This window comes from Micromonospora sp. NPDC049529, from assembly GCF_055586685.1.
Genome location: NZ_JBVJHT010000029.1, coordinates 58,603 through 103,522 on the forward strand (window position 1 = coordinate 58,603; position 44,920 = coordinate 103,522).

43 protein-coding genes and 1 pseudogene are annotated in these 44,920 nt (G+C 70.9%); 18 read left to right on the forward strand and 26 right to left on the reverse strand.

What is annotated here, in order from left to right; genetic code table 11:
- Positions 1 to 414: 414 nt before the first annotated feature.
- The gene (locus ACZ6QQ_RS34240; protein WP_465881978.1) at positions 415 to 1,446 is read right to left on the reverse strand and encodes a medium chain dehydrogenase/reductase family protein; all 1,032 of its coding nucleotides are present in this window, start codon (positions 1,444 to 1,446) and stop codon (positions 415 to 417) included.
- A 135-nt stretch (positions 1,447 to 1,581) separates the two neighbouring features.
- On the opposite strand from ACZ6QQ_RS34240, the gene ACZ6QQ_RS34245 reads away from it, so the two are divergent.
- The gene (locus ACZ6QQ_RS34245; RefSeq protein WP_465881980.1) at positions 1,582 to 2,232 is read left to right on the forward strand and encodes a TetR/AcrR family transcriptional regulator; all 651 of its coding nucleotides are present in this window, start codon (positions 1,582 to 1,584) and stop codon (positions 2,230 to 2,232) included.
- Positions 2,233 to 2,302: 70 nt separating this feature from the next.
- Here the strand turns inward: ACZ6QQ_RS34245 and ACZ6QQ_RS34250 are convergent, their stop codons facing one another.
- On the reverse strand, positions 2,303 to 4,519 hold the full coding sequence (locus tag ACZ6QQ_RS34250) for a peptidase M6 immune inhibitor A (protein ID WP_465881981.1): 2,217 nt from the start codon (positions 4,517 to 4,519) through the stop codon (positions 2,303 to 2,305).
- A 539-nt stretch (positions 4,520 to 5,058) separates the two neighbouring features.
- Between ACZ6QQ_RS34250 and ACZ6QQ_RS34255 the strand changes: the two genes are divergently transcribed.
- Genes ACZ6QQ_RS34255 through ACZ6QQ_RS34265 form a run of 3 tightly spaced genes read left to right on the forward strand, consistent with a single transcriptional unit; the run spans position 5,059 to position 6,876 of the window.
- A complete protein-coding gene (locus ACZ6QQ_RS34255) occupies positions 5,059 to 5,700 on the forward strand; it encodes a hypothetical protein (protein WP_465881983.1) in 642 nt (213 codons plus the stop codon).
- A gap of 31 nt (positions 5,701 to 5,731) precedes the next feature.
- Positions 5,732 to 6,424, forward strand: coding sequence for a RibD family protein (locus ACZ6QQ_RS34260; RefSeq protein WP_465881985.1), 693 nt, complete (start codon positions 5,732 to 5,734; stop codon positions 6,422 to 6,424).
- Positions 6,421 to 6,876, forward strand: a complete 456-nt coding sequence (locus tag ACZ6QQ_RS34265; RefSeq protein ID WP_465881987.1) for a cytidine/deoxycytidylate deaminase family protein — start codon at positions 6,421 to 6,423, stop codon at positions 6,874 to 6,876. Before ACZ6QQ_RS34260 ends, ACZ6QQ_RS34265 begins: the two co-directional genes overlap by 4 nt.
- Before the next feature lie 19 nt (positions 6,877 to 6,895).
- Here ACZ6QQ_RS34265 and ACZ6QQ_RS34270 read toward each other — a convergent pair whose 3' ends face one another.
- From ACZ6QQ_RS34270 to ACZ6QQ_RS34295, 6 genes and pseudogenes are all read right to left on the reverse strand, one after another.
- A complete protein-coding gene (locus ACZ6QQ_RS34270) occupies positions 6,896 to 7,549 on the reverse strand; it encodes a GTP cyclohydrolase II (protein WP_465881988.1) in 654 nt (217 codons plus the stop codon).
- Between the two features lie 22 nt (positions 7,550 to 7,571).
- Positions 7,572 to 8,474, reverse strand: a pseudogene (locus ACZ6QQ_RS34275) (lysylphosphatidylglycerol synthase transmembrane domain-containing protein); the annotation flags it as partial.
- A 57-nt stretch (positions 8,475 to 8,531) separates the two neighbouring features.
- Entirely contained in the window at positions 8,532 to 9,356 is an 825-nt protein-coding gene (locus ACZ6QQ_RS34280) for a class I SAM-dependent methyltransferase (RefSeq protein ID WP_465881990.1), read from the reverse strand.
- On the reverse strand, positions 9,353 to 10,444 hold the full coding sequence (locus tag ACZ6QQ_RS34285; protein WP_465881991.1) for a glycosyltransferase family 4 protein: 1,092 nt from the start codon (positions 10,442 to 10,444) through the stop codon (positions 9,353 to 9,355). The genes ACZ6QQ_RS34280 and ACZ6QQ_RS34285 overlap by 4 nt, the downstream gene beginning before the upstream one ends.
- On the reverse strand, positions 10,441 to 10,839 hold the full coding sequence (locus ACZ6QQ_RS34290) for a 6-pyruvoyl trahydropterin synthase family protein (protein WP_465882046.1): 399 nt from the start codon (positions 10,837 to 10,839) through the stop codon (positions 10,441 to 10,443). The genes ACZ6QQ_RS34285 and ACZ6QQ_RS34290 overlap by 4 nt, the downstream gene beginning before the upstream one ends.
- A gap of 5 nt (positions 10,840 to 10,844) precedes the next feature.
- Positions 10,845 to 11,822 carry a zinc-dependent alcohol dehydrogenase gene (locus ACZ6QQ_RS34295; RefSeq protein WP_465881993.1) on the reverse strand — a complete coding sequence of 326 codons (978 nt, stop codon included), beginning with the start codon at positions 11,820 to 11,822 and terminating at the stop codon, positions 10,845 to 10,847.
- Between the two features lie 94 nt (positions 11,823 to 11,916).
- On the opposite strand from ACZ6QQ_RS34295, the gene ACZ6QQ_RS34300 reads away from it, so the two are divergent.
- The 4 genes from ACZ6QQ_RS34300 (at position 11,917) to ACZ6QQ_RS34315 (ending at position 16,227) form a co-directional block, all read left to right on the forward strand.
- The gene (locus ACZ6QQ_RS34300) at positions 11,917 to 12,777 is read left to right on the forward strand and encodes a CDP-alcohol phosphatidyltransferase family protein (RefSeq protein ID WP_465881995.1); all 861 of its coding nucleotides are present in this window, start codon (positions 11,917 to 11,919) and stop codon (positions 12,775 to 12,777) included.
- A gap of 142 nt (positions 12,778 to 12,919) precedes the next feature.
- Entirely contained in the window at positions 12,920 to 13,588 is a 669-nt protein-coding gene (locus ACZ6QQ_RS34305) for an HAD family hydrolase (RefSeq protein ID WP_465881997.1), read from the forward strand.
- A gap of 18 nt (positions 13,589 to 13,606) precedes the next feature.
- Positions 13,607 to 15,346 (forward strand): sulfatase, encoded by a 1,740-nt coding sequence (locus ACZ6QQ_RS34310; protein ID WP_465881998.1) that lies wholly within the window; start codon positions 13,607 to 13,609, stop codon positions 15,344 to 15,346.
- 95 nt (positions 15,347 to 15,441) lie between these two features.
- A complete protein-coding gene (locus tag ACZ6QQ_RS34315; RefSeq protein WP_465881999.1) occupies positions 15,442 to 16,227 on the forward strand; it encodes an alpha/beta fold hydrolase in 786 nt (261 codons plus the stop codon).
- Between the two features lie 12 nt (positions 16,228 to 16,239).
- Here ACZ6QQ_RS34315 and ACZ6QQ_RS34320 read toward each other — a convergent pair whose 3' ends face one another.
- From ACZ6QQ_RS34320 to ACZ6QQ_RS34335, 4 genes are all read right to left on the reverse strand, one after another.
- Positions 16,240 to 17,253, reverse strand: a complete 1,014-nt coding sequence (locus ACZ6QQ_RS34320; protein ID WP_465882000.1) for a LacI family DNA-binding transcriptional regulator — start codon at positions 17,251 to 17,253, stop codon at positions 16,240 to 16,242.
- Positions 17,254 to 17,317: 64 nt separating this feature from the next.
- The gene (locus ACZ6QQ_RS34325) at positions 17,318 to 18,163 is read right to left on the reverse strand and encodes a carbohydrate ABC transporter permease (RefSeq protein ID WP_465882002.1); all 846 of its coding nucleotides are present in this window, start codon (positions 18,161 to 18,163) and stop codon (positions 17,318 to 17,320) included.
- Entirely contained in the window at positions 18,160 to 19,167 is a 1,008-nt protein-coding gene (locus ACZ6QQ_RS34330; protein WP_465882003.1) for a carbohydrate ABC transporter permease, read from the reverse strand. Before ACZ6QQ_RS34330 ends, ACZ6QQ_RS34325 begins: the two co-directional genes overlap by 4 nt.
- Positions 19,168 to 19,224: 57 nt before the next feature.
- Complete coding sequence (locus ACZ6QQ_RS34335; protein ID WP_465882005.1) at positions 19,225 to 20,517, reverse strand: extracellular solute-binding protein; 1,293 nt, start codon at positions 20,515 to 20,517, stop codon at positions 19,225 to 19,227.
- A gap of 253 nt (positions 20,518 to 20,770) precedes the next feature.
- Between ACZ6QQ_RS34335 and ACZ6QQ_RS34340 the strand changes: the two genes are divergently transcribed.
- The 4 genes from ACZ6QQ_RS34340 to ACZ6QQ_RS34355 all read left to right on the forward strand — a co-directional run bounded on the left by ACZ6QQ_RS34340 (position 20,771) and on the right by ACZ6QQ_RS34355 (position 25,834).
- Complete coding sequence (locus ACZ6QQ_RS34340; RefSeq protein ID WP_465882007.1) at positions 20,771 to 22,396, forward strand: glycoside hydrolase family 43 protein; 1,626 nt, start codon at positions 20,771 to 20,773, stop codon at positions 22,394 to 22,396.
- Between the two features lie 289 nt (positions 22,397 to 22,685).
- Positions 22,686 to 23,879 carry an endo-1,4-beta-xylanase gene (locus ACZ6QQ_RS34345; protein WP_465882009.1) on the forward strand — a complete coding sequence of 398 codons (1,194 nt, stop codon included), beginning with the start codon at positions 22,686 to 22,688 and terminating at the stop codon, positions 23,877 to 23,879.
- An 83-nt stretch (positions 23,880 to 23,962) separates the two neighbouring features.
- Complete coding sequence (locus ACZ6QQ_RS34350; RefSeq protein WP_465882011.1) at positions 23,963 to 25,009, forward strand: polysaccharide deacetylase family protein; 1,047 nt, start codon at positions 23,963 to 23,965, stop codon at positions 25,007 to 25,009.
- Between the two features lie 117 nt (positions 25,010 to 25,126).
- Positions 25,127 to 25,834, forward strand: coding sequence for a polysaccharide deacetylase family protein (locus ACZ6QQ_RS34355; RefSeq protein ID WP_465882012.1), 708 nt, complete (start codon positions 25,127 to 25,129; stop codon positions 25,832 to 25,834).
- Positions 25,835 to 25,861: 27 nt separating this feature from the next.
- Here the strand turns inward: ACZ6QQ_RS34355 and ACZ6QQ_RS34360 are convergent, their stop codons facing one another.
- Both ACZ6QQ_RS34360 and ACZ6QQ_RS34365 read right to left on the reverse strand, forming a co-directional pair.
- Positions 25,862 to 26,518, reverse strand: a complete 657-nt coding sequence (locus tag ACZ6QQ_RS34360) for a response regulator (RefSeq protein ID WP_465882013.1) — start codon at positions 26,516 to 26,518, stop codon at positions 25,862 to 25,864.
- On the reverse strand, positions 26,515 to 27,681 hold the full coding sequence (locus ACZ6QQ_RS34365; RefSeq protein WP_465882014.1) for a sensor histidine kinase: 1,167 nt from the start codon (positions 27,679 to 27,681) through the stop codon (positions 26,515 to 26,517). Before ACZ6QQ_RS34365 ends, ACZ6QQ_RS34360 begins: the two co-directional genes overlap by 4 nt.
- Before the next feature lie 118 nt (positions 27,682 to 27,799).
- Here ACZ6QQ_RS34365 and ACZ6QQ_RS34370 point away from each other — a divergent pair, with 118 nt between their 5' ends.
- Together ACZ6QQ_RS34370 and ACZ6QQ_RS34375 are read left to right on the forward strand one after the other, a co-directional pair.
- Complete coding sequence (locus ACZ6QQ_RS34370) at positions 27,800 to 28,717, forward strand: ABC transporter ATP-binding protein (RefSeq protein WP_465882015.1); 918 nt, start codon at positions 27,800 to 27,802, stop codon at positions 28,715 to 28,717.
- Entirely contained in the window at positions 28,714 to 29,700 is a 987-nt protein-coding gene (locus ACZ6QQ_RS34375; RefSeq protein WP_465882017.1) for an ABC transporter permease subunit, read from the forward strand. The genes ACZ6QQ_RS34370 and ACZ6QQ_RS34375 overlap by 4 nt, the downstream gene beginning before the upstream one ends.
- Before the next feature lie 109 nt (positions 29,701 to 29,809).
- Here ACZ6QQ_RS34375 and ACZ6QQ_RS34380 read toward each other — a convergent pair whose 3' ends face one another.
- Entirely contained in the window at positions 29,810 to 30,724 is a 915-nt protein-coding gene (locus ACZ6QQ_RS34380) for an oxidoreductase (RefSeq protein WP_465882018.1), read from the reverse strand.
- Positions 30,725 to 30,821: 97 nt separating this feature from the next.
- On the opposite strand from ACZ6QQ_RS34380, the gene ACZ6QQ_RS34385 reads away from it, so the two are divergent.
- Entirely contained in the window at positions 30,822 to 31,388 is a 567-nt protein-coding gene (locus ACZ6QQ_RS34385) for a TetR/AcrR family transcriptional regulator (RefSeq protein ID WP_465882019.1), read from the forward strand.
- A gap of 39 nt (positions 31,389 to 31,427) precedes the next feature.
- Here the strand turns inward: ACZ6QQ_RS34385 and ACZ6QQ_RS34390 are convergent, their stop codons facing one another.
- The 5 genes from ACZ6QQ_RS34390 to ACZ6QQ_RS34410 all read right to left on the reverse strand — a co-directional run bounded on the left by ACZ6QQ_RS34390 (position 31,428) and on the right by ACZ6QQ_RS34410 (position 36,395).
- Positions 31,428 to 32,816 (reverse strand): glycosyl hydrolase family 18 protein, encoded by a 1,389-nt coding sequence (locus ACZ6QQ_RS34390; protein ID WP_465882020.1) that lies wholly within the window; start codon positions 32,814 to 32,816, stop codon positions 31,428 to 31,430.
- A 179-nt stretch (positions 32,817 to 32,995) separates the two neighbouring features.
- Positions 32,996 to 34,054, reverse strand: a complete 1,059-nt coding sequence (locus ACZ6QQ_RS34395) for a hypothetical protein (protein ID WP_465882022.1) — start codon at positions 34,052 to 34,054, stop codon at positions 32,996 to 32,998.
- A 157-nt stretch (positions 34,055 to 34,211) separates the two neighbouring features.
- Complete coding sequence (locus tag ACZ6QQ_RS34400) at positions 34,212 to 34,652, reverse strand: hypothetical protein (protein ID WP_465882023.1); 441 nt, start codon at positions 34,650 to 34,652, stop codon at positions 34,212 to 34,214.
- Positions 34,649 to 34,813, reverse strand: a complete 165-nt coding sequence (locus ACZ6QQ_RS34405; protein WP_465882024.1) for a hypothetical protein — start codon at positions 34,811 to 34,813, stop codon at positions 34,649 to 34,651. Before ACZ6QQ_RS34405 ends, ACZ6QQ_RS34400 begins: the two co-directional genes overlap by 4 nt.
- 421 nt (positions 34,814 to 35,234) lie before the next feature.
- Positions 35,235 to 36,395 carry a helix-turn-helix domain-containing protein gene (locus ACZ6QQ_RS34410; protein ID WP_465882025.1) on the reverse strand — a complete coding sequence of 387 codons (1,161 nt, stop codon included), beginning with the start codon at positions 36,393 to 36,395 and terminating at the stop codon, positions 35,235 to 35,237.
- A 193-nt stretch (positions 36,396 to 36,588) separates the two neighbouring features.
- Between ACZ6QQ_RS34410 and ACZ6QQ_RS34415 the strand changes: the two genes are divergently transcribed.
- Entirely contained in the window at positions 36,589 to 37,773 is a 1,185-nt protein-coding gene (locus tag ACZ6QQ_RS34415) for an NAD(+)/NADH kinase (protein WP_465882026.1), read from the forward strand.
- A 78-nt stretch (positions 37,774 to 37,851) separates the two neighbouring features.
- Here ACZ6QQ_RS34415 and ACZ6QQ_RS34420 read toward each other — a convergent pair whose 3' ends face one another.
- Together ACZ6QQ_RS34420 and ACZ6QQ_RS34425 are read right to left on the reverse strand one after the other, a co-directional pair.
- Positions 37,852 to 38,508, reverse strand: a complete 657-nt coding sequence (locus ACZ6QQ_RS34420; RefSeq protein ID WP_465882028.1) for a response regulator transcription factor — start codon at positions 38,506 to 38,508, stop codon at positions 37,852 to 37,854.
- Positions 38,505 to 39,758 (reverse strand): sensor histidine kinase, encoded by a 1,254-nt coding sequence (locus ACZ6QQ_RS34425; RefSeq protein ID WP_465882029.1) that lies wholly within the window; start codon positions 39,756 to 39,758, stop codon positions 38,505 to 38,507. Before ACZ6QQ_RS34425 ends, ACZ6QQ_RS34420 begins: the two co-directional genes overlap by 4 nt.
- A 156-nt stretch (positions 39,759 to 39,914) precedes the next feature.
- Here ACZ6QQ_RS34425 and ACZ6QQ_RS34430 point away from each other — a divergent pair, with 156 nt between their 5' ends.
- Both ACZ6QQ_RS34430 and ACZ6QQ_RS34435 read left to right on the forward strand, forming a co-directional pair.
- A complete protein-coding gene (locus ACZ6QQ_RS34430; protein ID WP_465882031.1) occupies positions 39,915 to 40,853 on the forward strand; it encodes an ABC transporter ATP-binding protein in 939 nt (312 codons plus the stop codon).
- The gene (locus ACZ6QQ_RS34435) at positions 40,850 to 41,722 is read left to right on the forward strand and encodes an ABC transporter permease (protein ID WP_465882032.1); all 873 of its coding nucleotides are present in this window, start codon (positions 40,850 to 40,852) and stop codon (positions 41,720 to 41,722) included. Before ACZ6QQ_RS34430 ends, ACZ6QQ_RS34435 begins: the two co-directional genes overlap by 4 nt.
- Positions 41,723 to 41,731: 9 nt before the next feature.
- Here ACZ6QQ_RS34435 and ACZ6QQ_RS34440 read toward each other — a convergent pair whose 3' ends face one another.
- Genes ACZ6QQ_RS34440 through ACZ6QQ_RS34455 form a run of 4 tightly spaced genes read right to left on the reverse strand, consistent with a single transcriptional unit; the run spans position 41,732 to position 44,733 of the window.
- Entirely contained in the window at positions 41,732 to 42,388 is a 657-nt protein-coding gene (locus tag ACZ6QQ_RS34440; protein WP_465882034.1) for an amino acid ABC transporter permease, read from the reverse strand.
- The gene (locus tag ACZ6QQ_RS34445; protein ID WP_465882036.1) at positions 42,388 to 43,068 is read right to left on the reverse strand and encodes an amino acid ABC transporter permease; all 681 of its coding nucleotides are present in this window, start codon (positions 43,066 to 43,068) and stop codon (positions 42,388 to 42,390) included. Before ACZ6QQ_RS34445 ends, ACZ6QQ_RS34440 begins: the two co-directional genes overlap by 1 nt.
- 4 nt (positions 43,069 to 43,072) lie before the next feature.
- The gene (locus ACZ6QQ_RS34450; RefSeq protein WP_465882038.1) at positions 43,073 to 43,978 is read right to left on the reverse strand and encodes a transporter substrate-binding domain-containing protein; all 906 of its coding nucleotides are present in this window, start codon (positions 43,976 to 43,978) and stop codon (positions 43,073 to 43,075) included.
- A gap of 29 nt (positions 43,979 to 44,007) precedes the next feature.
- Positions 44,008 to 44,733, reverse strand: a complete 726-nt coding sequence (locus tag ACZ6QQ_RS34455; protein WP_465882048.1) for an amino acid ABC transporter ATP-binding protein — start codon at positions 44,731 to 44,733, stop codon at positions 44,008 to 44,010.
- Between the last annotated feature and the right edge of the window lie 187 nt (positions 44,734 to 44,920).

The window sequence follows — 44,920 nt, forward strand, 5'->3', positions numbered from 1 at the left end:
GCTGCCGCTTTTCTCCTTTCTCTCCCCCCCCCCCCCCGTCCCCCCCCTCCCCCCCCCCCCCCCCCCCCCCCCCCCCCCCCCCCCCCCCGACCAGGCTGAGGCCGACCACGGCCGCCGTGGCGACCCAGCGCGATGGCCGGGTGGACCACCTCGCCGTAACTCCGATGTTGCTCCGTGACATCGAATGACTCGTTTCTCTCGGGACGGTGAGGGTGAGCCGACGCTCAATGGCGCGGTGTCCTCCGTGGTGGCCGCAGGGTCGTCACGCTACGTTCACAGACATGAAACAGAGCTGAGTGCCGTCATGTTATTGCAGAAATCTGTCAATATTCAAGCGCAACTTTGTCGTGTAATTTGGGACCATTGTCGACATTCAAAACCGATGTGGACCGACCCGGAATGGTCGGCACCGCGCTACGGGTGCAGGACGATCTTCCCGGCGACGGTGCCGGACTCGGCCAGCCGGAGCGCCTCGGCGATCCGGGTCAGTGGCAGCTCGGCGGCGATCCGGGCGGTCACCTCGCCGCTTTGCAGGGCGGCGAACACCTGGGCGAGGTCCGCGCGCAACCGGGACCGGAACCGGTTCCTGGACAGAGACCGTCCGGCCCAGATGTTGAAGAAGTAGGCGTGGCGGCCGTTGGGCAGCGCGTTCCACAGCCACACCCGGCCGAGCAGTTTGAGCACGGGCCACTGCTTGGATCCCGTGTCGTCGCGGGTGGAGGCGCTGCCGTACGAGACGAGCGTGCCGCCGGGCGCGAGTAGGCGCCAGGAGTCGACGAGACCGGGCCCGCCGACGTGGTCGAAGACGGCGTCCATGCCACCGGGGGCGAGTTCGCGGACCCGCGCGGCAACGTCCCCGGTGCGGTAGTCGACGGGGATGACACCCTGCTCCCGCAGTGCGTCGTGATGGCGCGCGGACGCGGTGCCGATCACCGTGACGCCCGCCGCTCGGGCGAGTTGGACCAGGACCGAGCCGACGCCGCCGTTGGCGCCGTGCACCAGGATCGTCTGCCCGGCGCGGACCCGTGCCTTCCGGTGCAGCATCTGCCAGGCGGTGATGCCGTTGACCACCACGGTCTCCGCCTGCGCCGGGCTGACTCCGTCCGGCACCGGCACCACGTCGGCCGCGTCGACGAGCACGTGGCTGGCCCATCCGCCGACCTTGACCAGTGCGGCCACCCGGCTGCCGGTCAGGCCCGGCTCGACCCCCTCGCCGGTCGCGAGGACGGTGCCGACCAGGTCGTAGCCGGGCACGAACGGAAACGCCGGCTGGTCGTAGTAGCGGCCGCGACGCATCTGCTGTTCGGCGAAGGAGACGCCGGTGGCCTCCATCCGGATCACCACCTGACCGGGGCCTGCCGTGGGGACGGCTCCGCGCCGGATCCGCAGCCCTTCCGGCTCCACCCGGCCCGGCAGGACGACCTCGACGAGTCCTTCGTTGTCCATGACGACCTCCACTACTCGTTACCAGCTCTCGTGTTAGTTATAACCTCTAACGAAACACCGTAAGAGTCAAGAGGTTTCGTGATAGCTTCTAGCTGAGGTGTGGCGGTGTACTCGTGCGACGGGTGGGGGCGACGGATGACGGTGGAAACGGGCACGGGCACCCCGCGCGAGCGCTACCGCGCCCAGGTGCGTACGGAGATCAAGGAGCACGCCCGGGGGCAGATCGCCACCGCGGGGGCGTCGGCGCTCTCGCTCAACGCGATCGCCAAACAGATGGGCATGAGTGGGCCGGCGCTCTACCGGTACTTCGCCAACCGCGACGAGCTGATCACCGAACTCATCGCGGACGCGTACCGAAGTCTCGCCGAAACCTTCCGGGCGGCCTCGGCATCCGGCGCCGACCTGACCGGGCTGGCGCACGCCCTACGCGCCTGGGCGCTGGCCGATCCGCAGCGGTACCTGCTCATCTACGGCACGCCCGTCCCCGGCTACCACGCGCCGGAGAGCGTCACCGCCATCGCGTCCGAGATCATGACGACCCTGCTCGACGCCGTTGCCGCCCTGCCCACGGACCGTCCCGCGACACCGTTCGACACGCATCTCGACGGGCATCGGCAGTGGGCGGCCGACCATCCCGCCCCACCCGCTGCCCTCCGTCGCGCCCTGGCCTTCTGGACCCGGCTGCACGGGATCCTGTCCCTGGAACTCGCCGGGCACTTCACCGGGATGGGATTCGACCCCGCCCTGCTGTTCGCCGCCGAACTGGACGACCTGTCGAACCGCTGACCTCGTCGGCGGTGCTGGGCGGCGGTGCTGCGGGCACCCGTCGTGCTGCCACGGCGGGTGCCCGCGTACCTCAGTGTGCCGCGCCGCCCGGCTGGACGACGCCGTTCACCGTCAGGGTGTACGGCGCGTACTGCGCGATCTGCTCGGTCGGTTCGTCGTACGCCACCACGGCGACGACCTTCGGGAACGCGCTCAGGATCGCGGTCTCGATCAGGCCGACGTTGACGCTGGACCGGCCGTCGAACTCGAACTGCAGGGCGATCTGCTTCTGCTCGTCGATGCCGACCAGCCGCAGGTTCCAGTTGGCCACGTCGACCGGGTTGATCTCGCTGGGCGAGTCGAACGGGGCGAGGCTCGACCCGTCGCTGACCAGCGTGCCGCCGACGGTGATGTCGTCGACCAGCAGACCACCCTCGTTGACCCCACCGTCCGAGACGTACCGGACGCTGAGCAGCACGGTCTGTCCGGCGTACGCGGACAGGTCGAACGAGTGCGGCTCGAACCCGTCGGTGGTGCCGTTGAGCGCCGGCCCGAGCGGCCCGGCGGTCGTCCGGTCACCCGGGATGATCGTGTACGTGGCACCGCCGTCGGTCGACACGCTCACGTACCCGTAGTCGTAGCCGGCCTCGGCGCCGTACTTGGCGAGGAAGCGCAGCGTCGGGTCGCCGGCCGGTACGGCGACCGAGGTGACCGCCGAGTTGTCCAGGCTGTTACCGTCGCCACCCCAGAGCACGGAGTTGCCCGGCCGGTCCGGGTCGTTGGTCACCGTGGTCCAGGCCAGCGGTACCGCCGGCAGCTCCTCCGCGCCACGGAACTTGATCGACCGGAGGTCCCGCCCGCGCAGGAACTCGCCGTTCGCCTTCTGCAACGCCACGAAGTCGGCACCGTTCGGTGCCGCACCCGGAGTGACGTACGAGGCCGGGTTCGCGAGGTTGACGGTGGACCGGAGGCTGGGTGAGGTCACCCGGCTCTTCGGCACGCCGAGGATGACACCGCGCCGCGAGTCACCGACGATCTTGTCGACCAGGGTGGCGGTCTGGTAGTCGTGGATCACCTCGTAGAGGTCGCTGACCCCTTCGTCCTCCAACGCGGCATCCAGGCTGGCCAGCCCCTGCCGCTCACCGTCGCGGTGCAACCGGGAGACGAAGTCGGCACCGTAGCGGTCGTACAGGAACAGCACGAACGCGTACGCGTTGCCGTAGTCGGCGAGCACCGCGCTGGGGTTGCTGCCCTCGTCCCAGAGGTTGAGCGAGTTCTCCGGGCCGCCGCAGTCACGCGGGTTCGTGTTGTACGGCGTCTGCACCGTGCCGAAGCCCTGGTAGCAGTAGATGTGGCTGTCGGCGCCCCGCTCGTACACCGTCTTGGTGGCGTCGACGTACCCGGTCAGCGTCTGGGCGAAGTCGGACAGGCCCTCGTTGAGCAGGATGCTCTCGAACGGGTCGGTGTAGTAGTGCAGCAGGTGCTGGTACTCGTGGGCGAAGGTGCCCTCGTACGCGTTCGGTCGGGCCGGGCGGCTGGTGCACAGGTCGCCGGTCGGCTCGTCCGGCGGGTTGTCGCCGGTGCGGTGCAGCCAGTCGTACGCGTCGACGGTCATCACGTTGCGGTCGAACAGCTCGTTCAACTGTGACGAGAAGAAACCGGCGATGTAGGTCGGCGCGGCCGGGAAGTCGTAGAAGTTGTCGTCGCGCACGTTGTCGACCAGCGTGACGATCTTGTTCCCGGCGCCGGTGTAGTCACCGCCGTTGCCGTTCGCGTCCGGCGGCACCTGGGAGTTGCTCCCGTCGCGGTCCGGCGGCGTGCTGAACGCCTCGGACTCCTTCGGGTACATGTTGGTGTCGAACTCGCTGACCAGACGGTTCACCTGCGCGTCGGTGATCTGCGTGCTCGACGGGATCTGTGCCCGGCAGTCGCCGGCCGGGAACGCGATGTCGTTGGCGACCCACACCTCGATGTGCTCGCCGACGCCCCGCAGGGTGTAGTTCTTCCGGTAGAGAATGCCCTGGTAGTCGTCGCGGCCGAGCCACTGGCGGACGGTACCCACCGGCGGGGTGTCCGCCGCGACGCGGGCACCACGGCGGGCGTCGGCGGGAGCCTGGTAGCGCTCCGGCGTCTGGACCGCCTTGCCGTCCAGCGTGAAGTCCTTGCGGGTGGCCTCACGGAAGTCGCTCTGGCCGGTGGCGGCCGGCGCGCTGGGCGCGGCCGACGCCGGCGTGGCCTGGGCCACGACCACGAGCAGGGGTGGGACGAGGACGGCGGCGGCTACCCCAGCTAGGCGGCTGCGTGCCATGGAACCTCCTTCAGGTGTCGCGCGGACCCGGCTTGCCGGGCGTACCCGATGTGCGGGCACCGCATCGATCGATCACGTTACGTCATCCCGCGCGTACCCGTCCGGGATCGGGTGCGTGGACCTTCCGTTCGTCCTCTATGGACATCCGGCTGACCGGCATCGTGCCGGTGGTCGTACTCCGCTGCTGGTTCGGCCGAGTGCCGGCCGGTCACGGACGTGCCGGGCTCACCCACCACGGCTGGGTCGTACCAGCCACGGCACGTCGTGGCAGGCGGTCCGGGAGCGGTTCCCGCCGTGTGGGTCGCGGCGACCCAGAGCGCGAACGCGGCAGCGCGGTGGGCCGGTTGCCGACGGTGACCGGTGCTGACCGGCGCCCAGCCGCCGCCCCGGCAGGCGGTATCGTCACCGGCAGGTCGGCCGGGTCTGGTGCGTGCTGCCCGGCCGAACCGCCACGGTGGGCGGCCCGACGGAAGCGTGCCGGTGTGACCGCGCCGACGCGAGCAGGCGCCGCCCCAGCCGTCGGGTCGAAGGGGGGACGGATGATCATCCCTGGGCGTTTCAACGGGCCACCCGGCTCGGGAAACGGGGGCTACAGCGCCGGGATCTTTGCCGGCGGTGGTGCGTACGAGGTGACGCTGCGTATGCCGCCGCCGCTGGACACGCCACTGTCGTCGGAGCGGGGGCAGGTCAGGACGCCCGACGGCACCGTCGTGGCCGAGGTCGCGTCGACCGGTGGCATCGACACGGTGGTCCCGCCGATCGCGTACGCCGACGCGCTGCGCGCCCGCGACGCGTACGCCGGGTTCACCGACCACCCGTTTCCCACCTGCTACGTCTGCGGGCCGGAGCGCTCCGATGGCCTGCGGATCTTCCCCGGCCCGGTGGCCGACGGTCTGACCGCCGCAGCGTGGACGGTTCCCGACGACGTGACGACGGAGATGCTCTGGGCCGCGCTCGACTGCCCCGGTGGCTGGGCGATCATCGCCGCCGGGCGGCCGTACCTGCTCGGACGGATCGCCGTACAGGTCGGTCGGCTGCCCCTTCCCGGTGACCGGTGCGTGGTGGTCGGGGCGCTGGCCGAGACGCAGGGACGCAAGGCTCTCGTGCACACCACCCTGTACGACCCGGACGGTGCCGAACTGGCCCGTGCCCGCGCCACCTGGATCGCGGTCGCCGGCTGATGACATGGAATCCGAGCGGGGGAGTCGACCGGTGAGTGAGCGCCCCTACGTACTGCTCAGCTGCGCGACCTCGATCGACGGCTACCTCGACGACGCCACCGACCAGCGGCTGCTGCTCTCCAACGACGCGGACTTCGACCGGGTCGACGCGGTCCGCGCCGACTGCGACGCGATCCTGGTCGGCGCGAACACCATCCGGCTGGACGATCCACGGTTGCTGGTGCGCTCGCAGCGGCGCCGCGACGGGCGGGTGGCCCGGGGACTGCCCGCCTCGCCGACGAAGGTCACCATGGTCGGCCGGGGTGATCTCGACCCGACCGCCCGGTTCTTCACCACCGGCGACACCGACAAGATCGTGTACTGCGCGACGGCGGCGCTGGACAAGACCCGGGCCCGGCTCGGTGACGCGGCGACCGTGGTCGACGGGGGCGAACCGGTCACCCCGGAACGGACCCTGGCCGACCTCGCCGCCCGGGGCGTACGCCGGCTCGTGGTCGAGGGCGGCGGGACGATGCACACCCAGTTCCTCACCGCCGGGCTGGCCGACGAACTGCACCTGGTGATCGCCCCGTTCTTCGTCGGCGACTGCCGCGCCCCCCGATTCGTCGGCGACGGCCAGTTCCCGTGGCATCCGGGGCGCCGCGCCCGGCTGGCCGAGGTCCGCCAGATCGAGGACGTCGTGCTGCTGCGCTACGCCCTCTCCGACCGGTTCGGTGCGGCGTGACCGACCGCGACCGGCAGTGGTTGACCGAGGCGATCACGCTCTCGTACGACAGCCCGCCGGTCAGCTTCGCGTACGCCGTCGGTGCGATCGTGGTCGACCGCGCCGGGCTGCCGTTGGCCACCGGCTTCTCCCGGGAGACCGACACGCACGTGCACGCCGAGGAGTCGGCCCTGGCCAAACTCGCCGGGGTGGACCTCTCCGAGGCGACGATCTACAGCTCGCTGGAGCCGTGCAGTGTCCGCCGGTCCCGCCCGAGGACCTGCACCCAGCTCATCCTCGCCGCCGGCATCCGACGGGTCGTGTTCGCGCTGCGGGAACCGCCGCTGCTGGCCGACTGCCACGCCGTCGAGCTGCTGGAGGGCGCCGGGGTGGAGGTGGTCGAGCTGACCGACCTCGCCGACGAGGTCCGTACCGTCAACGCCCACCTCCTCCGACCGGACCGCCCACGCTGACCGGTGCGCCGCGTCCCGGTCAGCGGACGAACGGAAGCTCCGGCGTACGGGTCGCGCGGCTGGCCTTCGCGGCCAGGTAGGCGGCGTTGGCGGGGGAGCGGTACACCCCGGTCGGCACACACTCGGTGACCGTCAACCCCAACCGGTCGAGCTGTTCGGCCTTGTCCGGATTGTTGGTCAGCAGGGCGGCGCGCTGTACCCCCAGGGTGGTCAGCATCTGGGCGGCGGCGGTGTAGTCGCGCTCGTCCTCGCCGTGCCCGAGGGCCACGTTCGCCTCGAAGGTGTCCAGGCCCGCGTCCTGGAGCGCGTACGCGTCGAGTTTGGCGTACAGCCCGATGCCGCGCCCCTCCTGCCGCAGGTAGAGCAGGAAACCGCCGGACGAGGCGATGCGTTCGACCCCCTCGCGCAGCTGCGGGCCGCAGTCGCACCGCTCGCTGCCGAACACGTCACCGGTCAGGCACTCGCTGTGCGGTCGGACCAGCGGTACGGGCCCGCCGCTGTGCTGCCGTTCGACTGCTGCGGCCCAGTCACCCAAGCCGAACGCCAGATGTTCCCGGCCGTCCACCAACCCGTCGAACGAGAACACCCGCGTGGTCGTGGTGAATCCGTCGGGGAACCGGAGCGGTACCGTGACCTGCGTCCGAACCGTCGTGACGGGCAGTGCTTGGGGCATTGTTCTCCTTCGTCGAACCGGCGGCCGGCACCCGGATCCGCCGGACCAGCAGTACGGCGGCGCCGGGCAGGCTCGCGACCAGCACCAGCGCCCCGTACACCATCGCGGTGGCGATGCCCTGGGAGGCGGTGAGGCCGGCGGCGCCGAACGCCCACGCGGCCACCCCCTCCCGGGGCCCGAAGCCGGCGACGTTCGCCGGCACCCCCATCGCCAGCAGCGCCAGCAGCGTCAACGGCACCAGCTGCGACAGCGGTGCGGTGGCACCCGCCGTCCGGGCCGCGACCAGGAACGTGGCCAGGTGACCCGCGACGACGACGGTCGAGGCGACCAGGACACCCACCCACCTGCCGTGGGCGAGCAGCCCGTCGCGGACGTCGGCCTCGGTGGTGCGCAGCGCCCGCGCCAGCCGCGACGGGCCGCGTCGCGGCAGCGCCCGAGCGACCAGTACGGCACCGAGCCCGCCGACCACCAGCAGCGCGACCGCGACGGGCAGGTACGGCCGCACCGGCGACGGGAAGGCGAGCAGGACGGCCAGGGCGATGCCGGCCTGGACGACCTGTCCGGCGGTCCGTTCCCACACCACGGCGCGGATGCCCCGGCCGACGTCGCCACTGTCCCGCCCGTGGCGCACCGCCCGGTGCACGTCACCGAGCACCCCGCCGGGCAGGGTCGAGTTCAGGAACACCGCCCGGTAGCAGTGGGCCACGGCGGGACCCAGCGGCAGCCGGACCCCGAGACCGTCGGCGATCAGGCTCCACCGCCAGGCGCAGCAGACCGTGGTCAGCGCGCCGATGCCGAGCGCCGCCGCGAGTGCCCAGCCGTCGATCAGGCGGAGTCCGTCGAGGAACGGGCCGGTGCCCAGCCACCACAGCAGGATCGCCAGGATGCCGATCCCGCCCACCGTGCGTACCAGGGCCCAGTTCATCCGCGGCCTCCCTCGAAGAACATCTTCTCGGGTACACGTGCTGCGGCCGCCAAAGGTTCATTCACCGTTGGCGAGAAGGTCGTTGTGTTCGACGACTACCCCGAGTTCACCGGCTGCCGCGGCCGCGAGCCGGCGGCGCGCGTACGCCGTGGCGGGGTCGGCCAGCTCCGGCCGTTGCTCGCAGGCCGCGCCCAGCCAGCCGTCGAACCACTCGGCGGTCAGGTCGGCCCGGTCCGCGTCGAGTCGCCAGTGACTGGGCCGGACCAGGACGTCGACACCGTGCCGGCCGAACGCCTCGACGGTCGCGTCGACGGCGTCCGGTCCGAGCAGTTTCCGGCCGCCGACGCTGCGCCGCTGGTGGGCGTTGAACGCGTCGACGACCTCGGCGTCCAGCGGGTCGGGTGGGGTGAGCGTGACCCGGCCGATCACCGAGATCGTCAGCAGGGTCGGGCAACCGGCGCCGACGCAGGCCGCCACGATCCGGTCGATCTCCTCGGCGGTCAGCATGTCGAGCAGGGCGGAGGCGGTGACCAGGGAGGCACCGGCGAGGTCGGCCGAGGTCAACCGGGTGATGTCCCGCTGCCGGGTCTCGACTGTGACGGGTGCCCCGTCGGCGGCCGTGTCGGTCATCTCGGCCTTGGCGTGTTCCAGCAGGTCGGCGTCGCGGTCGTACATGATCCAGTGTTGTGGTCCGGGCAGCTGCGGGGCCAGCCAGCGGCCCATCGACCCGGTGCCGGTGCCGAGGTCGTGCACGACCGTGAGCGGGGTGCCCGCCAGCTTGCGGCGCAGCGGTTCGACGAGTTCCGGCGCGCGGGCGGCCGCGTCGGCGGGCTCCCGCAGGGCGAGCCAGGCCGGGGTGACCCGACCGATCTCCTCGGTCATGCCGGCCTCCCCACGGTCGTCGGTACGGCACCCAGGATCTCCGCCACGAGCGCGGAGGTGGCCGCCCAGCCGGTGAGGGTGTCGCGGCGGCCACGGGCCGAGCGCCTCAGCCGGTCACGCAGGTCGGCGTCGCGAAGCCAGCGCCGCAGCGCCTCGGCCAGGGCGGCCGGGTCGTCGGGCGGGACCAGCAGGCCGGGCAGGCTGCCGTCCGGTGCCCGCCCCAACGCCTCGGGCAGCCCGTTCGTCGCCGTCGCCAGGACCGGGATCCCGCGTGCCAGCGCCTCGGTGACCACCATGCCGTACGTCTCGCCGCGTGAGGCCAGCACGAGCAGGTCGGCGGCGGCGTACGCGGCGTCGAGCGCGTCGCCGGTACGCGGGCCGACGAGGTGTACCCGGTCGTCCAGCCCGTACCCGGTGGTCTGCTCTCGTACCCGGTCGACGAAGTCGGGGTCACGGGTCAGCGGGCCGACGCAGACGCAGTTCCACGGCAGGTCGGCCACTGCCGCGAGGGCGGACGTCAACACGTCGTGTCCCTTGTGTGCGGTGACGGCGGCGACGCAGAGCAGTTCCGAGCCGGTGGCCGATCCGGGTGCCACCGGTGCGTCGTCCACGCCGGGGGTGGCGACGTGGATCCGCTCGGCCGGCAGCCCGTACAGGTCGGTCAGCCGCTGCCGGGTCCAGGCGCTGGTGGTGATGATCGCGGTCGCGGCGCCCAGGGCCGCGCCCTCCCCGGCCCGCGCCCGCACCGTGTCCTCGCCCAGCGGTAGGTGGACCAGGACGACCAGACGCAGCCGTCCGGCCTGCGGCACCAGCAGCTCCGGTACGGCCGACGCGACCAGCCCGTCGAGCAGGACCACCGCGTCGTCGGGCAGCCCGGCGAGTACCCGGCCGAGGGCGGCCCGTGCCGTTGCGTCCGGTTCGGGCCAGTTGCCGGGTATGGCGTGTTCGCGCACCGACCACCCCGACGCGGCCAGCCCCCGGCAGATCCGCCGGTCGTAGGCGTTGCCGCCGCTGGGGTTGGCGGGGTCGTCGATGTCGTTGGGCAGCACCACGTGCACCGGCCGGAGGCCGTCACCTGCTGCGGTCACAGGGACCGCTCGTAGCTCGCCCAGGCGATGTGCGACTCGTGCAGGGTGACCGAGATGCCCTCCAGCCCGCGTGCGCCCTCGCCGAGGGCACCGGAGTGCACCCGTTCGGCGAGGCGGTCGGCGATCACCTGGGCGAGTGCCTCGGTCGAGGTGTTGATCCCGGCGAACGCGGTCTCGTCGTCCAGGTTGCGGTAGTTGAGCTGGGCGAGTACGGCGTTCAGTTCCTGGCTGGCGAGCCCGATGTCGACCACGATGTTGTCGGCGTCGAGGGCGGCCCGGCGGAACGTCGCGTCGACGACGAACGTCGCCCCGTGCAGCCGTTGGGCGGGTCCGAAGACCTCGCCCCGGAAACTGTGGGCGATCATGATGTGGTCGCGGACGGTCACGCTGAACAAGGGGGTCACTCTCCGTAGGTGATGAGGTGGCACAGCGCGGGCAGGGTGCCCGCGGTCAGTCGGGGGAGCACGTCGGGCAGTTCGTCGAACCGGGACGAACCGGTGATCAGTACGTCGAACGCGGGATCGCGGAGCAGGTCCAGGGCGAGCGCCAGCCGGTCGGCGTAGCTCCGGCTCGACCGGCGGGCCGGCGAGACCATGCCCACCTGGCTGCTGCGGATGCTGAGCCGACCGGAGTGGAACGCCCCGCCCAACGACAGGTTCACCGTCCGGTCGCCGTACCAGCTCAGGTCGACGACCGTACCCTCCGGGGCGAGCAGGTCCAGCGACCGCTGGAGCCCGGCCGACGACGCGCTCGCGTGCACCACCAGGTCGCGCCCGTCGGCGGCGTCCGCCGGTAGCGCGAACTCGACGCCCAGCGCGGCGGCGACGTCGGCCCGGCCCGGATCGGCGTCGACGAGTTGGACCCGTACGCCGGGGAACCGGGCGAGCAGGGCGGCGACGCTGCAACCGACCATGCCGGCACCGATCACCGTGATCCGGTCACCGACCAGTGGCGCGGCGTCCCAGAGCGCGTTCACGGCGGTTTCGACGGTTCCGGCCAGGACCGCCCGGGCGGGCGGCACGTCATCGGGTACGGCGACCACGGCGCTCGCCGGGACGACGTACGCGCTCTGGTGCGGGTAGAGGCAGAAGACGGTACGGCCGAGCAACCGCTCGGGGCCCTGCTGCACGACGCCCACGTTCAGGTAGCCGTACTTCAGTGGGCCGGGGAAGTCGCCCTCCTGGAACGGGGCGCGCATCGCCGCGTACTGGCTGGTCGGCACTCCACCGGCGAACACCAGGGTTTCGGTGCCCCGGCTGATGCCGGAGAACCGGGTGCGTACGAGGACCTCGTCGGCGCCGGGGTCGGGCAGGGTCACCGCGCGGATCTCGCCCTCGCCGGGTGAGCGCAGCCAGAAGGCGTGAGCGTTCCGGGTCACCGGCGCCTCCTTTCCGAAATTTCGGTCGAACCGAACGGCCGCATTTTACGTGTTTCCCTATCAACGGCTCACAGACGATAGACACGGAGGCAGGGTGCGCACGGTTCAAAGCGGTCCGATAATCGGGCTGATAGTCCAGGTTGTCCTGCTCGCCGGCCTTGCCGGAACTGTCGGCCTCGGCGTCACCGGCTGGCTGGCCGGCGGCGTCTACGGTGCCGTCATGTGCGTCCTGCTCAGCCGTGGTCTGCGTGACTCGGGTACGGGCAGGTTGAGCCCGGCGGACCGGGTCACCCTGAGCCGGGCCACGCTCGTCGGGGCCGTGACGGCGTTGACGGCGGACTCGTTCAGCCGCCCGACGCCGGTCGCGCTGCTGGTCACCCTCGCCACGGTGGCACTCGCGCTGGACGCGGTCGACGGACACGTCGCCCGGCGTACCGGCACCGCCACCGCGCTCGGCGCCCGGTTCGACATGGAGGTGGACGCGTACCTCCTGCTGGTACTCAGCGTCTACGTGATGGAGCCGGTCGGCCTCTGGACACTCGCCATCGGCGGGATGCGGTACGTCTTCGTCGTGGCGATCTGGGTGTTGCCCTGGATGCGGGGAACCCTGCCCCCGCGCTACTGGCGCAAGGTGGTCGCCGCCACCCAGGGCATCGTGCTCGTGCTCGCGGCTGCGGACGTGCTGCCCCGGCCGTTGACGGTGACCGCGGTGGCGGTGGCGCTGGCCCTGCTCGTCGAGTCGTTCGGCCGGGACGTGCTCTGGCTGTGGCGGCACCATTCCGCCACGCCCGCCCGGCCCGGACCGTCGGTACGACTCACCCCGGCGACCCGACCGGGCAGCGGACTGCTGGTCAACCTGCCGGCGCACGTCGTCGCCGTCCGGGGAACGGGTCCGCTCGGCATCGCCCGTACGTCGGTGGACCGACCGCACCGCTTCCACGACCCGGTGCCGTGAGCGGACCTTCGCCGGTGTCCGCGCACCACCGCGCGACGCCCGCGCGTCGACGCCGCCCGGTCGACCCCGTTCCGATTCGGGACGACACTGCCCCCATGCTGTGCACACAGTTGCGGGCCGGAGCACATGAGGAGAAGCGGACGTGAGTCAGTTCGAGGCTGTCCTGTTCGACGCCGGCGACACCCTGATCCGGCTGTCCGGCAGCGGCGAGACGTTGCTGCACCGGGCGGCGGTCGCCCTCGGCGTCGACCCGCTCGACCCCGACGAGGTCGGCCACGTGTGGCAGCGGGTGCTCGACCGCAGCAGTACGGCGGAGGAACTCGCCAAGGGCCGCGACCTGTCGAACGCCCGGCACCGTGAGGTGTGGACCGCGCTATACACCGCCGCCGGCTGCGAGCGGTTGGCCCCCGGCCTGAGCGAGGAGCTGTACGCCCTCACCGTCAGCGCCGAGTCCTGGGAGGCATTCCCGGACACCCTGCCCACCCTGCGGGCCCTGCGGGAGCGGGGACTGCCGGTCGGCATCGTCAGCGACACCGGCTTCGACCTGCGCCCCGCGATGGACCTGCTCGGCCTGTCGCCGTACCTGGACACCGTCGTGATGTCGTACGAGCAGGGGATCTGCAAGCCCGCCGTCGAGGTGTTCCGCACCGCCTGCGAGCAGTTGCGGGTCCGTCCGGAACGGACGCTGATGGTCGGCGACAACCCCCTCACCGACTCCGGTGCCGTGGCCGCCGGACTGCACGTGTTCCTGTTGCCGCCACCGGTGCAGACCGGTCCCCGGGGACTGGGCCACATCCTGTCCCTGATCTGAACGAAGGACGACCCGACCATGATGGACGACCGGACCACGACGCGGGATTCGACGCCGGACGGCAGCCCGGAGAACCCGCCGGCCGAACCCGCCGGCGGACCCACGACCGGCGCCGGTGTCGCGGCCGAGGAGCCGATTCCCGTACGCGGGAGGCGCCGCCTGCTGGCGTGGGTGACCACCGCCGCGGCCGTCCTGCTGGTGCTGTTCGCCCTCGTCGCCCCGGACCAGGTCGGAAGCCTCACACCGGCGGCCTTCATCCGCGTCCCGCTCGAAGGACTGCTCGGTGTCGCCCTCCTGCTCGTCCTGCCCGGCCGGGCACGCTCGGTGGTGGCCGCGCTGGTCGGGGTGGCCCTCGGGCTGCTGACCATCGTGAAGGTCCTCGACATGGGCTTCTACCAGACCCTCGACCGGCCGTTCGACCTGGTCCTGGACTGGGTCCTGCTCGACGACGCGCTGTCGTTCCTCACCGACTCGGTCGGCCGGGCCGGCGCGATCGGTGCCGCGACCGGGCTCGCCCTGCTCGCCGTCGCCGTACCGGTCCTGATGACGCTGGCGGTCCTGCGCCTGGCCCGCCCCCTGCTGCGGCACCGAACCGCCGCGACCCGGACCGTCGCGGCGCTCACGGCGGTCTGGGTGACCTGCGCCGTTCTCGGGGCGCAGATCGTTCCGGGCCTGCCGATCGCCGCCAGCGGCGCGGCCGATCTCGCCTACGACCGCACGGTGCAGGTGCGGGCGGGGCTGCGGGACCGGAGCACGTTCGCCGGGGAGGTCGGCGTCGACGCGTTCCGGGACACCCCCGGCGACCAGTTGCTGACCGGGTTGCGCGGCAAGGACGTGGTGCTCGCCTTCGTCGAGAGCTACGGGCGCGACGCGGTCGAGGACCCGGAGATGGCACCACAGGTCGGCGCGGTCCTCGACGCCGGCAACCAGCGGCTGAACGCGGCCGGGTTCGCCGCCCGCAGCGCCTTCCTCACCTCACCGACGGCGGGCGGCGGCAGTTGGCTGGCGCACGCCACCCTGCTGTCCGGCCTCTGGATCGACAACCAGCAGCGGCACGACAACCTGCTCGCCAGCGACCGGCTGACCCTGAACGGGGCTTTCCGGCGCGCGGACTGGCGTACGGTCGCCGTCATGCCGGCCCTGACCCAACCGTGGCCGGAGGGGTCGTTCTTCGACAACGAGCGGGTCTACGGCGTCGACGACCTCGGCTACCACGGCCCGAAGTTCAGCTACGCCCCGGTGCCCGACCAGTTCACCCTCTCGGCGTTCGAACGGTTCGAGCGGTCGAAGCCCGATCACCCGCCGCTCTTCGCGGAGATCCCGCTCGTGTCGAGCCACGGCCCGTGGGCCCCCATTCCCCGGATGGTCGGTTGGGACGAGCTCGGTGACGGCTCGATCTTCAACTCGATCGCCAAGGAGGGCCGGTCGCCGGACGACGTGTGGCCCGACCCGACCCGGGTCCGCACCGAGTACCGCCGCTCCATCGAATACTCGCTGAACAGCCTCATCTCCTACGTCCAGGAGTACGGCGACGACAACCTCGTGCTCGTCTTCCTCGGCGACCACCAGCCGGCACCGATCGTCACCGGCGAGAACGCCAGCCGGGACGTGCCGATCACGATCGTCGCCCACGATCCCGCCGTGCTCGACCGGATCTCCGGCTGGGGCTGGCAGGACGGTCTCCGGCCGGGCCCGCAGGCGCCGGTGTGGCGGATGGACGCCTTCCGTGACCGTTTCCTCAGCGCCTTCGCGCGGTAGCGGGCGGCTGCATGATCATGCAGCCGCTCACCCCGGTTCTTCTCCGGCCCCCGACAAGATGATCTGATGTCCCGAACCGAGCCGGAGAACCACACATGCCCGAGGTGACACTGCACGACGGAACCGCCATCGAGGTGACGGTCCACGGATCGGGCCCGACCGTGCTCCTGCCGACCAACCCGCGACCGCCGACGGGGGTGCCGGCCGGGTCGGAGCACATCGCCGCCGACAACCCGCTGGTCGACGGTCTCCGCGACGCCTTCCGGGTGGTGGCCTTCGACTACGAGGGTCACCTGCTGCGGCACCCGAGGCCGGACACGCTGACTCCCGGCAACATCACCGGTGACCTGCTGGCCATCGCCGACCTCGTGAGAGCCGACCGGTTCGCCTACCACGGGTACTCGTGGCTGGCGATGAGCGGGCTGCAACTGGCGATCCGTACGCGCCGCCTCTCGGCGCTCGCCCTGGGCGGCTTCTGCCCGATCGACGGTCCGTACGAGCGGGCACTGCGGGGCGCCGTGTCGGTCCACGAGACGGTGGTGTCGCGCCGGGGCGACGGGTCGCTGACCGAACCGCAGGCCCGGCAGTTCGTCACCCTGTACGAGTCGTTGCAGGGGTTCGCCGACCGGGCGATCCAGGCGCAGCTCACCTCTCCCCGGCTCTGTTTCGTCGGCGGCACCGACGAGACCCCGTCCGAGCGGCCGTACGACGGGATCTCCGTCGACGCCGGCGCCCTGGTACGCGAGCGGCAGCCGCAGCTGCGGGCGCTCGGCTGGGACGTACGGATCCTGGACGGGCTCGACCGGACCGGTGCCGGTGAACCCGAACAGGTCCTCGGCGTGCTGCGCCCCTGGCTCACCGCCGCCCTCGGCGGTCACTGACCCCGCCTCGGCTCAGCGGCGCGGCGGCGCGGTGCTGTCCCGGATGACCAGTTCGGTGGCGAGTTCCACCCGGGGACTCTCGATCTTCTCGCGCTGGGCCAGCCGGAGCACGGTACGGGCGGCGAGCAGCCCCATCTCGGCCAGCGGCTGCCGGACGGTGGTCAGCGGCGGCGAGCACCACCGCACCTCGGGCAGGTCGTCGAAGCCGACGACGCTGACGTCGTCGGCGACGCGCAACCCCCGGCGGCGGATCGCCTCGTACACACCGAGCGCCATCTGGTCGCTGGAGGCGAAGATCGCGGTCGGTGGGTCGGGCAGTTCGAGCAGCAGGCTGCCGCCGGTGAAACCGGCCTCGTGGTAGAAGTTGCCGGGGCGGATGAGCCGGCCGTCGACGGGCAGGCCGGCGGCCTCCATCGCGGTGCGGTAACCGTCGAGCCGGGTACGGCTGCACAGCAGTTGCGGTGGCCCGGCGATGAACCCGATCCGGCGGTGACCGAGACTGATCAGGTACTCGGTCGCGCGCAGACTGCCGGTCCAGTTCGCGGCGCCGATGGTCGGCGCACCCTGGGTCGGTACGCCCGCCGGGTCCACGATGACGACGGGGATGTTGAGGCGACGCAGTTCGGCCTGCAACGGCGGCTCCAACGCGGAGGTCACGAAGATGACGCCCTCGGTGGTGCGGGCGCGCATGTTGTCGAGCCACTGCTTGGCCGACGACGTCCTGCGATGGATCGCCGAGACGACCGTGCCGACGTCGGCGGCGTGCGCGACGTCCTCCACCCCCCGGATGATCTCGACGGCCCAGGGACTGTCGAGGTCGTTGAAGACCAGGTCGATCAGGCCGGCGGTGCTCCGTACGGCCGTCGGCCGGCGCTGGTAGCCGTGCCGGTTGAGCACCTGCTCGACCCGTTCGCGGGTCTCCGCCGAGACGTCGGAACGACCGTTGATGACCCGCGAGACCGTCGGTACGGACACGCCGACCTCGCGGGCGATGGCCGCGATGGTGACCTTGCGGTTGTCGCCCACGCGGAATGCTCCTTCTCTGGGACGTCATCGTTTCGATCTCGGGTGCGGGGCGGTCCGGAAGGGATCAGCCCTTCACGCTCCCGGCCAGACCGCCGATGAGCTGCCGCTCGGCGACGGCGTAGAAGGCCAGGGCCGGCACCATGGACAGCACGACGTAGGCCAGCACCCGGGCGGTGTCGTCGGCGTACTGACCCTGGAACGCCTGCACCCCGACCGGCAGGGTCCACCAGCTCTGGTCGGTGAAGACGACCAGCGGCAGCATGAAGTTGTTCCAGCTGGCGACGACGGCGAGCACCGACACGGTGGCCAGCGCGGGTCGGGCCATCGGCAGCAGGATGCGCCAGAAGAACGCGAACGGCCCGCACCCGTCGAGGGTGGCTGCCTCCTCCACCTCGCCGGGAATGGTACGGAAGAACGAGCGCAGGATGATGATCGTCACCGGCAGCCCGAACGCGGCCTGGGGCAGGATGACCCCCAGTGGATTGTCGAGCAGGCCCATGCTGCGCAGCAGGATGAACAGCGGCAGGATCGCTACCGTGAACGGGAACATCAGCCCCATGGCGAAGAGGGTGAACAGGGCCTCCCGCCCCCGGAAGGCGAACCGGGCGAAGACGAACGCGGCCATCGCCGAGGCACCGACCACGAGGAACACGGTCGCCACGGCGATCAGCGTGCTGTTGCCGAGCTGCCGCCAGAACACCTCGTTGCCGAGGATACCGGTGTAGTTCTCCGGCACCCACGGATCGGGCAGGCCGAGCGGATTGGTGGACAGCTGCCCGTTGTCCTTGAAGCCGCCGAGCACCCCGAACCCGATCGGCACGACGATGGTCACCCCGATGACGATCGACACGGCGTGCAGCGTCAACCGGCGCAGCCGGGCGGTGGTGCTGGCCTGCTGGCTCCTGGTCATCGTTGGACCCCCCGGGTGGTGAGCGCGCCCTCGATGTCCCGCCTGAGCACGAAGCGCTGGTAGAGCAGGGCGAAGACGAGGCTGAGCAGGAACATGACGATGCTGATGGCGCTGGCGTAACCGACCTCGAAGCGGCGGAAGCCGTACTGGAACATCGTCACGGCCAGGGTTTCGGAGGATCGGATCGGTCCACCGCCGGTGAGCACCCAGACCATGTCGAAGAGTTGGATGGTGCCGATCACGGACAGGAACACGCTGATCCGGATCGTCGGTCCGAGCAGCGGCAGGGTGACGTGGCGGAACACCTGCCAGGCGCTGGCGCCGTCGGTGGTGGCGGCCTCGGTCAGCTCCCGGGGAATGCCCTGCCGGCCGGCCAGATAGAGGATCATGTAGAAGCCGAAGTACTTCCAGGAGATCACGAAGAACAGGGCGTAGAGCACGGTGGAGGGGTCGGCGAAGAGCGAGCCGCCGAGTTCGGCGGAACCGAACCAGCCGAAGACGGTGGTGCTCAGGCCCCGGTTGGGCGAGAAGACGAGGGTGAACAGCACCGCCGTGGTCACCTCGGACAGCACGTACGGGGCGAAGAACACGAGCCGGTAGATCGCCCGGCCACGGATGGGCTGGTTGAGCAGCATGGCCAGGGCCAGCGACACGGGAAGCTGGATGAGCAGCGACAGTGCGATGAGGATCAGGCCGCGCCGCAGGTCACCCACGAACACCGGGTCGTCCAGGGCGCGGGTGAAGTTCTCCGCACCGACGAAGTTCTCCGGCAGGTTGAAGCCGTTCCACTTGAACAGGCTGGTGTAGGCGGCCACCAGGATCGGCACGATCACCAGCAGCACGAACAGCACCAGCGCGGGTGCGAGGAAGACGGCGATCGTGCCCAGTCGTCCGAGACCGGGCCGGGCCCGGCGGCCACGCTGTCGCGTGGCCGCCGGAGGTACGGGTGGGAGCGCGGTCGGCGCGTTGTCGGTGCGTACGCCGGTGCCGGCCGATCGGTTCATCCTGCCTGCTCCACTCGCTGGTCGTACCGGACTGCGGGGTTCCGGGGGCGGGACACGCTACTGGCTCTTCGCCACCGTCGTGATGTCCTTGACGATCTGCTCGGGCGTCTTGGACCCGGCGACCAGTTCCGCGATGCTGTCGTTGACCTGCTGGCCGACCGCGGGCGGGTAGGCCTGGTCCAGGTAGAGCTGGAAGCCGGTCGCCGCAGCCAGGGTCGACGCGACCACCTTGTTGTTGGGGTCGGCGATCGCGTCCGTGGCGTCCTTGACGGTCGGCAGCACGGCGCCGGTGGCCGCGGACTTGCGCTGGTTGGCCACCTCCAGCAGCACCTTGAGGAAGTCGAGGGTGGCGGGCGGGGCGTCCTTGCCGACGGCGAACCCGTTGCCGCCACCGAACACCTCGGTCGAGGTGCCCTTGCCGCCCTCGACCGACGGGAACGGGAAGAAGCCCAGCTTGTCGCCGAGGCCCTTCTTGCTGGTCGACGAGGAGGCCTGGACGGCGGGCGCCCACTGACCCATCAGTTCCATCGCCGCGCCACCGTTGCCCATCGTGGCGGCCTGACCGTCCGGCGAGCCGTATTCGGCGGCGAGGAAGTCCTTCTGGAACGGGTTGAGCGCGACCAGTTCCTTCAGGCGGGCTCCGGCGGCGATGAAGTCGGGGGTGTCGAAGTTGTCGTCGGTGCCGGCCTTCTTGAGCGCCTCCAGGCCGCCGATCCGCATCACCAGGTAGGACCAGTAGAAGTGGGCGGGCCACTTCTCCTTGCCGGCCAGGGCGATCGGCGTGATCCCGGCGGCCTTGATCTTGCCGACGGCGGCCAGCAGCTCGCTCCAGGTCGCCGGTGGCGTGGTGATGCCGGCCCGGCTGAAGAGGTCCTTGTTGTACCAGAATCCGACCATGCCGACGTCGAACGGAACCCCGTAGATCTTCCCGTCGACCGTGTACGGCTCCACCGACACCGGCAGCAGGTTGCCGATCCACGGCTTCACGTCGTCGGTGATGTCCTTGACCAGCCCGGCGTCGATCTGCTGCTTCAGTACGCCGCCACCCCACGACTGGAACAGGTCCGGCGGGGAGCCGGCCTGGGTGGCGGTGGTGAGCTTGGTCTTGAACGCCTCGTTCTCCAGCGGCTGGATCTCGATCTTCACGTTGGTGTGCGCGGTCTCGTACTCCTTGGCCATGGCGGCCCAGACGGGCAGCATCGGCTCGGTGTTCTGGATGTGCCACCAGTTGATGGTCTGCGGACCGGCGGGGTCGGCGGATTCGTCGTTGCCGCAACCGGCCAGCACGAACGCGCCGGCGCTGGCACCGGCGAGGCCCAGCAGTGATCTGCGGGAGAGGTGCGCCGTCATGAGCCATCCCTTCGAGGTACGTACGAGGTACTCGGATGCCGATCAGTCAGCGGGAGGTGGGTAAACGGCCCCGGAAGTTTCGGCAGGAGACCGGTATTTTCGATTGATGACGGGCACGTTACGACGCCGCGAAGGTGCCGGTCAAGGTCTGTCGTGTCTCGACTTTGACGGTTATCGTGGGCGAGAATTTCCACATCTTGACGCGAAACTTCCGGACAACCGCCGGAAGCACGATCGTCAGAGGGGACGAACAATGTCGACCGACATCGCGAGCGTCACGACCGCCGCCGCCTCGATCCGTAACCCGATCCTCAGCGGCTTCCACCCGGACCCGTCCATCCTGCGGGTGGGTGACGACTACTACCTGGCCACCTCGACGTTCGAGTGGTATCCGGGGGTCCGGGTGCACCACTCGCGTGACCTGGTGCACTGGCGGGCCATCGGTGGCGTGATCAACGAGCGGCGCCTGCTGGACCTGCGCGGTGCCGGCGACTCCAACGGTGTCTGGGCCCCCGACCTGTCCTACGCCGACGGCCTGTTCCACCTCGTCTACAGCGACGTGGCCAGCTTCGCCAGCGGCTACTGGGACCCGCAGAACTACCTCATCACCGCCCCCGCGATCGACGGGCCCTGGTCCGATCCGGTCCCGCTGCACGCGCACGGCTTCGACGCCTCGCTGTTCCACGACGACGACGGCAGCAGTTGGCTGCTGGCGATGAGCGCGGACTGGCGACCGGGCCGCGACCGCTTCGGCGGGATCGAGATCCAGCGCTACGACCGGGCCGAACGCAAGCTCGTCGGCACCGCCCGGCTCATCTTCGACGGCACCGAGGTCGGCCTCACCGAGGGGCCGCACATCTACCGGCACGACGGGTGGTACTACCTGCTCACCGCCGAGGGTGGGACCAGTTGGGAGCACCAGGTGAGCATCGCCCGGTCCCGGTCCCTGTTCGGGCCGTACCTGAGCGATCCGGCCGGGCCCCTGCTCACCTCCGTCGGACGCCCCGAACTGCGGTTGCAGAAGGCCGGTCACGGCAGTCTCGTCCGCACCCAGACCGGGCAGTGGTACCTGGCCCACCTGGTCGGGCGGCCCTACAGCCCGCTCGGCAACTGCGTCCTCGGTCGGGAGACCGCCCTCCAGCGGGTCGAGTGGCCGGCCGGCGGGTGGCCGAGCATCGCCGGAGGGGTCCCCGCCGACGAGATCGCCGCACCCGACCTGCCCGCCCACCCGTGGCCGGTGGAGCCGGCGACCGACCACTTCGACGATTCCGTACTGGGCCCGGCCTGGTCCACCCTGCGCCGACCGGCGACACCCGACTGGGTCGACCTGTCCAGCCGCCCCTCCCACCTGCGGATCTTCGGCGGACAGTCGCCGGTCGGCCGGCAGACGCCGAGCCTGGTCGCCCGGCGGGTCGGTGCGACGCGTTGCTCGCTGGAGACGGTGCTGGAGTTCGACCCGGCCGACCATCGCCAGCTCGCCGGGATCACCGGCTACTACAACACCGCGAACTGGTACCACGCCTACCTCACCCGCGCCGACGACGGCCGACGGGTGCTGGAGGTGCTGAGCTGCGACGCTGGCCGGCTCACCGCCCATCCGGAGCTGAGCGTCGACGTCGGTGCCGTCGGCCCGGTCGGACTGCGGGTGACGTTCGACGGGCCGGTGCTGCGCTTCGCCTACCGTCTCGGTGACGCCTGGCAGGACCTGCCGGCGGAGTTCGACGCCACCGTCCTCTCCGACGAGCACGCCGCCGTCGTCATCGACGGTGAACCCGCCGCCTGGGGTTTCACCGGCGCCTTCCTCGGCCTCTGGGTCCAGGACCTCGGTGCCGACGGTCTGTACGCCGACTACGACTACGCCACCTACCTCGAATACTGACCAGGAGTCTCGGCGAGGGCTCCGAAACTTCCGGGATCACCCAACACCTTTCAAGCTTCACCACGTGGGCAATCCTTATCGGGATCTGTTGACGGCTGTCGATCGCGGTCGTAAAGTTTCGGCCAAGTTACGGAAGACCTGTAACGTGCGCGGGCAAGCGTGGCGCTCGCCCGCACAGCGCACGCACCGCAGTGACGCCTCCCGACGGGAGCAGCCTCCGGCTGCCCGAAACCCCGTCCGCGCCATCGACACCGTCCGTTGCACCGTCCCAGTCCTGAGAGGACGCCCGATGAAGCTGAGACGATGGATCGTCGTCGGCGCCGTCGCCCTGGCGACCGCCGGCACGCTCAACAGCCTGCCCGCCACCGCCGGCAACACGGTCCGACCCGGAGACCAGAGCCTGCGTACGCTCGGCATGCGGCACGACCTCTACATCGGCACCGCGATCGGCCAGGCCGCCCTGAACGACCCGGCCGACCCGCAGTACAAGCAGCTCGCCGCCTCGCAGTTCTCCTCGGTGACCGCCGAGAACGCGATGAAGTGGGAGAGCCTGGAACCGACCCGTGGCACCTACAACTGGGCCCCCGCCGACGAGCTGATCGCCTTCGCCAAGCAGAACAACCAGAAGGTACGCGGGCACGTCCTGGTGTGGCACAACCAGCTGCCCGGCTGGCTCACCACCGGCGTCGCCGACGGTTCGATCACCAGGGACGAACTGCGCACCATCCTGCGCAACCACATCACCACCGTCGTGAAGCGCTACAAGGGCAAGATCTGGCAGTGGGACGTGGTCAACGAGGCGGTCAGCGACCCCTGGGACAACCCGCCGAGCCTGCACTACAAGGGTTTCTGGGCCCAGCACCTCGGTCCCGACTACGTCGCCGACGCGTTCCGCTGGGCCCGGGCCGCCGACCCCAACGCCCTGCTCTTCTACAACGACTACAACATCGAGGCCTTCGGCTCCGGTGACCCCGCCAACGACAAGACCCAGTTCGTGTACGACATGGTCAAGCGCCTGCGCGCCACCGGCGTACCGATCGACGGTGTGGGCAGCCAGGGGCACCTGGGCACCCAGTACGGCAACTTCGACACCCTCCAGGTCGCCGACGCCCTCAAGCGTTTCACCGACCTGGGTCTGGCCACCGCCTTCACCGAGGTGGACGTACGCAGCCAGATGACACCGGGGGTGCAGGCGGGTGACCCCAACGAGATCAACCCGCGCCTCCAGGCGTCGGCGGCCAACTACAGCGTCCTGCTCCAGGCCTGCCTGTCCAACCGGCGCTGCCTGTCGTTCACCGTCTGGGGCTTCACCGACCGGCACTCCTGGATCCCCGGCTGGTTCGAGAACCCGCCGGAGGGCCTGGCCACCCTGTACGACGAGAACTACCAGCCCAAGCGGGCGCTCAACATCGTCAAGGCGGATCTGATCTACGCCGGTGCCCCGTACGTGCTGCCGCGCATCCCGCAGAAGCCGCGCCGGTAACCGCATCCGCCTTCGTACGGACAGCACCGACCACCCACCACCCGTAGTACCCGTGAACCTCCTTCGTCCCGAGGAGCCGGCCCATGTCCCCGACCTCCCGCCTGTCCCGACCCGTCCTCGCACTCACCGCCCTGGTCACCGTCGTCGCCGCCACGGCCGTCGCGCTCACCGCGAGCCCGTCCAGCGCGGCGGCCGACTGCAGCAACGGCTACGTCGCCCTCACCTACGACGACGGCCCCAACCCCGGCACCACCACGGCACTGATCAACGCCCTCACCGCCAACGGCGTACGCGCCACCTTCTTCAACATGGGCCAGCGGGCCCAGCAGAACCAGGCACTCGTCCAGGCCCAGCAGCAGGCCGGCATGTGGATCGGCAACCACAGCTGGAGCCACCCGCACCTGACCCAGCTCAGCGCCGCGCAGATCACCTCGGAACTGACCCAGACCCAGCAGGCGATCCAGCAGGCCACCGGCACCGCACCACGGCTGTTCCGTCCCCCGTACGGCGAGACCAACAGCACCGTGCGGTCGGTCGAGGCCCAGCTCGGGCTGACCGAGGTGCTGTGGAGTGTGGACTCCCAGGACTGGAACGGCGCCAGCACCGCCCAGATCGTGCAGGCGGCGGGGAGCCTGAGCAACGGTGGCGTGATCCTGATGCACGACGGCTACCAGACCACGATCAACGCCATCCCGCAGATCGTCGCGAACCTGGCCAGCCGCAACCTCTGCGCGGGAATGATCTCGACCAGCACCGGTCGCGCGGTCGCTCCGGACGGGGGCAACCCCGGTCCGACGGCCACCCCGACCACACCGCCGGCCGGCGGCGGCAGTTGCACGGCCACGTACCGGGAGACGCAGCGCTGGGGTGACCGCTTCAACGGCGAGGTCACCATCCGCGCCGGCGGCTCCGCCCTGACCGGTTGGACCGGCACCGTCACCCTGCGCAGCCCGCAGCGGGTGTCCACGGTCTGGAACGGCAGCCCGAGCTGGGACGGCAGCGGACTCGTGATGACCGTCCGACCGAGCGGCAACGGCAACCTGCCGGCGGGCGGCAGCACCACCTTCGGCTTCACCGTCATGGCCAACGGCAACTGGACCGCCCCGACGGTCGCCTGCCGTACACCCTGAACCGACGGTCCGGCCCGGCCGGCGGCCCCGGCACCCAGCCAGCCGCCCGGCCGGGCCGGGCACCCACCCATCGGGTACGAACCCGCCGGTCCCCGGCGGAGGAGAGGCGGACGTGCCATGTCACTGCTGTCCACCCGCCCGCTCGTGCGCGCCGGCATCGCCCTCGGCGCCCTCGGCCTCGTCCTGGCGGCGTCCGGTCCCGCCCAGGCGCACCGCCCCCACCCGGACACCCGGATCATCGACACCGCACGGGGAGGCGGCTCGGTCGTCAGCTTCACCTTCGACGACGGCCCCGGTCCGGTCGACACCCCGCGTCTGCTCCAGGTCCTGCACCGCCAACGGGTCAAGGCCGTGTTCTGCCTCTGGGGCGATCACGTCAACGAACACCCCGATCTGGTACGCCGGATCGTCGCCGCCGGGCACACGCTGTGCAACCACGGCATGCGCCACGACGACATGGGCACCTGGACCCCGGAACAGATCAGGGCCGACCTGCGCGCGACCAACGCCGCGATCCGCCGTGCGGTCCCCGGCGCCCGGATACCGTACTTCCGCGCCCCGTACGGTAACTGGGGACAGAGCCCGGCCGTCGCCGCCGGACTGGGCATGCGGTCGCTGGGTTGGCGGCTGGCCATCGCCGACTGGGAGCCACCCGGCACCGACGTACTGCTGAGCCGCCTGCTGGAGGGGGTCACGCCCGGTGCGGTCGTCCTCATGCACGACGCCGGTGGTGACCGCAGCCAGACCGTCGACGCCGTCGACCGGGCCATCCCGATCCTGCGGTCGCAGGGGTGGCGGTTCACTCTGCCGTCCCGCGTCGGTTGAGACCGGTGGGTGCCGTGCCTTCCCGCGTCAGTTGCCGTCCACGACCCGGTTCTCCCAGGCCCAGGCCGCTATCTCGACCCGGTTGCGCAGGTCGAGCTTGGCCTGGATGGCGGAGACGTGGCTCTTCACCGTGCTGAGCGAGATGAAGAGTTCGGCGGCGATCTCCTGGTTGGTGCGGCCCCTGGCGATGGAGAGCACCACCTCGGTCTCCCGCTTGGACAGTGCCTGAGTCCGTCGGCCGCTCCGGGGTGCCCCGACCGCCGCCAGACGGCGCAGCAGTCGCAGGGTGATCGACGGTGAGATCAGTGCGTCCCCGGCGTTGGCGGCTCGGACGGCCTCGACGAGCAGTGCCGGGCCGGCGTCCTTCAGAATGAATCCGACGGCACCACCGCGCAGCGCTCCGTACACGTAGTCGTCGAGGTCGAAGGTGGTCACCACGATCACCCGCAGCGGATGCGGGACACCCGGACCGGCCAGGGCGCGGGTGACATCGAGGCCGTCGAGGCGGGGCATCCGGATGTCCACCAGGCACACGTCCGGACGCAGTCGTCGTGCCAGGGCGATCGCGTCCACCCCGTCGGCCGCTTCGGCGACCACGGAGATGTCCGGTTGGTCCTCGAGGATGAGCCGTAGGCCGCTGCGGACCATCGCCTGGTCGTCGGCGATCAGGACGTTGATGGTCATCGGGGCTCCGTCCCGGTGACGGGGAGGACGGCCAGTACCGACCAGCCCGCTCCGGGCCGCGGCCCGGCCCGTAACGAACCACCGAGTGCCTCGACCCGTTCCCGCATACCGACCAGGCCGTACCCACCGCGGTACGGCGATCCGGCGGGTACCGGTGGGGCGTCGTCGGTGACCTCCACGGTGATGGAATCCCGCTCCTGGGCGACGTTGACCTCGACCGATCGGGCCTGCGTGGCGTGCCGGGAGACGTTGGTCAGCGATTCCCGAACGATCCGGTAGACGGTGCTGGTCACCTCGGGTGGCCACGGCGACGGGCCGTCGGGCAGTCGTAGCCGTACCGGGGGGCCGTGGCCGCGGAACCGCTCGACCAGCGTGCCGAGGTGTTCCGGTCCGGGCGTGGCGGGTGCCCCGTCCTCGGTGTCGCGCAACAGCCCGACGACCCGGCGCATCGCCGCCAGCGCCTCGGAGCCGGCCGTCTCGATGTCGGTCAGTGACGTCTCGATGTCCGTCGGTGAGCCGCCGGAAGGTTCCGACCGCCGGCGGGCGAGAATCCGGGTGGCCTGAGCCTGGAGCACGATGCCGGTGATGTGGTGGGCGACGACGTCGTGCAACTCCCTGGCCAGCTCCAGCCGCTCGTCCTGACGTATCCGCTCGACCGTCGTGCGGCGGCGGGCGTCGAGCAGCCGGAGCACGAGTCCGACGGTGATCGCGGCGAGCCAACCCGTCCCGTTCAGCACCGCCACCGCTCCCGAGGAGGTGGTGGGTGTGGCGAGCAGACCGGCCGCGACCACCGCGACACCAGCGGCGGCGGCGGTGCCGGCCGACGCCCTCGGCAGTGCCCGCACCGCCGAGCCCAGCAGCACCGACAGACCCAGGGTCATGGCCGGACCGGGCTCGGCCGGCAGGTCGGCCACCCGGGCGACCAGGATGGCCCCCACCGCGACCGCCAGGCCGGCGGCCGTCGCCCGGACCCGGTCGCGCCGACGCACCAGGGCGATCACGCACACCGCAGCCCCGGCGCCGAGGTCGAACAACCAGTAGTGACCACCCCAGCTGACCGCGAGCGCGACCGCCTGCCCGATGAGCGCCAGGGCGAACGCGGCGCCGAGTCCGATGTCGGCCGCCGTGGTGGTTCGCCCGGAGCGCCGATCCCCGATATCCACGTCGCCCAGGTTACGGAAATCGCCATCGGCACCGGACCGGTCAAAAGTACGGCCGCGACCGGCGCGGACCGTTCCTTGTACCGATGTCGACACCGGGCCAGGTCCGCAGGATGAGCCCATGCCACGACAGAACCCCGACCCGGTGCTGATTGCCGAGGGTCTGAGCAAGCGTTACGGGCGCCGTTCGGCGCTGACCGATTGTGATCTGAGCGTTCCGCGAGGCCGGGTGATTGGGCTGGTCGGCCCGAACGGGGCGGGCAAGTCCACACTGCTGCAGTTGACCTGCGGGCTGATCTCGCCGACCTCCGGGACGATCCGGGTACTCGGTTCCCGTCCGGCGGCGAACGCGACCCACCTGGCGAGGGTCGGCTACGTGGCCCAGGACACGCCGGTGTACGCGGCGCTGACCGTAGCCGATCATCTGCGGATGGGCGCCCGGCTCAATCCGCGTTGGGATGGTGCGTTGGCGGACCGGCGGATCGCACAACTCGGGCTGAATCCCCGTCAGCGGGCGGGCCGGCTTTCCGGCGGTCAGCGCGCCCAACTCGCCCTCACCGTCGCCGCCGCCAAGCAACCGGACCTGCTGGTACTCGACGAACCGGCTGCGGCACTCGACCCGTTGGCACGCGTCGGGTTCCTGCGGAATCTGATGGAGTTCGTGACGGAACTCGGAGCCAGCGCGATTCTCTCGTCCCACCTTCTCTCCGACGTCGAACTGGTCTGCGACTACCTGATCGTGCTGGACGACTCCCGCGTCCAGCTCGCCGGCGACATCCGGGACCTGCTGTCGACCCACCACCGGCTGCTCGCGCCACGTGAGGTGGTCGACCGGCTGCCCGCCGGGGTCGAGGTCATCCGGGTCGAACACGGCGATCGGCAGAGCAGTGCGATCGTACGCACCGGCGGCCCGCTTCCCGGCTCCGCATGGGAGACGGCGGACCTGAGCCTTGAGGAACTGGTCCTCGGCTACCTGACCCGCGCCGACGACGTGTCCCGTGCTTCCGTCGTCGCAACGGCCGGGGAGGCCCGGCGATGACCTGGCTGAGCTGGCGGCAGTTCCGTGCCCAGGCGGCGGTGGGCGCCGCGACACTGGTGGGGCTCGCGGTCTACCTGGTGATCCTGGGCGCGCAGATCCGGCACGGCTACGACACCGATCTCCTACGGTGCCACGGAGCGGGCGGCGGCTGTGCTTCGGCGAGGGTCGAGTTCGTGGACGAGTACCGGGCACGCCTACAGATCCTCGGCGGCCTGCTCCTGGTCGTGCCCGGGTTGCTCGGCATGTTCTGGGGGGCGCCGCTCGTCGCCCGGGAACTCGAAAGCGGCACGCACCGGCTGGTGTGGAACCAGAGCGTGACCCGGCGCCGGTGGCTCGCCGTCAAGCTGCTGTTCGTGGGGTTGGCGAGCATGGCCGCGGCAGGGCTCGCGAGCCTGCTGTTGACCTGGGCGGCGAGTCCGTACGATCTGGTGGCCGGCGACCGGTTCACCGCGATGATGTTCGGCGCCCGCAACATCGCACCCGTGGCGTACGCCGCCTTCGCGTTCGTACTCGGCGCGACGATGGGGCTGACGCTTCGCCGTGTCGTGCCCGCGATGGCGCTCACGGTGCTGCTCGTCGCCGTCGTCCAGGTCGTGATGCCCACCCTGATCCGTCCGCACCTGATCGCACCGGTGACCGACACGCATCTGGTGAGCGCGGATACGGTCCGGAACCTGAGCTTCCTGGGCAGCGAGGCCGACATCGGGGGACTGCGGATTCCCGATGCCTGGGTGGTGTCGACGAGCAAGCTGCTGACCGCGAACGGGCAGCCGGTCGAAATGGACCGGTACCGTAGTTGCGTCACCGGCGTGGTCGACGCGGTCGCGGAGTGCCTGGGCAACCTCGACCTGCGGGTGCGGGTGGCCTACCAGCCGGGCGAGCGCTACTGGGACTTCCAGTGGCTCGAATCGGCGATCCTGCTCGCGGCGGCCCTCGTGCTGGCCGGGTTCAGCCTGTGGCGGATCCGAGGCCGCATCACCTAGCGCGGCGTTGACCGGGTCTCGGAGCTGCGGGGTGGGCCGTTGTCCGAGATCGTTCGATCACCTTCCGGCGGGTGTCCGGCTGCGGTGTCCGGGGCGACACCGCAGCCGGTCAACCGGCGAAGGTCACGCCGGTGAGGCGTTCGCTGGCGGCCCACAGCCGAGCGCCCTCGGCCGGGTCGTCGGCACCGCGCGGCAGGGCGACCGGTTTCGGGGTGCCGGTGGTCTGGTTGCGGGCGGCGGGACCGATGAACTCGCCGGCCCGGACGTCGGGGCTGGTCGCGGCGTAGAGGCTGGGCCAGGCCGCGCCCTGCGGCGAGCCCATCAGGAATCTCTCCATCACCCCGGTCAGCGCCCGGAGGACCCCTTGGCTGTGCTGCTGAAGGTTGGTCATGGCGGCGCCGGGGTGGATCACGACGGGGGTGATGGTCGTCCCGGCGAGGCGGCGGGCGAGTTCGCGGGTGAAGACGACGTTCGCGCGCTTGGACTTCGCGTACGCGCCCATCGGGCGGTAGCGGTCCTCGCTCATCAGGTCGGTCAGCGCCCCGCTGGGCCATTTCGCCGCGATCGCGCTCACCGTCACGATCCGGGCGGCGGGGGAGCGGCGCAGCGCCGGCATGACCTGTGCGGTGAGGGCGAAGTGGCCGAGGTGGTTGGTGCCGAAGGTCAGCTCGAATCCGTCGCGGGTGGTCCGTCGCTCGGGGATGTTCATCACCCCGGCATTGTTGATCAGCAGGTCGACCGTCTCGGTGGCGGCGATCCGGGCGGCCGCCTCCCGGATCGAGGACAGGTCGCCGAGGTCGAGGACCAGGGTCTCCAGCTCCGCCGACGGCGTTTCGGTACGCAGGGTGCGTACCGCCTCGTCGAGTCTGGCCTTGCTGCGGCCGGCGAGGATCACCCGTGCTCCGTGCCGGGCGAGCACCCGTCCCGTTTCCAGCCCGATTCCGCTGTTCGCGCCGGTGATGAGGGCGGTACGGCCGGTCTGGTCGCCGATCGCCTCGGGGGTCCAGTGGTCGTGGCGGGTCATCGTGGCCTCCTTGGTATTGAACATTCATTCAATAAGCCGACGCTATCCGGCTCCGGTCGGCCTTGTCAAATGAATGTTCAGTAGGCAAGCTTGCGACATGAGTACCCGTGACCCGGACACCAAACGCCGACGACTGCTGGCGGCGGCGCTGGCCGAATTCGCCGCGTACGGCCTGGCCGGGGCGCGGGTCGACCGCCTCGCCAAGCGGGCGGGGATCAGCGCCGGCCTGGTCTACTCGTTCTACGAGAACAAGGAGGGGCTGTTCGAGGCGGTCTTCGACCTGATCGTCGAGCAGGTCGTCGCGGGGGTCCCGATGGACGCCGACGACCTGGGCGAGTACGCCGGGCGCCTCCACGACGGCGGGCTGCTCCACCCCGAGGTGATCCGGTTCGTGGGCTGGTACGAACTGGAGCGCGGCGACTCGGCCGGCCGCCGGGCCTCCACCTCCGCCGCGATGGAGCAGAAGCGGAACGCCGTGGCGGAGGCCCAGCGCCGGGGCGCGGTCACCGACCGGTTCACCGCCGGGCAGCTCCTCGCCCTGGTGCTCAACCTCGCGAACATGTGGCAGTTGCAGGGCGCCGACTTCCTCGACCTCGTACCCGAATCCGACCGGCGCGCGACGATCGTGGACGCCGTCCGGCGGCTGGTCGCTCCCGCCGGCTGACCGGCCGTCCGCGTCCGACCGGCCCCACGGGGAGGGCGGTCAGCGCCCCTGGAGGGACTTGACGTTGTCGCCGAACGTCCAGTTCCGCGAACCGTCCCAGTTGAGCGACCAGGTCATCAGCCCCTTGAGACCGCCCTGGTACGTGTTCCACGCCTGGGCGACCAGCGCGGGGGACATGTGGCCGCCGCCGGCACCCGGTTGCGCGGGCAGGCCGGGGACCTGCTTGTCGTAGGGGACCCTGATCGTGGTGCCCTGGATGACGAGCCCGGCGTTGAGGCAGTTGGTCTGCGCGGTGAAGCCCGCGACGGTGCCGGCGGCGTAGGAGTCGCCGGAGCAGCCGTACATGCTGCCGTTGTAGTACTGCATGTTCAGCCACCAGAGCCGGCCGTTGTCGGCGTACTTCTTGACGATCGGCAGGTACGAGCCCCAGATCGACCCGTACGTGACACTGCCGCCGGTGACGTACGCCGTCTCGGGCGCCATCGTGAGGCCGAAGTTCGCCGGCATCTGGGCGAGCACCCCGTCGATGATCCGGATCAGGTTCGCCTGCGACGTGGAGAGCTGGTTGATGTTGCCGCTGCCGGTGAGTCCGGTCTCGATGTCGATGTCGATGCCGTCGAAGTTGTACCGCTTCAGGATCGGCACCACGGTGGCGACGAACCGGTCGGCGACGGCTGCCGAACTGAGGTCGATGCCGGCGGTGGCGCCGCCGATCGACATCAGGATCGTCAGCCCGGCCGCCTTGGCCTGGCACATCTCGGCCGGGGTCGCGACCCGTACGGTGGCGTCCATGCCGTCTTCCCAGAGCACCGTGCCGTCGGAGCGGATCACCGGGAACGCCGCGTTGATCACGTTGTAGCCGTGGGTCCGGATCCGGGAGTCGGTGATCGGGATCCAGCCGAGCGGCGGATGCACCCCGTTCGCCGCGCCGTCCCAGTTCTCCCAGTAGCCCTGGAGCACCTTGCCAGCCGGCTTCGACTTGACCGCGCAGGTCCCCGGTCCCGACGTGCCGGTGGGGGTGACCGTCGGCGTGGGCGTCGGCGTGCGGGTCGGGGTGGGTGTCGGCGTCGCGGTCCGGGTCGGCGTCGGTGAGGGCGTCGCCGTACGGGTGGGGGTCGGGGACGGTGTGCCACCGTCACAGCCGCCGAGGTCGCGCCAGAGCGAGGCCGCCGCGACCGGGTTCCAGCCTGCTCCGGCCGGTGGCGTGTGCGTCACCAGGGCCTCGTACAGCCGCCCGTTGTAGGTCACCCGGCTGCCGGCCGGGTAGGTAACGCCCTCGGCCCAGGCCGGGGCGGAGCAGACCACGAGCACCACGTTCGCGGGCCTGTCGACCGTGCCGGCGAACCCGGCCGAGGCCGGGGCGAACCCGGTCGTGACGGCTACCGCCGCGCCCGCTACCAGGGCGATTACCTCACGTCGCAGTCTCATGGCACCCCACCTCGTCGATGGGCAGGAAGCCTATCAGTTAACCTTCCTAAATGTAACTGTCTCGATGTGTCGACGGATGCGGCCGGGTCCCGCTGCCCGTGGGAGGGAGGGGCCCGGCCGCCGCCGATCGGTCCGGCCCGCGCCGGCTGGCGTGCGACGGGCCGGACCGATCTCCGAGATCAGTCGACGACGGCCGGCGCCGTCTTCGCCGCGGCGGCCAGGGCCGCCGCCTCGCTCGCGTACGGGTTGTAGGTGTACGCCCGCGACAGCGTGCCCGGCACCGTGAAGTACTCGACGGAGAGCTTCGCCGGATCGGTGGCGATCTGGCCCCGGCCGGGCAGGTCGTCGCCGTCGTCCCAGCCCCACGGTGCGTTGGCCGAGTTGGTCGAGCAGCTGAAGGTGCCCGTGCCGCAGGTGTCGGAGGTGTCACCGGCGAAGGTGCCGAGGTTGGCGAAGAGGCTGGCGTTCGCCCGCTGCGCCCACAGGCCACCGGCGGCGAACATGTCGACGAGCTGGTAGCGCACGTCCCGGTCGTTGCCGTCGCTCGGCGTCTCCGCGACGGTCGACGGGTAGTAGACGATCCCGTCGCCGTTGATGTTGTACTGCGGGTACGCCTTCAGGCCGTGGCCCTGGGCCTCCTGCGCGGTCACCGGGTGCTGGAACGAGTCGTGCGGCGACGACTGGAGCTGGAGTGTGCCGTCGACGTTCTCCCGCCCACCGGTCCAGCTGCTACCGCTCGGCGTGTACGAGTAGAAGCTGCTGTGTGCCACGGTGACCGCCGAGCGCAGCACCCCGTACGTCGACCCGTCCCGCTCGATCGCGAACAGCACGCCCTCGCCGTCGTTCTCGTGCTCGGTCTCGAAGAAGGGGTGGTCCGTCCAGTCCCGAGGGTGGAAGAACAGGTACGTGATGTACCAGTGGGTGCTGGTCTCGACCACCGAGTAGTAGCCGTGCGCGGCGAACGAGGCGCCGGCCTGGGCCGCCCGGTCCCAGTTGTTGCGTCCGTTCAGGTCGCCGTCGAAGTCGACCTTCGTGATGTAGTCGGACTTGCCGCCGAGGGCGTGACTTCCGGTGGCGTCGACGTCCTGGTAGTGGATCGGCGCCCAGCGCAGTGCCAGCTCCGCTCGGCTCACCGCCGCGCTCGCCGGAGCGGGCGTGACCAGCCCGACGGTCACGAGCGCGGCGGCGAGGGTGGCCGCCACCAGGGATCTCCCGGCGATCCTGCTTCTGTTGAGCATGTGTGCTCCCGCATCGGTATGGATAGACCGACGGGAATCTATGTCGTCCGTGGTGCCCGGCACGTGTCCGGTGGGCAAATGGTTCATTGAGGGCGGTCGACGGTTCGCAACCGCCCCCGACGCGGCGTCGACGATCGCCGGGGCGGGCGACGATCGGTCAGAGCAGATGTACCCGCTCGGCGCTGCCGTCCGCGTTCACGACGGTGAGGCTCCCGCCGCCGCGTTCCATCAGGTCGAGCACCAGGTTGTGGACGACGAGCGCCCGGTTGATCGTGTCCGTCTTCGTGTCCCTGGTCCGCGCGCACGCCGCGTCCAAGGCGTCAACGGCGCGCGGGTTCAGGTTGACCGTCACCTTCGTCAGCGCGGACCGGTCCGGCTGCGGCTCGGTCACGGTCTGACGCCGGCCAGCAGCACCGGCACCACTGACGCCGCCACGCCACCAGGCCGCTGCCGGTACGCCCACGCCAGTTGCTCGCACCCGTCCGGTCGGCACTGCGGGCACCGGCGGTCGCTCGTACCACTCGCCCGGCTCCAGGGTCACGACCAGGCCGTCCAGCAGCGACGCTCGCAGCACCTCGCCGCCGGGCCCGGTGGTCACCACTCGCCCGGGGCGAGTAGCCCCTTGACCGGGTCGAGATCGGGGCAGGTTCCGTCGTCCAGGCATCGGCCGCACGGGCGGTCGCGGTGCTCTGCCGCGATCCGCAGCGCCCGACGTACGGTGCCCTCCGGGGTTTCTTCCGCCTCGTTGCTCACAGCCACCGCCCGCGGTTCCCATGCGTCGGCCGGATGCGGCTGCTGTTCCGGCGTGGCCCGCCGATCGTGGCCGCTCCCACGCTCAAGGTCATCTGGTCGCGGTCGGACTGGTCCGGCTCCGGGGCCGGGTCGGGCTCCGGCGGCGGAGCCGGCTGTCCGACCGGGTCGGGGTCGGGTGCGTCGAAAAAGTACTTCCATCGGGTGCTGTTGGTCGCCACTGCTCACCTCCGGGTCAGGTGGAGCACGGGACGTGGCCCATGCGGGCCAGCTCAGCCACGCCCCGCGCTCCGACGCCCGGCCGGCACGGTGGTACCGATCGGGCGTGAACGGGGTGCGGCGGCTTTCCAACGAACCCTTGAGAAGGTCGTGCCGCCGCGCCTGGGAACAGCGTCATCGGCTTGGTGATGCCGCGCTAGATCGCTGGCGTCTACACCTCGTCTATGGACAGTTGAAGGCGGTGGGCAGCGGCGTCAACCAGGCCGAGTAGCCGACGTGACCGCATGCTTCTGCCGATGAGCCGCGCTTCCGTCAGTGCGTCCTGCGCCCCCACGAGGTCCCCGGCTTGACCTTGAGCGATGGCCAGGTCACACAGGTACTTGCCACCCCAGTCAGTGCTCCGGGACTCAGCGGGCAGCCCGGCGATGCCTTCCGTCAGCAAAGCGATGGCTGACTGGTTGTACTGCGAATCGGTTGCTCCCAGACGCTGGTAGACGATCCCGCGTTGGAGCCGGAAGAAGTCGTCCGTATAGAAGTAGATCCAGGGCGGGGCCTCCCGCTCGCCTTGCTTATGCGCTAGATCCTCAGCCTCGCTGACTTTGTCGAGTGCGGCCCCCGGGTCGTTGCCTGCGAGAGCGAGCGCCCGTGCTTCCTGGCCAGCGGAGTAGGCGCGCTGGCCGGCGTATACGCCCTGGTCGCGTTGAGCCGCCCGGGACAGGCCGATCATCGTCCCCAACTCCCCGGCTTGCTCGGCGAGGTAGCCCTTGAAACTGAGGATCGTTGCGATCATGTCGTGGTTGTCAACCTCGGTGGCCCACTCCAGGGCACGGTCGAACCACACCTGTGCTCCAGCGCGATCATCGACTGCGGCGTGTAGCCACCCGGCGAACTGCGCCCACTGGCTCGCGGCGTCGACCAGGCGTGGACGTAGGGCGTCCTGTGAGTCACCGACGAGCCTCAACACCAGACCGAGTTGCGCGCGGACAGGATCGATCACGGCCGCCGCCCCGAGTGCGTCCTCAAGGCGACGTTCGCCAGCGAGCAGGAGATCCAGACCATCGATTGCGCGGGAGTCCGCCCGGACCGGATGGGCGGCGGCGTACCGGAGCCGGTCTTCGGTATCGGCCGGGAGCACGGCTGTCGTGTCGGCGACCATAGCGGCCAACCGCCCGGCCGCACCGAGTTCTGCGTCGAGGAGCTTCGCCAACGCGACGGTCGGCCGAGCGGTACCCAGTTCGATCCTGCTGAGCTGAGCCTTGCTGACGAAGACACTCGCGGCGAGAGGGCGAAGGGACAGCCCAGCGGCCTCACGAAGTCGCCGAACCTCGGCGCCGAAACGAGGGTCTACGGCAAGAGCGGATCGTCGTGGCATGGCAGGCTCCCAGGTAGGGCTGGGGCGGCGGCACGCCGGGCCCTACCCCGGCGGGCCGCCACTTCGGACGGTACACCGCGCAAACGATCGAGGGGACCCGGTCGAGACGCGGCAGTGCTATTACGAGCCACCCGACGCCGAGGAACAGGAGTTCTACCGCTCGCTGGAGGTTCCTGGCCCTGGCACGGGCGCGGTGGACCCGAGGCTCTGCGACGCCACCTTCGTCTACCGCGACGGCGGCATTCAGCTCGCACCTGACGTCGTCGGCACCGCCGGCGGTCCGCCGATCCGGGCTCTACGCCGATCCACCGCCCCGAAATCCCCTGTCCGGGTGCCCGGCCCGCCACCGGACCGGCCGAACGGCCCGATCGCGGGCGGCGGCCTGGTTAGGCTGGCCGGAGTGAGCGTCGAGGCGGCAGGCACGGATGACGGCGAGGTCCCCACCCTGGGGCTCGTCGTCCATCCCAGCCGGGCGGTGGACGAGTCGGTGGCCACGATCCTGCACTGGGCCCGGACCCACAACGTCCGGGTGATCGCCCGCGACCGGGACCGGGACCGGATCACCGGACAGATCGACACCCTGCCCGACCCCGAGTTCGTCGCCCGGATCAAGGGCCTGGTCGCCCTCGGCGGTGACGGCACCATGCTCGGGGCGATGCGGCTGGTCGCGCAGCGGCCGGTGCCGGTGCTCGGCGTCAACCACGGCAACCTGGGCTTTCTCGTCGAGGTCACCCCCGACACCCTGGAGACGGCGCTGGCGCGGCTGGTCGACGGCGACTTCACCATCGAGTCCCACGGCTGTCTCGTCGCCGCGTGCCGCAGCGGCCGGCCGTTGCGGACCGACACCGGCTTCAACGACGTCGTGCTGGCCCGGCGCAGTCGGTCGGGCGCCGTCTCGGTCGACCTCACCGTCAATGACCAGCAGTACGGCTACTACCGCTGCGACGCGCTCGTCATCGCCACGCCCAGCGGCTCCACCGCGTACAACTATGCCGCCGGTGGACCCATCGTGTCGCCCTCGGCCTCGGCGATCGTGATCACGCCGGTGGCGGCGATGGCGGGGATCGGCCGGGCCATCGTGCTGGGCGCCGGTGACCGGGTGTCGCTGCACATCGACCCCGCCAGCTCCCCGGCCGACGTCGACGTCGACGGCACCCCGTCGGCCGAACTCGTGCCCGGTGCCGTGCTCACCGTCCGCCTGCGCGAGGACGCCGGCCAGGTCGTACGCCTGTCCGCCGGCACGCACGCCCGCCGCAGCCGGCTCAAACTCAGCCTGCTCGACCTGCCGTTGCGCCGCGACCAGCTGCTCGAACTGATCCCCGAGAGCCTCCGGCCGCACGGCGCGGCCGCGCAGGATCCGGAACTGGAGGACGGCTGAGCGGCGGTCACAGTCGACCCGTCCTGCCGGACAGCGGCCACTTCCCGCACCTGGCGCACCCGGCCCGACTGGCCCGGATCATGGCAGGGTAAGGCCGGCCTGGACGGCGAAGACGACCAACTGGGCGCGGTCACGGGCGTGCAGCTTCACCATCGCCCGGCCCACGTGGGTGCGGACCGTCGCCGGGCTGAGCACCAACTCGGCGGCGATCTCGTCGTTCGAGCGGCCGGTCGCAACCCAGGCCACGATCTCCCGTTCCCGTTCGGTGAGCCGGTCCAGCTCCGGCCGGACGGTGCCGGACGGCGGGCCACCGGCACTGAACCGCTGGATGACCCGCCGGGTGACCGACGGGGACAGCAGGGACGCGCCCTCGGCCACCACCCGTACCGCGCGGAGCAACTCGTCGGGCGGGGCGTCCTTGAGGACGAAACCACTGGCACCGTCGCGCAACGCCCCGAAGACGTACTCGTCCAGCTCGAACGTCGTGAGCATCACGACCCGGACCCTGGCCAGCGCCGGATCCGAGGTGATCTCGCGCAGCGCCGCCAGCCCGTCCATCACCGGCATCCGGATGTCCATCAACACCACATCGGGTCCGGTCCGCCGGACCAGGTCCACCCCGGACCGTCCGTCGGCGGCCTCGCCGACCAGCTCGGTGTCGTCCTCGTCCTCCAGCAGCGTACGCAGTCCCATCCGGACCAGGGCCTGGTCGTCGACGACCGCGACGCGGATCACGAGCCCGACCCCGACACGTCGTCCCGACCTTGCGTGGCCGAGGGTCCGTCTCCTGCGGCGGACGCCCGGACGGCCAGCGGCAGCCGCGCGCGAACCACGAATCCCCGCTCGGGCCCCGGCCCGGCGTCGAGGTGCCCGCCGAGCGCCTCGGCCCGCGCCCGCATCCCGGCGATGCCGCTGCCGGTACGTCCACCCGTGCCCCGCCCCGCGTCGGCGCCGGCCGCCGAACCGTCGTCGGCCACCTCCAGGACGAGGTCGGCACCCACCCGCCGCACCAGCACCCGCGCGGTCGTGGCGTCGGCGTGCCGCAGGACATTGGTCAGCGACTCCCGCAGGATGCGGTACGCGGCGATGTCGACCTCCGGTGGCAGGTCCGGCGCGGCCAGCTCGGCCGATATCTCCAGTCCACCGGCCCGGATCCGGCTGATCAGCAGGTCGGCCTCGGCCAGGCCGGGCGCGGGCCGTCGGGGAGCGTCGTCGCCCTCGGGATCACGCCAGACGTCGAGCTGGACGCGCATTTCCCGCAACGACTCCCGGCTCGCGGCCTGGATCGCCTCCAACGACGCCCGGACCCTGGTCGGGTTCCGGTCCAGCACGTGCAGCGCGACCCCGGCCTGCATCGCGATCACCGCCAGGCCGTGCCCCACGGAGTCGTGCAGCTCCCGGGCCATCCGCAGCCGTTCCTCCGAGACCGCGTGCCGCGCCTGCGCGGCGCGTACCCTCGCCTCGGACTCCCGGCGGACCCGGACCGCCAGGCCGATCGCCGTCGGTACGGCGATCGCCGCGAAGGAGAGCGCCAACCATTCCAGCAACGGGCTGCCCCGACCCGCCACCGGGTCGTCGGTGACGTACCGGATGGCGCCGGCCACCTGCACCGCCACCACCAGCGCGCCGTTGCCGACCAGGGTCCGGCGCAGCGGCCAGGCGAGCGCGGCACCGCTGGCGGCGACGCTGACGGCGATCAGGATCGGCCCGACCGGGTACCCGGCGGCCAGGTAGGTCACCACCGCCGCCCCGCAGCCGGCGAACGTCACGGCCGGGTGCCGACGCAGTACGCCCGCAGCGAGCGCCGCGACCACGACCAGCGCGTACGCGAACAGGTCCGGTTCCCGGTTCCAGCCGAGTTCACCCTCGCCGGCCCCGTGCGTGCCGAGCAGACCGGGGACCAGGATCAGCAGTACCGGCCAGACGCCGTCCCAGTGGTGCCTGAGACCGCTGTCCCAGCGATGTGCCAGGTATCGGGAAGACATCCGGCCACCCCCTGTCCCGTGTGTCGTCCGAGGATAGGCGGTCGGCCCGGCACCCCGCGTCACCTCGTCGGGGTACGTCGGCTACGTCAATTCGCGTACGCGCAAGCCGTCCGCACGCCGACGCGCGGCGCCGTCACCGGCTGCGACGCTGCCGATGTGAACGAGACAGTGGTGACCACCGAGGGACTGACCAAACGGTACGGCGAACACACCGCCGTGGACGGGGTGAACCTCACCGTCCGAAGGGGAGAGGTGTACGGCTTCCTCGGCGCCAACGGCGCGGGCAAGACGACCACCCTGCGGATGCTGCTCGGCCTCGTCCGGCCGACCAGTGGCGGTGCGCGCGTGCTGGGCCACCGACCCGGTGACCCGGCGGCGCTGGCGCGTACCGGCGCGCTCATCGAGGCGCCCGGCTTCTACCCGTACCTCTCCGGGCGGGACAACCTGCGGGTGATGGCCCGGTATCGGGGAGTTCGCGACACCGGGGTCGACGCCGTACTCGACCGGATCGGGCTGACCGGCTCCGCCGGGGCGCCGTTCCGCTCCTACTCGCTGGGGATGAAGCAGCGGCTCGGGGTGGCGGCCGCCCTGCTGGGCGATCCGGATCTGCTCGTGCTCGACGAGCCGACCAACGGGCTGGACCCCTCGGGCATGGCCGACATGCGGCAGCTGCTGGGCGACCTCGCCCGGCAGGGCAGCACGGTGCTGCTCTCCAGCCACCTGCTCGGCGAGGTGCAGGAGCTCTGCGACCGGGTCGGGGTGATCTCGAACGGCCGGCTGGTCACCGAGAGTACGGTCGCCGACCTGCGGGGCGTCAGCTCGCTCTACGTCCGGGCCGAGCCGATCGGCCTCGCCTTGGCGGTCGCGCGACGGATCGTCGGCGACGACGGGGTCGAACCGACCGGCGAGGGGCTGCGGCTCGACGTGGCTGCCACCGCCGCTCCCGACATCGCCTCGGCGCTGGTCGGGGCCGGGGTGCTCCTGCACGAACTGCGTGTGCGCGAACGCTCGCTGGAAGAGGTCTTCTTCCGGCTCACCGCACTGACCGACGAGCCCGTACGCGACCGGGCCGAGCAGAGGACGGCGACATCGTGACCACATTCCACGGACCCACCTCGGTACTGTCCAGCACCCGTGCGGAACTGCTCCGGCTCGGCCGGTGGCCGGTGCTCTGGGTGATGCTGGGGGTGGGGCTGCTCGTCAACGTCGTCTTCGGGTACGTCTTCGACTACGTCGGCTACCGCAGCGGTACCGGCTCGCAGGTCAGCGACGGACTGCCGCCGGAGCTGCTGCTGGAGCGTCTGCTGCCGGCCGGCGTACCGGAGGTCACGATGGCCGGTGCGCCCATGTTCGGTGGCGCGATCATGCTGATCCTGGGTGCGCTCGCGATCGGTGGCGGCTTCGGCTGGGGTACGTGGAAGACCGTCCTGACCCAGGGCCCCGGCCGGGCGGCGGCCTACGGCGGTACGTTGACCGCCCTGGCCCTCACCGTCCTCGGTTTCGTCACGGTGACGATGGTGGTCGACTTCGGCATCGCCGCGCTCGTCGGCGGGGTCGAGTCCCGGCCGTTGGACTGGCCGCCGGTCGCCGAGGTGGGACGGGCGTACGGCGCCGCCCTGCTGATCCACAGCATGTGGACCACCGGTGGGGTGCTGGTCGGGACGCTGGCCCGCAGCCCGGCCCTTGCCGTCGGCCTCGGCCTGCTCTGGACCCTCCTGCTGGAGAACATGCTGCGCGGGGTCGCGAACGTGCTCGCCGGGGTGTCGACGGTCACCGACCTGCTGCCGGGTACGGCGGCCGGCTCCCTCGCCGGTGCGCTCGGCGCGACCCCGTTCAGCGACGAGGGCACACCGGGTGTGCTGGCGGTCCTCGACGGCGGGCCGGCCACGTTCCTGCTGCTCGCCTATACCGCCGCCTTCGCCGTCGCCGCCGGCCTGCTGATCACCCGCCGCGACGTCGGCTGACCGTGCCGGCTACCGGAGTCGTCGTTCGAGCCATCGGGAGAGCATGGTGAGCGGCAGGCAGACGACAAAGAAGACGACGAGGACGGCCCCGAGGATGGGCACCGCGTGGGTGTCACCGCCGGTGAGGGTGAGCCGCTCGATCGAGCGTTGGGCGGCTTCGAGAATGTCCAGCAGTCCGATCACGGCGGCCAGTGAGGTCTGCTGGGTGAGGTTGACGACCAGTCCGACCAGCGGCGGCAGGGCCCGCCGGGTCGCCTGCGGCAGGATGACGTGACGCATCCGGCCCGGCCAGGGAAAACCGAGCGCGGCGGCGGCCTCGGCCTGCCCACGCGGCACCGACTGCACCGCCCCGCGCACCACCTCGGCGACGTTGGCGCTGCCCCAGAGGCTGAGCCCGATCGCCGACGCGGCGAAGGTGTCGACGGTCAGACCGACGATCGGCAGCACGAAGAAGATGAAGAACAGGATGATGATGATCGGCAGCCCGCGCCAGACCTCGACGTAGGCCCGGACGACGGCCCGTACGACCCGGCTCGGCAACGTCAGCAGGGTGCCGAGCAGCACCCCCACCGCGATGCTCGCCAGCACGCTGGTCACGGCGAGCATCGCGGTGGTCTGGAGCCCGGTGGCCAGGTAACTCGCGACCGGGCCGACCCAAGCGGGCATCAGTTTCCTCCTGGAATCGCGAAGCGGCGTTCGACCGCCCGGGTACCCAGCGACATGAGCCACACCAGTCCCAGGTAGATGACGCCGATCGCGAGGAACATCTCGAACACCCGGAAGGAGACGGCGACGACGTTCACCGCCGTCTCGGTCAGCTCCGGATAGCTGATCGCGATCATGAACGACGAGTTCTTGAACACCGATATCTGCGTGTTGGTGACCGACGGCAGCGCGATCCGCCAGCCGAGCGGGAACGAGACCCGGGCGAAGGCGGCGAGCCGGGAGAAGCCGAGGGCCCGGCAGGCCTCGACGTACCCGCTCTCGACCGCCTCGAACCCGGCCCGGAAGTTCTCCACGTTGTACGCCGCGCCCCACAGCAGCAGCGACAACCAGCCGACGGTGAACGCGTCCAGCCGCAGTCCGATCTCGGGCAGGGCGAAGTAGAGGAAGAAGATCTGCACCAGCAGCGGCGTGTTGCGGAACACCTCCACGTACACCCGGACGAGCTGGCGTACGACCGGGACCCGGACGGCCGAGACGGCGCCGAGCAGGGCGCCGACGACCAGCGCCCCGGCCATGCCGATGGCGCTGATCTCGACCGTACGGACCAGACCGCCGGCCAGTTCGTCGAGGTGGTCGACGAGGAAGCCGGGGTCGAAGCGGTAGCCGTCGGCGGTTGTCATGGGCTCAGCAGACCAGGGTGGATCCGGTCGGGTAGCTCAGGTCGTTGCCCGGCCGGGGCACGAACTTCGCGAACTGCTGCTGGAGGTTGGTGTCGGTCACCGTCTGCTGGAACTCGGTCCAGAAGAACTCCTCGGCCTGGAGCTTCTTGAGCGCGGCGTTGACCCAGGCCAGCATCTCGGCGTCGCCCTTGCGGACGCCCATGCCCCACGGGCTGCCCGCCTTGCTGTCGCCGACCACCTTGAGGTCGGGGTTCTTCGACGCCAGGTCGAGCAGCAGGGTGTCGTCCTGGGCCAGGGCGTCCGCCCGGTTCTGCTTGAGCGCGGTGAGCGCCTCGCTGGTCTGGCCGAAGAGCACCTGCTTGACGTCCTTCATGCACTGGGTCAGCCAGAGGCTCGCGGTGGCGCCGTTGGTGCTGATCACCGACTTGCCGGCCAGATCGGCGAACGAACCGATCGCGGAGTCCTTCGGCACCAGCAGTTTCACCCCGCTGGAGAAGTACGGCGTGGTGAAGTCGATCGTCTTGGCGCGTTCCTCGGTGTAGTTCATCGTCGCGATGATCAGGTCGATCCGGTTGGTGGTGAGGAACGAGACCCGGTTGGCCCCGGTGACGCAGGTCAGCTCGACGTCGTCGGCGTCGCCGAAGGCGTACGCGGCCAGCTGGCGGGCGATGTCGATCTCGAAGCCGGCGTTCTTCGCCGCCTCGTCGATGTAACCGAACGGTGGGTAGTCGCACTTGACGCCGACGGCGAGTTTGCCCCGGTCCTTGACGTTGCCGGGCAGCGGTGCGCCCACGTCCACCGGCGCCGCGGCCGGTCCGCCGTCGGTTGCACCGTCACCACCGCTGTCGGAGCAACCGGTGGTCAGGGCCAGGGCCACGGCGAGTACGACCACGCCGATCCGCGATCTCATGGGAACTCCTTCTGTCCACGTACGGGGGGTCATCTCAGGACCTTGCGGAAGAACTGCCGGGTACGGTCGTTGCGCGGGTGGTCCAGCACGTCGGCCGGACGGCCCTGCTCGGCGATCACCCCGCCGTCCACGAACACCAGCCGGTCGCCGAGTTCGCGGGCGAAGCCCATCTCGTGGGTGACGCAGAGCATGGTCATGCCGGACCGGGCGAGGTCGCGCATCACGTCGAGGACCTCGCTGACCAGTTCCGGGTCCAGCGCGGAGGTCACCTCGTCGAAGAGCATGACGTGCGGGTCCATCATCAGGGCGCGGGCGATGGCGACCCGCTGCTGCTGGCCGCCGGAGAGCTGTCGCGGGTACGACGCCGCCTTGTCGGCCAGCCCCACCCGGTCCAGCAGGGTACGGGCGCGTTCCTCGGCCTGCGCCCGTGGTGTGCGCAGCAGTTTCCGGGGCGCCAGGGTGAGGTTGTCCAGTGCGGTCAGGTGCGGGAACAGGTTGAACTGTTGGAAGACCATGCCGATGCGGCGACGTACCCGGTCGAGGTCGACGCCGGGCGCGGTCAGGTCCTCGGATTCCAGGAAGACCTGGCCGGCGGTGACCGGTTCGAGCAGGTTGACGCAGCGCAGCAGGGTGCTCTTGCCGCCGCCGGAGGGGCCGACGATGGCCACCACCTCACCACGGTTCACGGTGAGGTCGATTCCCCGCAGGACCTCCAGGTCGCCGAACGACTTGCGTACCGCGCGCAGTTCGACCATGACGGCGGTCACCAAAGCCTCCTCTACAGAGTGGTCTAGCAGGTTTTTGCCGGGCAGGGGGGGGGGGGGGGGGGGGGCCCCCCCCCCCCCCCCGGAGGGTTTTCGTGGTGAAAGAGGTTTAAATTGTTCTGGGTGGGATTTTTTTCCAGGCCCTGGTGAGCGGCGTTGGAGAGCCCCCTTTCTTTTG

What these genes read in the sequence shown, in the direction of transcription:
- ACZ6QQ_RS34280 (WP_465881990.1), bottom strand. Translation starts at nt 9,356, where the DNA reads ATGACCGAGGAGATCGGTCGGGTCACCCCGGCCTGGCTCGCCCTGCGG.
- ACZ6QQ_RS34445 (WP_465882036.1), bottom strand. Translation starts at nt 43,068, where the DNA reads ATGACAACCGCCGACGGCTACCGCTTCGACCCCGGCTTCCTCGTCGAC.
- ACZ6QQ_RS34270 (WP_465881988.1), bottom strand. Translation starts at nt 7,549, where the DNA reads ATGCCCCAAGCACTGCCCGTCACGACGGTTCGGACGCAGGTCACGGTA.
- ACZ6QQ_RS34240 (WP_465881978.1), bottom strand. Translation starts at nt 1,446, where the DNA reads ATGGACAACGAAGGACTCGTCGAGGTCGTCCTGCCGGGCCGGGTGGAG.
- ACZ6QQ_RS34250 (WP_465881981.1), bottom strand. Translation starts at nt 4,519, where the DNA reads ATGGCACGCAGCCGCCTAGCTGGGGTAGCCGCCGCCGTCCTCGTCCCA.
- ACZ6QQ_RS34410 (WP_465882025.1), bottom strand. Translation starts at nt 36,395, where the DNA reads ATGCCACGACGATCCGCTCTTGCCGTAGACCCTCGTTTCGGCGCCGAG.
- ACZ6QQ_RS34385 (WP_465882019.1), top strand. Translation starts at nt 30,822, where the DNA reads ATGAGTACCCGTGACCCGGACACCAAACGCCGACGACTGCTGGCGGCG.
- ACZ6QQ_RS34370 (WP_465882015.1), top strand. Translation starts at nt 27,800, where the DNA reads ATGCCACGACAGAACCCCGACCCGGTGCTGATTGCCGAGGGTCTGAGC.
- ACZ6QQ_RS34245 (WP_465881980.1), top strand. Translation starts at nt 1,582, where the DNA reads ATGACGGTGGAAACGGGCACGGGCACCCCGCGCGAGCGCTACCGCGCC.
- ACZ6QQ_RS34455 (WP_465882048.1), bottom strand. Translation starts at nt 44,733, where the DNA reads ATGGTCGAACTGCGCGCGGTACGCAAGTCGTTCGGCGACCTGGAGGTC.
- ACZ6QQ_RS34325 (WP_465882002.1), bottom strand. Translation starts at nt 18,163, where the DNA reads ATGACCAGGAGCCAGCAGGCCAGCACCACCGCCCGGCTGCGCCGGTTG.
- ACZ6QQ_RS34440 (WP_465882034.1), bottom strand. Translation starts at nt 42,388, where the DNA reads ATGCCCGCTTGGGTCGGCCCGGTCGCGAGTTACCTGGCCACCGGGCTC.
- ACZ6QQ_RS34355 (WP_465882012.1), top strand. Translation starts at nt 25,127, where the DNA reads ATGTCACTGCTGTCCACCCGCCCGCTCGTGCGCGCCGGCATCGCCCTC.
- ACZ6QQ_RS34340 (WP_465882007.1), top strand. Translation starts at nt 20,771, where the DNA reads ATGTCGACCGACATCGCGAGCGTCACGACCGCCGCCGCCTCGATCCGT.
- ACZ6QQ_RS34255 (WP_465881983.1), top strand. Translation starts at nt 5,059, where the DNA reads ATGATCATCCCTGGGCGTTTCAACGGGCCACCCGGCTCGGGAAACGGG.
- ACZ6QQ_RS34335 (WP_465882005.1), bottom strand. Translation starts at nt 20,517, where the DNA reads ATGACGGCGCACCTCTCCCGCAGATCACTGCTGGGCCTCGCCGGTGCC.
- ACZ6QQ_RS34345 (WP_465882009.1), top strand. Translation starts at nt 22,686, where the DNA reads ATGAAGCTGAGACGATGGATCGTCGTCGGCGCCGTCGCCCTGGCGACC.
- ACZ6QQ_RS34360 (WP_465882013.1), bottom strand. Translation starts at nt 26,518, where the DNA reads ATGACCATCAACGTCCTGATCGCCGACGACCAGGCGATGGTCCGCAGC.
- ACZ6QQ_RS34330 (WP_465882003.1), bottom strand. Translation starts at nt 19,167, where the DNA reads ATGAACCGATCGGCCGGCACCGGCGTACGCACCGACAACGCGCCGACC.
- ACZ6QQ_RS34425 (WP_465882029.1), bottom strand. Translation starts at nt 39,758, where the DNA reads ATGTCTTCCCGATACCTGGCACATCGCTGGGACAGCGGTCTCAGGCAC.
- ACZ6QQ_RS34450 (WP_465882038.1), bottom strand. Translation starts at nt 43,978, where the DNA reads ATGAGATCGCGGATCGGCGTGGTCGTACTCGCCGTGGCCCTGGCCCTG.
- ACZ6QQ_RS34350 (WP_465882011.1), top strand. Translation starts at nt 23,963, where the DNA reads ATGTCCCCGACCTCCCGCCTGTCCCGACCCGTCCTCGCACTCACCGCC.
- ACZ6QQ_RS34380 (WP_465882018.1), bottom strand. Translation starts at nt 30,724, where the DNA reads ATGACCCGCCACGACCACTGGACCCCCGAGGCGATCGGCGACCAGACC.
- ACZ6QQ_RS34390 (WP_465882020.1), bottom strand. Translation starts at nt 32,816, where the DNA reads ATGAGACTGCGACGTGAGGTAATCGCCCTGGTAGCGGGCGCGGCGGTA.
- ACZ6QQ_RS34315 (WP_465881999.1), top strand. Translation starts at nt 15,442, where the DNA reads ATGCCCGAGGTGACACTGCACGACGGAACCGCCATCGAGGTGACGGTC.
- ACZ6QQ_RS34375 (WP_465882017.1), top strand. Translation starts at nt 28,714, where the DNA reads ATGACCTGGCTGAGCTGGCGGCAGTTCCGTGCCCAGGCGGCGGTGGGC.
- ACZ6QQ_RS34310 (WP_465881998.1), top strand. Translation starts at nt 13,607, where the DNA reads ATGATGGACGACCGGACCACGACGCGGGATTCGACGCCGGACGGCAGC.
- ACZ6QQ_RS34395 (WP_465882022.1), bottom strand. Translation starts at nt 34,054, where the DNA reads ATGCTCAACAGAAGCAGGATCGCCGGGAGATCCCTGGTGGCGGCCACC.